51 protein-coding genes, 4 tRNA genes and 1 pseudogene (1 of these 56 running past the window's edge) are annotated in these 57,671 nt (G+C 51.8%); 16 read left to right on the forward strand and 40 right to left on the reverse strand.

Going from position 1 to position 57,671, the window contains the following annotated elements:
* Positions 1-297: 297 nt before the first annotated feature.
* The 15 genes from ACFOSD_RS13095 to ACFOSD_RS13165 form a co-directional block, all read right to left on the reverse strand.
* On the reverse strand, positions 298-789 hold the full coding sequence (locus ACFOSD_RS13095; protein ID WP_380698419.1) for a hypothetical protein: 492 nt from the start codon (positions 787-789) through the stop codon (positions 298-300).
* A complete protein-coding gene (locus ACFOSD_RS13100) occupies positions 789-1,481 on the reverse strand; it encodes an OmpA family protein (RefSeq protein WP_380698417.1) in 693 nt (230 codons plus the stop codon). The genes ACFOSD_RS13095 and ACFOSD_RS13100 overlap by 1 nt, the downstream gene beginning before the upstream one ends.
* Positions 1,478-2,683, reverse strand: a complete 1,206-nt coding sequence (locus tag ACFOSD_RS13105; RefSeq protein ID WP_380698414.1) for a hypothetical protein — start codon at positions 2,681-2,683, stop codon at positions 1,478-1,480. The genes ACFOSD_RS13100 and ACFOSD_RS13105 overlap by 4 nt, the downstream gene beginning before the upstream one ends.
* Before the next feature lie 125 nt (positions 2,684-2,808).
* Positions 2,809-3,975, reverse strand: a complete 1,167-nt coding sequence (locus tag ACFOSD_RS13110) for a sodium ion-translocating decarboxylase subunit beta (RefSeq protein WP_380698412.1) — start codon at positions 3,973-3,975, stop codon at positions 2,809-2,811.
* A gap of 9 nt (positions 3,976-3,984) precedes the next feature.
* Entirely contained in the window at positions 3,985-5,793 is a 1,809-nt protein-coding gene (oadA, locus tag ACFOSD_RS13115) for a sodium-extruding oxaloacetate decarboxylase subunit alpha (protein WP_380698410.1), read from the reverse strand.
* A 31-nt stretch (positions 5,794-5,824) separates the two neighbouring features.
* Positions 5,825-6,058, reverse strand: a complete 234-nt coding sequence (locus tag ACFOSD_RS13120) for an OadG family protein (protein WP_380698408.1) — start codon at positions 6,056-6,058, stop codon at positions 5,825-5,827.
* A 491-nt stretch (positions 6,059-6,549) separates the two neighbouring features.
* Positions 6,550-6,626 (reverse strand) — tRNA-Arg (locus ACFOSD_RS13125).
* A gap of 67 nt (positions 6,627-6,693) precedes the next feature.
* Positions 6,694-6,770, reverse strand: a tRNA-Arg gene (locus tag ACFOSD_RS13130).
* A 63-nt stretch (positions 6,771-6,833) separates the two neighbouring features.
* Positions 6,834-6,923 (reverse strand) — tRNA-Ser (locus tag ACFOSD_RS13135).
* Positions 6,924-7,034: 111 nt separating this feature from the next.
* On the reverse strand, positions 7,035-7,226 hold the full coding sequence (gene csrA / locus ACFOSD_RS13140; RefSeq protein ID WP_380698406.1) for a carbon storage regulator CsrA: 192 nt from the start codon (positions 7,224-7,226) through the stop codon (positions 7,035-7,037).
* 164 nt (positions 7,227-7,390) lie between these two features.
* Entirely contained in the window at positions 7,391-8,623 is a 1,233-nt protein-coding gene (locus ACFOSD_RS13145) for an aspartate kinase (RefSeq protein ID WP_380698404.1), read from the reverse strand.
* A gap of 73 nt (positions 8,624-8,696) precedes the next feature.
* Positions 8,697-11,318 carry an alanine--tRNA ligase gene (gene alaS / locus ACFOSD_RS13150; RefSeq protein ID WP_380698402.1) on the reverse strand — a complete coding sequence of 874 codons (2,622 nt, stop codon included), beginning with the start codon at positions 11,316-11,318 and terminating at the stop codon, positions 8,697-8,699.
* A 69-nt stretch (positions 11,319-11,387) separates the two neighbouring features.
* Positions 11,388-11,831, reverse strand: a complete 444-nt coding sequence (locus ACFOSD_RS13155; RefSeq protein WP_380698400.1) for a regulatory protein RecX — start codon at positions 11,829-11,831, stop codon at positions 11,388-11,390.
* A 1-nt stretch (position 11,832) separates the two neighbouring features.
* Positions 11,833-12,942: a recombinase RecA gene (recA, locus tag ACFOSD_RS13160; protein ID WP_380698398.1), complete on the reverse strand. Its 1,110-nt coding sequence runs from the start codon at positions 12,940-12,942 to the stop codon at positions 11,833-11,835.
* A gap of 133 nt (positions 12,943-13,075) precedes the next feature.
* Positions 13,076-13,579, reverse strand: a complete 504-nt coding sequence (locus ACFOSD_RS13165) for a CinA family protein (protein ID WP_380698396.1) — start codon at positions 13,577-13,579, stop codon at positions 13,076-13,078.
* Between the two features lie 66 nt (positions 13,580-13,645).
* Between ACFOSD_RS13165 and mutS the strand changes: the two genes are divergently transcribed.
* Positions 13,646-16,228, forward strand: a complete 2,583-nt coding sequence (gene mutS / locus ACFOSD_RS13170) for a DNA mismatch repair protein MutS (protein WP_380698393.1) — start codon at positions 13,646-13,648, stop codon at positions 16,226-16,228.
* Between the two features lie 167 nt (positions 16,229-16,395).
* Positions 16,396-16,719 (forward strand): ferredoxin FdxA, encoded by a 324-nt coding sequence (gene fdxA, locus ACFOSD_RS13175; RefSeq protein WP_380698391.1) that lies wholly within the window; start codon positions 16,396-16,398, stop codon positions 16,717-16,719.
* 133 nt (positions 16,720-16,852) lie between these two features.
* Here fdxA and ACFOSD_RS13180 read toward each other — a convergent pair whose 3' ends face one another.
* From ACFOSD_RS13180 to pheS, 16 genes and pseudogenes are all read right to left on the reverse strand, one after another.
* Positions 16,853-16,987: a hypothetical protein gene (locus ACFOSD_RS13180; protein WP_380698389.1), complete on the reverse strand. Its 135-nt coding sequence runs from the start codon at positions 16,985-16,987 to the stop codon at positions 16,853-16,855.
* Between the two features lie 143 nt (positions 16,988-17,130).
* Positions 17,131-18,126: an RNA polymerase sigma factor RpoS gene (rpoS, locus tag ACFOSD_RS13185; protein ID WP_380698387.1), complete on the reverse strand. Its 996-nt coding sequence runs from the start codon at positions 18,124-18,126 to the stop codon at positions 17,131-17,133.
* 84 nt (positions 18,127-18,210) lie between these two features.
* Positions 18,211-19,116, reverse strand: a complete 906-nt coding sequence (locus tag ACFOSD_RS13190) for a peptidoglycan DD-metalloendopeptidase family protein (RefSeq protein WP_380698385.1) — start codon at positions 19,114-19,116, stop codon at positions 18,211-18,213.
* Between the two features lie 116 nt (positions 19,117-19,232).
* Complete coding sequence (locus ACFOSD_RS13195; RefSeq protein ID WP_380698383.1) at positions 19,233-20,126, reverse strand: DUF368 domain-containing protein; 894 nt, start codon at positions 20,124-20,126, stop codon at positions 19,233-19,235.
* Entirely contained in the window at positions 20,123-20,806 is a 684-nt protein-coding gene (locus tag ACFOSD_RS13200; RefSeq protein ID WP_380698381.1) for a protein-L-isoaspartate(D-aspartate) O-methyltransferase, read from the reverse strand. Before ACFOSD_RS13200 ends, ACFOSD_RS13195 begins: the two co-directional genes overlap by 4 nt.
* An 18-nt stretch (positions 20,807-20,824) precedes the next feature.
* Positions 20,825-21,874 carry a tRNA pseudouridine(13) synthase TruD gene (truD, locus tag ACFOSD_RS13205; protein WP_380698379.1) on the reverse strand — a complete coding sequence of 350 codons (1,050 nt, stop codon included), beginning with the start codon at positions 21,872-21,874 and terminating at the stop codon, positions 20,825-20,827.
* Positions 21,859-22,353 (reverse strand): 2-C-methyl-D-erythritol 2,4-cyclodiphosphate synthase, encoded by a 495-nt coding sequence (gene ispF, locus ACFOSD_RS13210; RefSeq protein ID WP_380698377.1) that lies wholly within the window; start codon positions 22,351-22,353, stop codon positions 21,859-21,861. The genes truD and ispF overlap by 16 nt, the downstream gene beginning before the upstream one ends.
* Positions 22,346-23,053 carry a 2-C-methyl-D-erythritol 4-phosphate cytidylyltransferase gene (gene ispD / locus ACFOSD_RS13215; protein ID WP_380698374.1) on the reverse strand — a complete coding sequence of 236 codons (708 nt, stop codon included), beginning with the start codon at positions 23,051-23,053 and terminating at the stop codon, positions 22,346-22,348. The genes ispF and ispD overlap by 8 nt, the downstream gene beginning before the upstream one ends.
* Before the next feature lie 5 nt (positions 23,054-23,058).
* On the reverse strand, positions 23,059-23,340 hold the full coding sequence (locus ACFOSD_RS13220; RefSeq protein WP_380698371.1) for an FtsB family cell division protein: 282 nt from the start codon (positions 23,338-23,340) through the stop codon (positions 23,059-23,061).
* Between the two features lie 77 nt (positions 23,341-23,417).
* Positions 23,418-24,710 carry a phosphopyruvate hydratase gene (gene eno / locus ACFOSD_RS13225; protein ID WP_380698368.1) on the reverse strand — a complete coding sequence of 431 codons (1,293 nt, stop codon included), beginning with the start codon at positions 24,708-24,710 and terminating at the stop codon, positions 23,418-23,420.
* A gap of 119 nt (positions 24,711-24,829) precedes the next feature.
* A complete protein-coding gene (locus tag ACFOSD_RS13230; RefSeq protein WP_380698366.1) occupies positions 24,830-26,467 on the reverse strand; it encodes a CTP synthase in 1,638 nt (545 codons plus the stop codon).
* Between the two features lie 268 nt (positions 26,468-26,735).
* Positions 26,736-26,812 (reverse strand) — tRNA-Pro (locus ACFOSD_RS13235).
* Between the two features lie 284 nt (positions 26,813-27,096).
* Positions 27,097-27,384: pseudogene (locus ACFOSD_RS13240) on the reverse strand (MerR family transcriptional regulator); the annotation flags it as partial.
* Complete coding sequence (ihfA, locus tag ACFOSD_RS13245) at positions 27,353-27,664, reverse strand: integration host factor subunit alpha (RefSeq protein WP_380698363.1); 312 nt, start codon at positions 27,662-27,664, stop codon at positions 27,353-27,355. The pseudogene ACFOSD_RS13240 and the gene ihfA, both read right to left, overlap by 32 nt.
* Positions 27,665-27,666: 2 nt before the next feature.
* The gene (gene pheT, locus ACFOSD_RS13250) at positions 27,667-30,042 is read right to left on the reverse strand and encodes a phenylalanine--tRNA ligase subunit beta (RefSeq protein ID WP_380698361.1); all 2,376 of its coding nucleotides are present in this window, start codon (positions 30,040-30,042) and stop codon (positions 27,667-27,669) included.
* A 25-nt stretch (positions 30,043-30,067) separates the two neighbouring features.
* Positions 30,068-31,084 (reverse strand): phenylalanine--tRNA ligase subunit alpha, encoded by a 1,017-nt coding sequence (pheS, locus tag ACFOSD_RS13255; RefSeq protein ID WP_380698359.1) that lies wholly within the window; start codon positions 31,082-31,084, stop codon positions 30,068-30,070.
* 205 nt (positions 31,085-31,289) lie between these two features.
* Between pheS and cysQ the strand changes: the two genes are divergently transcribed.
* Positions 31,290-32,096 carry a 3'(2'),5'-bisphosphate nucleotidase CysQ gene (cysQ, locus tag ACFOSD_RS13260; protein WP_380698357.1) on the forward strand — a complete coding sequence of 269 codons (807 nt, stop codon included), beginning with the start codon at positions 31,290-31,292 and terminating at the stop codon, positions 32,094-32,096.
* On the opposite strand, the gene ACFOSD_RS13265 is transcribed toward cysQ, so the two are convergent.
* Positions 32,093-32,422 carry a ComEA family DNA-binding protein gene (locus ACFOSD_RS13265; protein WP_380698355.1) on the reverse strand — a complete coding sequence of 110 codons (330 nt, stop codon included), beginning with the start codon at positions 32,420-32,422 and terminating at the stop codon, positions 32,093-32,095. The genes cysQ and ACFOSD_RS13265 overlap by 4 nt on opposite strands.
* 267 nt (positions 32,423-32,689) lie before the next feature.
* Between ACFOSD_RS13265 and pyrB the strand changes: the two genes are divergently transcribed.
* Both pyrB and pyrI read left to right on the forward strand, forming a co-directional pair.
* Positions 32,690-33,610, forward strand: a complete 921-nt coding sequence (pyrB, locus tag ACFOSD_RS13270; RefSeq protein WP_380698353.1) for an aspartate carbamoyltransferase — start codon at positions 32,690-32,692, stop codon at positions 33,608-33,610.
* Positions 33,611-33,631: 21 nt separating this feature from the next.
* Positions 33,632-34,084, forward strand: coding sequence for an aspartate carbamoyltransferase regulatory subunit (gene pyrI, locus ACFOSD_RS13275; RefSeq protein WP_380698351.1), 453 nt, complete (start codon positions 33,632-33,634; stop codon positions 34,082-34,084).
* 12 nt (positions 34,085-34,096) lie between these two features.
* Here pyrI and ACFOSD_RS13280 read toward each other — a convergent pair whose 3' ends face one another.
* The 7 genes from ACFOSD_RS13280 to ACFOSD_RS13310 form a co-directional block, all read right to left on the reverse strand.
* Positions 34,097-36,145 carry a HAMP domain-containing methyl-accepting chemotaxis protein gene (locus tag ACFOSD_RS13280; protein WP_380698349.1) on the reverse strand — a complete coding sequence of 683 codons (2,049 nt, stop codon included), beginning with the start codon at positions 36,143-36,145 and terminating at the stop codon, positions 34,097-34,099.
* Positions 36,146-36,205: 60 nt separating this feature from the next.
* Entirely contained in the window at positions 36,206-36,598 is a 393-nt protein-coding gene (locus ACFOSD_RS13285) for an FmdB family zinc ribbon protein (RefSeq protein WP_380698347.1), read from the reverse strand.
* Between the two features lie 24 nt (positions 36,599-36,622).
* Entirely contained in the window at positions 36,623-37,927 is a 1,305-nt protein-coding gene (locus ACFOSD_RS13290) for a M24 family metallopeptidase (RefSeq protein ID WP_380698345.1), read from the reverse strand.
* 65 nt (positions 37,928-37,992) lie between these two features.
* The gene (locus tag ACFOSD_RS13295) at positions 37,993-39,495 is read right to left on the reverse strand and encodes a sugar ABC transporter ATP-binding protein (RefSeq protein ID WP_380698342.1); all 1,503 of its coding nucleotides are present in this window, start codon (positions 39,493-39,495) and stop codon (positions 37,993-37,995) included.
* Positions 39,492-40,493 carry an ABC transporter permease gene (locus ACFOSD_RS13300; RefSeq protein WP_380698340.1) on the reverse strand — a complete coding sequence of 334 codons (1,002 nt, stop codon included), beginning with the start codon at positions 40,491-40,493 and terminating at the stop codon, positions 39,492-39,494. The genes ACFOSD_RS13295 and ACFOSD_RS13300 overlap by 4 nt, the downstream gene beginning before the upstream one ends.
* 9 nt (positions 40,494-40,502) lie before the next feature.
* On the reverse strand, positions 40,503-41,474 hold the full coding sequence (locus tag ACFOSD_RS13305) for an ABC transporter permease (protein WP_380698338.1): 972 nt from the start codon (positions 41,472-41,474) through the stop codon (positions 40,503-40,505).
* A gap of 123 nt (positions 41,475-41,597) precedes the next feature.
* Positions 41,598-42,551: a sugar ABC transporter substrate-binding protein gene (locus ACFOSD_RS13310; RefSeq protein ID WP_380698336.1), complete on the reverse strand. Its 954-nt coding sequence runs from the start codon at positions 42,549-42,551 to the stop codon at positions 41,598-41,600.
* Positions 42,552-42,833: 282 nt separating this feature from the next.
* Here ACFOSD_RS13310 and ACFOSD_RS13315 point away from each other — a divergent pair, with 282 nt between their 5' ends.
* The 8 genes from ACFOSD_RS13315 (at position 42,834) to ACFOSD_RS13350 (ending at position 53,721) form a co-directional block, all read left to right on the forward strand.
* On the forward strand, positions 42,834-44,579 hold the full coding sequence (locus ACFOSD_RS13315) for an extracellular solute-binding protein (protein WP_380698333.1): 1,746 nt from the start codon (positions 42,834-42,836) through the stop codon (positions 44,577-44,579).
* Positions 44,580-44,617: 38 nt separating this feature from the next.
* Positions 44,618-45,427, forward strand: a complete 810-nt coding sequence (locus ACFOSD_RS13320; protein ID WP_380698331.1) for an SDR family NAD(P)-dependent oxidoreductase — start codon at positions 44,618-44,620, stop codon at positions 45,425-45,427.
* A 179-nt stretch (positions 45,428-45,606) separates the two neighbouring features.
* Positions 45,607-46,608, forward strand: a complete 1,002-nt coding sequence (locus ACFOSD_RS13325) for a thiamine pyrophosphate-dependent dehydrogenase E1 component subunit alpha (RefSeq protein ID WP_380698329.1) — start codon at positions 45,607-45,609, stop codon at positions 46,606-46,608.
* A gap of 10 nt (positions 46,609-46,618) precedes the next feature.
* Positions 46,619-47,614, forward strand: coding sequence for an alpha-ketoacid dehydrogenase subunit beta (locus tag ACFOSD_RS13330; RefSeq protein WP_380698327.1), 996 nt, complete (start codon positions 46,619-46,621; stop codon positions 47,612-47,614).
* Positions 47,604-48,941: a biotin/lipoyl-containing protein gene (locus ACFOSD_RS13335; RefSeq protein WP_380698325.1), complete on the forward strand. Its 1,338-nt coding sequence runs from the start codon at positions 47,604-47,606 to the stop codon at positions 48,939-48,941. Before ACFOSD_RS13330 ends, ACFOSD_RS13335 begins: the two co-directional genes overlap by 11 nt.
* A gap of 14 nt (positions 48,942-48,955) precedes the next feature.
* Positions 48,956-50,413: an NAD-dependent succinate-semialdehyde dehydrogenase gene (locus ACFOSD_RS13340; RefSeq protein ID WP_380698323.1), complete on the forward strand. Its 1,458-nt coding sequence runs from the start codon at positions 48,956-48,958 to the stop codon at positions 50,411-50,413.
* Between the two features lie 16 nt (positions 50,414-50,429).
* Positions 50,430-51,311: a 2-oxo acid dehydrogenase subunit E2 gene (locus ACFOSD_RS13345; protein ID WP_380698321.1), complete on the forward strand. Its 882-nt coding sequence runs from the start codon at positions 50,430-50,432 to the stop codon at positions 51,309-51,311.
* A 295-nt stretch (positions 51,312-51,606) separates the two neighbouring features.
* Entirely contained in the window at positions 51,607-53,721 is a 2,115-nt protein-coding gene (locus tag ACFOSD_RS13350; protein ID WP_380707638.1) for a methyl-accepting chemotaxis protein, read from the forward strand.
* 27 nt (positions 53,722-53,748) lie between these two features.
* Here ACFOSD_RS13350 and ffh read toward each other — a convergent pair whose 3' ends face one another.
* On the reverse strand, positions 53,749-55,152 hold the full coding sequence (gene ffh / locus ACFOSD_RS13355; protein ID WP_380698319.1) for a signal recognition particle protein: 1,404 nt from the start codon (positions 55,150-55,152) through the stop codon (positions 53,749-53,751).
* Positions 55,153-55,289: 137 nt separating this feature from the next.
* Between ffh and ACFOSD_RS13360 the strand changes: the two genes are divergently transcribed.
* The 3 genes from ACFOSD_RS13360 to ACFOSD_RS13370 form a co-directional block, all read left to right on the forward strand.
* Positions 55,290-56,117 (forward strand): cytochrome C assembly family protein, encoded by an 828-nt coding sequence (locus ACFOSD_RS13360; protein ID WP_380698317.1) that lies wholly within the window; start codon positions 55,290-55,292, stop codon positions 56,115-56,117.
* Positions 56,118-56,222: 105 nt separating this feature from the next.
* The gene (locus ACFOSD_RS13365; protein ID WP_380698315.1) at positions 56,223-57,491 is read left to right on the forward strand and encodes an HlyC/CorC family transporter; all 1,269 of its coding nucleotides are present in this window, start codon (positions 56,223-56,225) and stop codon (positions 57,489-57,491) included.
* 101 nt (positions 57,492-57,592) lie between these two features.
* Positions 57,593-57,671: the beginning of a Yip1 family protein gene (locus ACFOSD_RS13370; protein WP_380698313.1), read on the forward strand. It continues 533 nt past the right edge of the window; only the first 79 of its 612 coding nucleotides appear in the window; it begins with the start codon at positions 57,593-57,595; its stop codon lies off the right edge, out of view.

Below are 57,671 nucleotides of genomic sequence, written 5' to 3' on the forward strand. Positions count from 1 at the left end.
CGAACCGCTGACCCTCGCCTTGTAAGGGCGATGCTCTCCCAGCTGAGCTACACACCCAAGCTACTCGGTAAATCATAAAACAGTGTTTCACTTTAACTCGGCGGTCAGTCAGGCACTTCGTGCCTCAGCTGCACCCATCCGGGCATAAAAGCTACACACCCAAGCTACTCGGTAAATCATCGACTTTTTCTGGGCCAGAGGCTCCAAAAAAGTGAGGCGCATTGTAATCTATTTTACTGCGGTGTCAAACGGTTAAGCGGATTTTTTTCTGAAATTCCAATAGGTTACAGGCCACCACTACAGTGGATGACGAACATGCGTAAGTTCAAATAACGGATAGTCCGGATAGCTCTCAAAAAATCGCGCCAGAGAGAATTGCTGTATTACACGCTGGTTATGGTGATGCTTACGCTCTTTGTCGAGATCCAAACCATCAAACCTAAGATGATGAAGACAGGCCTTACAAGCCGATACACCGCCGCCCAGCGCTTCATCATCAGCAACGACCACGCCCTGCTCAAAGCCGGTCACGGCCTTGCATCGCGTTACGTGCAGGACATCCTCAACCACCAGACCAACGCGAGAATTCTTATAGGCTAAGGTATGATCACCTAAAAAATACAAGGCCGATCGAGGCACAGAGAGCCCTTGCATACGAAGTGTACTGCGTTCTTCACCGCTGAGGTGACGCTTCGGGTCGTACATTTCGAAGTACCCTAAACGATCTGTCCCCATTCGCTCACGCATCGTGTTAAAGGGCTTAAAGTTCAAGAAGTCAGGGAGTTCCATTAGCGGGCCCGCTGAATGATTTCTTGGATACGCTGGTCTGCATCCGTTACCACCCTGAACTCGACACGGCGCGAGCGATCAGGATCTTCTAATCCATCCGGGCCTAGAATGAGCTTAGATGACGACAAACCGTTCGCGGTTAAATTTTCCTTTAGCCAGCTTTGTAAATCAGCCAGTTCAGGCAGCGCAAGTATGAATGCCGCTGCGGCACGCGTGCGTGCTTGCGATAACTCCATGTTGCGAATATAGGCAACGTCCGGATCAAGGCCAGTCCATGAAGAATCGGTATGACCTTCTATCCGCAACTCTCGAATGTCGTCGCGGTAACGTTCAGCATAGATTATGTTTACATAACGTGGAAAAAAGTCGGCCAAAATAGCCTCAAACTGCGGTTGCAAGCTGTTTTCTCCACGATCGAATAGCAAATCATTGCGCGAAAAGCGAAAGGTCAAATCTTCGTCGAGTTCTGCACCCCACCGAGGCAAGTCATCCGAAAACTCATCTAAAAGATCTTGGTACAATTCCAACCTCAACCGCTCATATAGTAAGGCGACATCGGTCACCGTGCGTCTTTCTTGCTCTGCATTGACCATAAAGATCACCGCAACAAGCAGAAAAACCATCATTAATCCCGCCATCAAGTCAGAGACGGATAACCAGTGCTCTTCATTGTCAGCTTGAAACTCCGTCATCGCTTCGTACCCGCCGTACCCTGCTCTACCGCCATCAACAGCGCCCGCAAGCGCTCTGTTAACGGGGTATAATCGTTGACGAATTTTTCGGACAACGCCGTAAGCTGATAACCAAAGGACTGCAACGACTGCGTTAATTGTTGTTCTAAATGTTCATCCAGCTGGTTCAATTGGGTTTCCGATTGAGCAAGCGCACGACCAGCCTGATCGACCAATTTTTGCTGCACCGAGGTTACGCCGGATGCCAGTTCTTCCGCCAACTGCTTTGACGTATCGAGCCATTGCTTGCCGGTCTGTTCGATAACACGTTGCATATCGGTGTTTTGCTGCTTCAGTGCCTCTGCCAAACCGGTGGTTAATACACCAATACGCTGCTCCAAATCCGGTAGGCCCTTTTGGGCCTCTTGCACCATGCCCGACATAGACGACAAATACTGCGCCAATTGTTCACTTTGTTGATTCAATCCCGTCAACAGGGCATCCATTCCTTCAGCGACATGACTGAATGACTGCGTTTGTTGCATCAAGCGCTCATAGGAAGTGGTCGCGTGAGTCATCTGCACGGTCGCCCGCTCCAACTCGGCAACGATTGCCTTAGTCGTTTCATGGTTCGCCGTTTGCCATGCCAACATACGGCCGACGGATTCATTCAAGTTTTTAAAGTTGTCGCCATATTGCACTTCAATACGAGCATTGAAGTCGCTGATAATATCTTTGATGGCTGCCGACAGTGCCCGTGTGTTCGCCTCAACCATATTAGCTTGATGCTCGGCCAACTGGGCGCTGTTTTTTCGCGTTTCTTCCACCAAGGCCGTTAAATGTTGCTCGCTGCTGGCCGCTTGCAGTTCAACAGCGGCAATCAAGGCAGAAACCGGCTGGTCCGTCGACGCTTGCTTGGGCTTGAGCATATCAACCATGGCGTAACGTATCTTGATGCTCAGAGCACCCAACAAGCCTGCGATAGAACTCCAAAACGCCGTCTTCAAGCCTTCTAACAATGACGGCACGCTATCTTCTACGGCATTCACATCGAATTGATAGAGACCCAGCGCGACACCAATGAAAGTACCAAAAATACCCAACGTCGTGAGTATTGAAGGGGCTTGAGACGCAACCTGAGGGGAACGAGGAATGAAATGAACAACAATCGTCAGCAGTGCGATTACACCAATAAGACCTGTTGTCATCCAAGGCATGAGCATCCTGTAACTCCTAGCGGAACGATACGAAAGAGTAAGCAGGATACAGCAATAAAACAAAGCAAGGGAGCCTCTGAACTATCCTGATCCGATAAATTCAGAGGCTTTTCATTTACAAAGACCGAACGCTAGCCGAGGTAACTCAGCATAACACCGGCTGCCACGGCGGACCCGATGACACCCGCCACATTGGGACCCATCGCATGCATCAGCAAGAAGTTCTGGTTGTTGGCCTGTAAACCCACCTTATTGACCACCCGCGCCGCCATCGGAACAGCAGACACACCGGCCGCACCGATCAATGGGTTCAGTTGCTGTGAGGACAGCTTGTTCATCAGCTTAGCCATCAACACACCGGTAGCAGTACCGGCTGAAAACGCCACGATACCCAAGATCATGATGCCGGCCGTCTGTAGATTGAGAAAGCTTGCCGCATCCAGCTTTGAACCCACCCCCAAGCCCAGGAATATCGTCACGATATTGATCAGGGCATTTTGGGCTGTGTCACTCAAGCGCTCTACCACACCGGATTCGCGCATCAAATTACCCAGGCAGAACATACCGAGAAGAGGCGCGGCAGACGGCAAGAACAGAGCAACAAGGATCAGCAAGGTTAACGGAAATACAATCTTTTCCAGTTTACTGACCGGACGCAACTGCGTCATAACAATCTTGCGCTCTTGCTTAGTCGTTAATGCCTTCATAATAGGCGGTTGCAACATCGGCACCAACGCCATGTAGGCATATGCAGCAACGGCAATGGCTCCAAGTAACTCAGGAGCTAATTGACTTGCCACATAGATAGAGGTCGGACCGTCGGCACCCCCAATAATCCCTATCGCCGCAGCCTGCTCAATGGTATACGAAACCAATCCGGTCTCATTCAAGAGCACGGCCCCTATCACCGTACCAAAGATACCGAACTGTGCAGCAGCACCCAATAACAGGGTTCTCGGATTTGCCAGCATAGGGCCGAAGTCCGTCATTGCCCCGACACCCATAAAGATGAGCAAGGGAAAGATGCCGGACTCTATACCCATCTTAAAGATGTAATAGAGCAGACCCCCATAGCTCACCAACTCGCCCAGTTCGTTGTACACCGGAGCCGCCGCCATTCCAGCACCTGGAATATTGACCAATAAGGCACCAAAACCGATCGGCAGAAGCAACAGGGGTTCAAATTGACGTGCAATGGCAAGGTACAACAACACCAAGCCCAGCAGCATCATCACAACCTGACCAAATTCAATATTGGCCAGACCGGAATCATTGACCAACTTCAATAACTTGTCCATTTCGGCTCCTTAAAGTTCCAGCAACACATCGCCAACGTTGACCGAATCGCCTTCTTTGACAGCAACTCGACTCACCGTACCGGCTTTGGAAGCCTTCACCTCAGTTTCCATTTTCATGGCTTCGAGGATGATCACCGTTTGCCCTTCCTCAACGTCATCGCCCGCACCCACAAGAATTTTAAAAATATTTCCCGTTAACGGTGCCGCAATGGGCTCGCCATCGCCTGCGGCTGCAACGTCATTTGCAGAAGACTCGGCCGAACCGCCTTCAGCGACTGACATATCATAGGTCTTACCATTCAACTTAACGGACACCTTGCCATCGGCCTGAACAGACGCAATGTACTTTTTGCCTTCTAAGGTAACGGTGTACGATCCAGCGGATGTTGCTGATGCAGTAGGCTTGGTAGCCGCAGCAGCGGAGACAGTAGGCACGGGCTCAAAGGCTGATGCATTGCCACGATTTTTCAAGTACTTCAGGCCAATTTGGGGAAATAATGCGTAGGTCAACACATCATCCACCGCCTGCTCAGCCAGCTCAAACTTTTCGCTCTTCGCTAAGGCCTCTACTTCAGCCGTAAGCTTATCCATTTCATTTTCAATCAAATCAGCCGGACGACAGGTCACCGGCTCGGCACCATCGAGTACCCGCGCTTGTAATTCTTTGTTGAACTCGGCCGGGGCTTTGCCGTATTCACCTTTTAAAATGGCGGCCGTTTCTTTCGAAATACTCTTATAGCGTTCACCCGTCAGCACATTTAGGACAGCTTGCGTTCCGACAATCTGCGACGTCGGTGTCACCAATGGAATGTAGCCCAAGTCTTTGCGAACCTTCGGAATTTCAGCCAATACCTCATCAAACTTATCGCCTGCCCCCTGCTCTTTTAGTTGGCTTTCCATGTTGGTTAACATGCCACCGGGCACTTGCGCCACTAAGATACGAGAGTCTACCCCTCGCAACGCCCCTTCAAAGGACGCATATTTTTTGCGCACATTGCGGAAATAAGCCGCGATTTCTTCCAGCAACAACAAATCAAAACCAGGATCACGATCAGTACCTTGTAATGCCGCCACGATAGACTCTGTGGGCGAATGACCGTACGTCATGGACATAGACGATATGGCGGTATCCACATGATCGATCCCTGCTTCAATGGCCTTTAAAATGGTCATTGAGGACAATCCTGCGGTCGCATGACAATGCAACTGTACGGGAATATCCAACGCAGACTTGAGTTGCGTCACTAATTCATAGGCATCGTAGGGCGCTAAAATGCCTGACATGTCCTTAATGGCCAACGATTGGGCACCCATATCCTCTATTTGCTTGGCTAAGGTCACCCAACTTTCTTTGGTATGCACCGGCGACGTCGTATAGGAGATAGTACCTTGGGCATGCTTGCCCTGTTTCTTTACCGCAGCCATGGCACGCTGTAAGTTGCGCGGATCGTTCATGGCATCAAATACCCGGAACACATCAACACCGTTGGTGGCTGCACGTTCGACAAACTTGTCTACCACGTCATCGGCGTAATGGCGATAACCTAGCAAGTTTTGGCCACGCAACAACATCTGCTGCTGAGTTTTCGGCATCGCCTTCTTCAGCTCACGAATACGATCCCATGGGTCTTCACCAAGATAGCGAATGCAGGCATCAAAGGTCGCACCACCCCAAGACTCAATGGACCAATAACCCACCTGATCCAGCTTCTCAGCGATGGGGAGCATGTCGTCTATACGCAGTCGGGTAGCAAACAGCGATTGGTGTGCATCACGCAACACCACATCGGTTATCTTTACAGGGTTCTTAGCACTCATGAGACTCTATTCCTAACACTGAATAAGTTTCTTAACGGTTATGGGCAGCTTTCGCAGCCGCCGCGACCGCAGCAATTTTCTCCATCTGCAGCGCATTATTGTTGCGTTGCGATGGGGTTGGCGTTGCTACAGGCGCTGCTTGTGGAATGCGCCGTACGATTAAGGTCATGGCCGTGGTAGCAAAAGTTAAAATAATGAGAAACGTGAATACGGTTCCCATCCCTAAAACCAGCAGCTGCCAGCCTTGTTGCATCAAGTCGGACATTGAGAATTATCCCTCTGGTCAGAAACGTCTCTCGACTTTTCAGGCATTGAATGTTCAGACAGGGAAAACCTGACTGTTTTTGTCAATTTTGTGAAACGAACCAACTTTACCCAAGGGTAAACAAATTCGCAACACACTTATGCGTTTTCTCTAACAATCTATTTTATTGAGTACTTTAATGACTTTTATTGACTCTTTCTCGTTATTTAAAAGATTATAGGAGAACTTAAAGGATTCAGACCGCCAATCGATAAGTCTATTTTTTGTAAATTTTGTAATTAAATTACAGTTAAAAGACGCTGATCAGAAAGAAAGCGAATAATTTTGTAACTCAAGAACAAATAAATGATGAATCAGACGAAAGTATTAGTGGCTTAAATCCGAGAGCTCATACGGAAATTGTGGTGCCGGGGATGCAACACACAGCAACCCATTGTGGTAGCTATGCACTGAAAGATAATAGGTAGAAGAGTTAGGGATAACAGCAGAAATGGCGCGCCCGGCACGATTCGAACGTGCGACCGCCTGGTTCGTAGCCAGGTACTCTATCCAGCTGAGCTACGGGCGCGTAAAACTGATAACGCTTTAATCTACGTTTGCCTTCGCCAAGGAACTCTTTAGCCTTGAGTTAAAGGTGGCGCGCCCGGCACGATTCGAACGTGCGACCGCCTGGTTCGTAGCCAGGTACTCTATCCAGCTGAGCTACGGGCGCGTATACGGTGTTACAAACTTCTTACGTCAAAACATAAGAGAAGCTTTCACGTCATCAAAGTGATGGCGGAGAGAGAGGGATTCGAACCCTCGATGAGATTTCTCCCATACGCCCTTAGCAGGGGCGCGCCTTCAGCCACTCGGCCATCTCTCCGAATCACGCGGCGCATAATACCATGATATTTATAAATTAAAAGGAAAAACTTTAATAAAATGAATGGATTACAGCGCCGCGCAGAAGAGCGAATGCTAATGGGAGGGCCCCTTAACTTTCGCCTTCGGTTGGATCATCCATCTCACGCTGAATACGGAGGTAGATCTCTTCGCGGTGAACCGCTACATCTTTAGGCGCGTTGACACCAATCCGCACCTGGTTGCCTTTCACACCCAACACAGTCACAGTAACTTCGTCACCGATCATTAAGGTTTCGCCCACACGGCGAGTCAGTATTAACATCTTTTCCGGTCTCCTGTTATCGGATTCTTTCCCAGAACCCATTTGTCGAGAGCCACTAAATAACCGTGCGTAAGTCCTCGCCAAAGGACGAAATTCCTTTAGCGAGGACTTCCTGCTCTGTTCAACAAAGGTTCCACAATCGCGCAAGGAAGAGAATATCTGTTTTAGTTCGTTTCTTCCACTGCATCCAGTCCAAAAGCAGTATGCAATGCACGAACGGCTAATTCCAAATATTTCTCTTCAATAACGACCGATACTTTGATCTCAGAAGTAGAAATAAGCTGAATATTGATCGATTCTGCCGCTAAGGCATCAAACATCCGTGATGCAACACCGGCGTGAGAGCGCATGCCAACACCCACAATGGACACCTTGGCAATTTTGTCATCACCGCGCACTTCACGAGCACCCAGATCATCCGCAACACGCATCAAAATCTCTTTGACGCGCTTGAAATCAGTACGGTTGATGGTGAAAGTAAAATCCGTATTACCCTCTTCCGAAATGTTTTGCACAATCATATCGACTTCAATGTTAGCCGCGCTTACCGGCCCCAGAATACGAGAGGCTACACCTGGGATATCCGGCACCCCCATAACGGTGAGCTTGCTTTCATCTCGATTAAATGCGATACCAGAAATTACCGGTTGTTCCATTTTATTCTCATCCTCAAAAGTAATCAGAGTGCCGGGACCGTCCTGAAAGGTTGACAGCACGCGTAACGGAACGTTGTATTTGCCCGCAAATTCGACGGAGCGAATCTGCAGCACCTTGGAGCCAAGGCTTGCCATTTCCAACATTTCTTCAAAGGTTATTTTGCTCATGCGTTGAGCCTTGGGCACAACACGCGGATCAGTGGTGTACACACCATCCACATCCGTATAAATTTGGCATTCGTCGGCTTTCAATGCAGCAGCGAGCGCAACACCTGTGGTATCGGAACCACCGCGTCCCAGCGTGGTTATGTTACCGTCATCATCAACGCCTTGGAAACCGGCCACTACGACTACGCGACCTTCCGCGAGGTCTGCCTTCATATTTTCTACATCAATGTCTTGAATACGCGCCTTAGTGTGTGCACTGTCCGTTTTAATGCGCACCTGCCAGCCGGTATAGGAACGGGCCGGACAGCCGCGTTTATTTAATGCCATCGACAACAAGGCTATGGTCACCTGCTCCCCTGTGGACACCAAGGCATCCATTTCGCGCGGTGAAGGCTCTTCGGTAATTTGGTGCGCTAACGCAATCAATCGATTGGTTTCACCTGACATAGCCGAAACCACAACCACAATATCGTGTCCAGCAGCACGAAACGCTTGTATTTTATCCGCAACACCTTCGATACGCTCAACGCTGCCCACCGAAGTTCCACCAAATTTTTGCACATAGAGCGCCATGTTACTGAGTTCCTATATTGACCATAAGAGTCCTTAAGAGCCGTGTGCGCAACAGGCCCTCAACCCTTCTCGCTTAAACCTTATTGAACACCCAATCGCGTGCTGCTTTAACAGCCTGATCAATGGCCTGCACATCTTTTCCGCCAGCCATCGCCAGATCAGGCTTACCACCACCTTTACCGCCGACAATTTCCGCCGCCACGTTAACCAACTCACCAGCACGCCATTGACCCACCAAGTCCTTAGTGACCCCAGCCACCAACTGAACTTTACCGTCCAGCTCCGCAGCTAAAAGCACCAAACCGGAACCTAGCGCGTTTTTGAGTTGATCCACCATATCACGCATGGCTTTTGCGTCAGCCACCGTGACCTTTGCAGCCACGAACTTTATCGCACCCAATGTTTCTGCTTGCGCCGCCAAGTCTCCGCCCGCTTTACTGTTCATCTTGGCTTGAAGACGCTCCAGCTCTTTCTCCAGCTCACGCTGCCGCGCCACTAATGACTGAACACGCTCGTGCAACTGTTCCGGCTTGGCTTTTAACAATTGACTCGCATGATGCAATTGCGCCGCCATTTGATCGACCAAGTGCAGTGCTACCGGCCCGACAACCGCTTCAATACGACGAACGCCCGCCGCAATACCCTGCTCTGCGACAACTTTCAACAAACCAATATCACCGGTGCGCTTGACGTGCGTGCCGCCACAAAGTTCGATCGAAAATTGCTCTGTACCCATGGTCAATACACGCACTTCGTCGTCGTACTTTTCGCCAAACAACGCCATCGCACCTTTTTCCCGCGCCGCTTCTATGGGCATGATTTCCGTCTGCACAGGTGTATTGGCCATAATTTGCTCATTGACCAGGTGCTCAATCGCCTGTAACTGGTCATCACTAACGGCTTCGAAATGTGAGAAGTCAAACCGTAGGCGGTCGGCCGTCACCAATGATCCCTTTTGCTGCACATGCTCACCGAGCACCTTACGCAACGCAGCGTGCAATAAGTGCGTCGCACTGTGATGGAGAGCGGTGATATGACGCCGTTTACTGTTTACAAAGCTACCCAATTCATCACCCACGGCAATGCTGCCCGACGCGACGCTACCGATGTGCAAATGAGCCTTGCCCTGTTTTTGGCAGTCAGCCACATCAAATACGGACAATTCACCGCGCAACTGCCCGGTGTCGCCGACTTGACCGCCTGACTCAGCGTAAAACGCTGTTTCATCTAAGACAATAATGCCTTCTTCGCCCGCGTCCAGTCGCTGAACCCTTTGCCCATCGCGGACAATTTCCGTTACTCGACCAGCCACGGACAACAACTCATACCCGGCAAATTGGGTTTCAGTATCCAGGGCGAGCAAATTAGATAAATCCAAGCTGAACTTACTGGCTTGCCGAGCCCGCGTTCGTTGGGCTTCCATAGCCCGCTCAAAACCGTCCATATCCAACGTCAGTTCACGTTCACGGGCAATGTCTGCCGTGAGGTCAACTGGAAAACCAAACGTATCATAGAGCGTGAAGACGGTATTACCCGGAATAACACGATCGGGCAATGCAGTAATAGCTTCGTCTAATAACCGCATACCTTTGTCTAAGGTTTTGGCGAACTGTTCTTCTTCTTGCAACAATACACGTTCGACTTGCGCTTGTGCGGCAGGCAACTCGGGGTAGGCCGCTCCCATTTCTTGCACCAGAGTGGTCACTAGGCGATAAAAGAAGGGCTCTTCCTGACCCAGCTTATGTCCATGCCGGACGGCACGACGAATAATGCGACGCAACACATAACCACGACCTTCATTGGCAGGCACAACACCGTCGACGATCAAAAAAGCGCAACTGCGGATATGGTCAGCCAGTACCCGTAGTGATGCATTGTCATTGTTGGCGCTATTGGTCGCTTGCGCAGCCGCCGCAATAAGGTTTTGGAATATGTCGATTTCATAGTTGGCGTGAACACCTTGCAAAATAGCCGCCAGGCGCTCTAAGCCCATTCCGGTATCAACACTGGGCTTTGGTAACGGGTCCATGGTGCCGTCCGCCTGACGGTTGAACTGCATGAACACCACATTCCAGATTTCGATAAACCGGTCGCCGTCTTCTTCAGCACTGCCTGGAGGGCCGCCCCATATGTGGTCTCCGTGATCATAGAATATCTCGGTACAGGGACCACAAGGGCCGGTATCTCCCATCTGCCAGAAGTTATCTGATGCATAACGGGCCCCCTTGTTGTCACCGATTCGTATAATGCGATCGGCTGGCACGCCAATATCGTTTGCCCATATTTGATAAGCTTCATCATCATCGGCGTAGATGGTCACCAACAGGCGCTCCTTCGGAAGCTGCAGTTCTTCCGTTAAAAAACGCCACGCAAAGCCAATAGCTTCTTGTTTGAAGTAATCACCAAAACTGAAGTTACCCAACATCTCAAAGAACGTATGATGACGCGCGGTGTAGCCCACGTTCTCCAGATCGTTATGCTTTCCTCCAGCACGCACTACGCGTTGCGACGTGGTCGCCCGGCTGTAATGCCGTTTCTCTTGACCCAAGAAGACATCCTTGAATTGATTCATTCCCGCATTGGTAAACAATAACGTTGGGTCGTTGGCGGGCACTAAACTGGACGAAGCCACCACCTCATGGCCGTTAGCCGCAAAGAAGTCGAGAAATCGTTGGCGAATTTCAGCGGTTTTCATCAACAAACACCGTAATGCAATAAAATTGTGCGCAATAGTACAATGGGAGGTGCTGCGATAGAAGGGGATTCAGAGTTGCCGGAGGTCAATCAGCTCTTCGATGACATCATAGGCAAAGCCTCGCTGCTGCAGAAACCGCGCCATACGAGCCTTCTCTTCGTAATTTTCCGGACTGATGCCGTCAAACTTCTTAATTAATGCGGCCTCAGCCAATTCATACCAGTTACAACTTTGTAAAACGGTATCCGACAAATGATCGGCAATGCCGCGTTGCAACAGCTCAAAACGGATCTTCACATCGCCATGACCACGGGCAGTCCGATGACGCACATAGGCTTCGGTAAAGCGGACATCACTTTGAAGATTGTCTTCTTGCAGCTGGGCAATAACCTGCTCAAAAACCTCCACCGTCAGCTCAGGAAACGCCTTGTGTAACCGTTCTTTCAATTCACGTACGCTATGCTCACGTCGTGCTAGGCAGTCCATTGCCACATGTCGCGGTGTTCTTTTCATACTACTCGTCGAAGCTGCTCAGATCTGTCTCTGCATCAACCGGGGTCTTGGTTGCTTTCGCAGCTTTACCTGTAGACTTGTTTGGTGCAGGTTTTGCTTCGCCATTGTCTTGTTCTGCTGTGGCATCAGATAAATAATGTGTGCGAATCTGTCCTTCGATCTCCGCCGCCAGTGCGGCGTTTTCTTCGAGGAACTTAGCGGCATTGGCTTTGCCCTGACCGATTTTATCGCCCTTGTAGCTGTACCATGCACCTGCCTTATCAACAATGCCAATTTTGACACCCAAATCAATCACTTCACCTAAGCGATATATGCCCTTGTTGTAAATGATCTGGAACTCGGCCTGTTTAAACGGAGGCGCCACCTTGTTCTTCACAACTTTCACCCGCGTCTCGCTGCCGACCACTTCTTCGCCTTCTTTTACCGTGCCAATACGCCGGATATCCAAACGTACTGAGGAGTAAAATTTGAGTGCATTGCCGCCGGTAGTGGTTTCCGGTGAGCCGAACATCACACCAATTTTCATTCGAATCTGGTTGATGAATACCACCAAGCAATTAGCATTCTTGATGTTACCGGTAATCTTGCGCAGCGCTTGCGACATCAAGCGAGCTTGTAAACCAACGTGCGTATCACCCATATCGCCTTCAATCTCGGCTTTCGGCGTCAAAGCGGCGACCGAGTCGATGATTACCACATCAACCGCATTAGACCGCACCAACATGTCCGCTATTTCCAATGCTTGCTCACCGGTGTCTGGCTGTGACACCAAGAGATCGTCAACATTGACCCCAAGTTTAGCTGCATAGATGGGGTCCAAAGCATGCTCGGCATCAATGAAGGCACAGGTTCCACCCGAGCGCTGCGCTTCTGCGATCACTTGCAAAGTCAAGGTCGTTTTACCTGATGACTCAGGACCATAGATTTCCACCACCCGACCTTTTGGCAAACCGCCAATACCTAACGCAATGTCCAGCCCTAGAGAACCCGTTGAAATAGCCGGGATCTTCACTCGCCCCGCGTCACCCAAACGCATAACGGAACCTTTACCGAATTGCCGTTCAATTTGTCCTAAAGCGGCTTCTAAAGCCTTGCTGCGATTCTCTGTCATGTACTTGTTCCTGTTCCTGTACCATAGGGGCGAAGGATTCGACTTACCGGGCGCCAAACCCAACTACTGTATATTTAATCAGTATGTTGCCACAAGCGCTGGCAAATGAAAACCCTGAACTTAAGGTGCAGGTTCATCGACTTGCTATTACATCGGAATACAACGCCTGCAGCACTGCCTTTACCGCTTGCCGTCGCACGTCATCTCGATTTCCCGAAAAAAGTTCGCATCGGGCCTGGGTTTGCTCGGTCGTACCCCAACTATACCAAACGGTACCCACCGGCTTTTCAACCGTACCGCCAGACGGACCTGCTACACCACTGACGGCGACAGCCCAGTCAGAGTTCGCTGCGCGACAGGCTCCAGCCACCATTGCGCGCACGACCGGCTCGCTAACGGCGCCATGAAGTTCGAGGTCTGCCTCTGTAACACCCAACAACTGATGTTTTAAGTCGTTGCTGTAGGTCACAAACCCGCCCGTAAACCAAGCCGAACTACCTGATAGGTCTGTGCATACCTTGGCTACCCACCCACCGGTACAGGATTCAGCGGTTGCCATGGTCTCACCACTGGCTACCAGCGCCTCGGCCACACGACGAGCCTGATTGTTAATTTCATCATCACTGGGGACTTTCATCCGCTTTATCCTCTGCTACCATAGGGCGCTTTTTAATCTGTCGCCCTACTCTAAATGGAAAATGCCGTGGCCAGCAACGAACATACGCCAATGATGCAACAGTATTTGGGCATCAAAGCACAACACCCTCATGATTTGCTGTTCTATCGCATGGGTGATTTTTACGAGTTGTTCTATGATGACGCGCGCCATGCCGCGCAGATGCTGGACATCACATTAACCGCTCGCGGTCAAAGTGGTGGCAAACCCATCCCCATGGCGGGCATTCCCTATCATGCGGCAGAGAATTACATTGCGAAAATTGTCCGGCTTGGCCGTACCGTCGCGATCTGTGAGCAGATGAGCGAGCCGGGCTTGACGAAGGGGCCTGTGCAACGCGAAGTGGTGCGGGTAATAACGCCTGGAACGCTAACAGACGAAGCGTTTTTGGCTGAGGGTCTAGACAACCTCTTGGTAGCGGCTTGGTATAATACACGTCACCGACCGTCGACGGATAACCCTGTAGGCATAGCGTATCTAGACATCAGCACCAGTCGGTTTGGTGTTATAGAGGTTGATTCTCTGGGCGGAGCGCTGGCGGAGCTTCAGCGTTTGCGTCCCGCAGAGTTGCTCTTGGATGAAGAAGCAGACTGGGGTGATGAGCTCAATCAATATGTCGGTCGCCGCACATTGCCGCCCTGGCACTTTGAACATCAAACCTGCCGAACGCTGCTACAAGAACATTTCAAGGTGAAGAATTTACAAGGCTTTGGTATCGACCACATGAGCGCTGCCATCAACTGTGCGGGTGCCTTGCTTGAGTATGCTCGGAACACTCAACGCTCAGACCTACAACACCTACAGCACATCAGTGCCGACATTCCGAACGACGCCATTGTGCTGGATGCAGCTTCACGACGTAATCTTGAATTGGACATCAACTTACAAGGTGGCGAAGACTTCACCTTGAATTGGGTGCTCAACCAAACGCGTACGACTATGGGCAAACGCTTGTTAAGGCGTTGGCTGAATCGTCCATTACGTGACCTATCTACTCTGGTTGCGCGCTTGGACTTCAATGACGCACTGCGACAGTCCCTAAAGACCGATGAACTCGGTCAACTGCTATCACCCATTGGCGATTTAGAGCGCATTCTCGGGCGCGTTGCCCTGCGTTCGGCGCGTCCACGAGACCTGACTCGCCTCAACGACAGTCTGCAACAAATTCCGGACGTAAAACGTTTATTAACGTCGTTGGACAACGAATTATCCACCAGCCTTTATACCGCGTTGCACGACTTCGAAGCGTTGACCCAAGAATTGAGTCGGGCGCTCGAAGATAACCCACCTATGGTACTGCGTGATGGCGGCGTTATCCGCGACGGCTACGATGCGGATCTGGATGAACTGCGCCAGCTTAGCCAGGGTGCAGGCGATCTATTGACCCGTGTGGAAACTCGTGAACGCGAAGCGACCGGTTTGTCGACCTTGAAGGTTGGCTACAACCGCGTCCATGGCTTTTACATCGAGGTCAGTAAAGCACAATCCGAGGGCGTGCCCGCACACTACATTCGACGGCAAACGTTAAAGAATGCTGAACGGTATATCATTGACGAGCTTAAAGAATACGAAGACCGTGTACTGAGCAGTAAAAGTCGTGCCCTCGCGCGCGAAAAACAGTTGTACGAGGCTTTACTCGATCAGCTTAACGAGCATTTACACAGTCTCCAGAGCACCGCCAAGGCACTGGCTGAAATCGATGTATTGTGTTGTTTTACGACGCAAGCAGAACAACTGCAATGGACAAGACCCGTGTTGACCCCGAATGCCGAACTGATCATTGAGTCAGGTCGCCACCCGGTTGTTGAAGCACTGCTTGACCAGCCTTTCGTACCAAATGATGTATCCCTCAACAAGCAGTGTCCGATGTACATTGTCACCGGCCCTAACATGGGGGGTAAATCGACTTACATGCGGCAGAATGCCCTGATTGCTATTCTCGCGCACATCGGTTCTTTTGTGCCCGCCAAAAAAGCCATTGTAGGGGATTTTGATCGTATCTTTACCCGTATGGGCAGCAGCGACGACATTGCTGGCGGTCGTTCTACCTTTATGGTGGAAATGACGGAAACCGCCAATATCCTGAACAACGCTACCGAACGCAGCCTGGTTCTGATGGATGAGGTCGGACGGGGTACGTCAACCTTTGATGGCTTATCCATCGCTTGGTCGGCCGCAGAACATCTGGCAGAGCACAACCGCTCTCTATGCCTGTTTGCGACGCACTATTTCGAGTTAACGGTACTCGCAGAACACTATCAGGGTGTCGGCAACTTACACCTAAAAGCCGCAGAGCATGATGAACACATCATCTTCATGCACCAGGTCCTCGACGGCCCTGCAAGTCAAAGTTACGGTATTCAAGTGGCGCGCTTAGCGGGCGTTCCTCCCTCGGTTTTAGCGTCTGCGCGCCAAAAACTTCATGAGCTGGAGGATTCCGCGGTGAAGAAGCCGACCAGAGGCCTACAAGGTGCTGTTTTGGAACCGGCACAGCCGGACCTATTCTCGATCCAGGAACACCCTGCGATGGTGTCGTTGCGACAACTAGAACCGGATAACATGACGCCACGGCAAGCACTGGAATGGCTTTACGACTGGCACAAAAAGTAAGCATAGCCTAGGCTGAAGAATGTCACGGAGATACTTCAGCTAATAACGAATTGTTCTAAAAAAAACTGTTTTATTGCCCCTATCGACTTGTGACGAGACGTTTGGGTCAATAGAATACGCAACCTGAAATTGAGGTTCCAACACAGCCCAGCGCAGGAGTGTCCACGATGGCATTTGTAGTTTTAGATAATTGTATCAAGTGCAAATACACCGACTGTGTTGAAGTTTGCCCGGTTGACTGCTTTTACGAAGGACCAAATTTTCTGGTTATACACCCTGACGAGTGTATCGACTGCGCGCTTTGCGAGCCAGAGTGTCCTGCGGAAGCGATTTTATCTGAAGATGAAGTACCTGAAGGTCAGCAGCAGTTTATTCAACTGAATGCCGACTTGGCAGAGGTATGGCCTAATATTACAGAACGTAAAGACCCGCTGCCGGATGCCGAAGAATGGAATGGTGTGCCCAATAAGGTGGCCCAGCTCGAACGATAATACATCATCTTCGAGCCGTTGAACCGCAATAGCTGATCGCATATCGCGCCTCTACTGCTCAACCGTCCGCCGGCCATTATGACCCACAAAAAAGCCCGATGTCTCGGGCTTTTTTTGACTCTACACCAGCAACTCAACGCTTAGTAGATCGGTCATCCTCAATCTTGATTTTGATCGGTGCTCGTTGATCACCGTACATCGACGTCCAATCGATACGGCTGACCAGAAACGCCGTTAGGCCAACACACACTATCAGGGCTATGATCATCGTACCTACCTCTCACTTGATCGCTTTTTATTGAGCTTAGTCATACTGTCGGTGTCCGCCAAGGAAAAACACCAGATGTTTACATTTCAGTACAAAACCTCATCGCTCAAAATCAATACGGCATTGCGCGCCCAACGCGCCCGCTATTCATGGAAAAGTGCGTTCGCCGAAAGACCTTGTTTCTCCATTATTTCGCGCATGCGCCGAAGTGCTTCTACTTGAATTTGCCTAACTCGTTCACGCGTTAATCCAATTTCACGTCCGACTTCTTCCAATGTATTGGTTTCATGCCCACGCAAACCGAAGCGACGCACCACTACCTCACGTTGTTTTTCGGACAATTCACTTAACCACATATCGATACTGGCGTTCAAATCATCGTCTTGCAGCGTTGTTTCGGGATCCAGTCCTACATTGTCATCGGCAATGGTCTCAACCAAAGTCTTATCGGAGTTGCCCGTCATTGGACTATCGATCGACGCCATGCGTTCATTGAGCCCCAGCATTTTCTGCACATCAGCAACAGGCTTATCCAACAACCGAGCAATATCTTCCGCCGTAGGTTCATGGTCCAGCGTTTGGGTCAGCTCACGTGCTGCGCGCAAATAGACATTCAGTTCTTTAACAACATGGATGGGCAGGCGAATGGTTCGGGTATTATTCATGATGGCCCGTTCAATGGTTTGCCGGATCCACCAAGTGGCGTAGGTTGAGAAGCGGAAACCACGTTCCGGGTCAAACTTTTCGACCGCACGGATCAGGCCGAGATTGCCCTCTTCTATCAGGTCAAGTAGTGGCAAGCCCCGATTAATGTAGCGCCGGGCGATTTTCACCACGAGGCGCAGGTTACTCTCAATCATGCGCTTCCGGCCGCTTTCCTCACCCCGTTGAGCTAAGCGTGAGAAGTAGACTTCTTCTTCTGCCGTGAGCAGAGGCGAAAATCCGATCTCATTTAAGTACAGCTGCGTTGCATCCAAAGTCTTTTGATAAACGACCGACGTATCAACTTCTTCTACAACGCTGCCTTCATCATCAGCACCCTCTAACTCGAGGACTGTCTCCTCAGCAAAGTCGTCTTCTACATCAATGTACACGGCATTGGTGAGTCGTTTTGCTTTTTCACTGTCTAATGCTGCCATCTCGTTGCCCTCATCCTAGAACCACCGCACAGAAACGGGTCCTGCCGGCTACAGTGATTCCAAGATTATGTCGGTGTTTGACACCTACTTTCTTGGAAGAAACGTCAGCGGATCAACGGGGCGGCCATCTCGGCGAATCTCAAAGTGAAGTAAGCTTTCGTCACCGCGGCTTCCTACGGCTGCTATAATGTCACCTTGCTTCACTTCCTGTTGCTCGGTGACATTAATGACACTGGCAAAAGCATATGCACTGAGTATTCGGCCTGCATGTTCCAAGATGATGAGATTACCGTACCCGCGTAACCCGTCACCGGCATACACGACGCGCCCGTCCGCTGCTGCGCGTACAGAGTCACCGATAGCAGCACTGATATCAATACCCTTGGAACCAGACGGAGTATCAGAAAACGTTCGCACTATATTCCCATCCACTGGCCACAGCCAATTACTCGGTGCCGGTGAACTGGCACTCGTCGAGGGTGGCGGTGTGACAACATTTTGGCGAGGCGATGTTGGCTCCACGACGCGGGGGGCGGGGGGTGTCGGCGCCGCAGTAATGGTCGTTTGCGGTGCATCGTCAATCAAGCGAATGACTTGCCCTGGTACGATGGTAAAGGGTTCGTTGATGCCGTTTGCGGCAGCAACCCGCCTGAAATCTAAGTTGTAGCGAAAGGAGATCGAATACAGTGTATCTCCACGTTGTACAACATAGCTTTGGGGACGCACTTCCGCCCGTGTGGATGAACTTTGATTGGGCGCCGTCGACTGGGCATTTCGATTTGCCGATGTTGCACTCTCCGTCGCACTGGGGCGCGGCCGAACAGGCTGACTGTTGCTGGGGGCAGGCGCCGAACTGGCCCGCCCGGGGATGTCTTCCAAGGCCACATACTGTGCGTTGTTTGCACAACCCCCTGCGATCAATAAAGTCAGCAAAAGAAGCGCGGAGAATCGATAGAACGCCTCATACATTGAGCTACTTTTTTTTGACACTGGGTCATACTTCGGCCTGAAAGCTGTCATTACATATTGTTAATTTTTGTAATTGAAGTTGTTAAGAGAACATTCATATATAACCAAATATTCTAAATAGTCTTTGATTGATGGGTTCACCGGCTTTTCACTGTACCACGCGCCAACCATTTGATAACAGCATAGACTATTACCCCACACAGAGTGGCCATAATACCCATGAAAAGGTCATTTAGACTGTCTGGCAAACGCAAAGTTAATGAGCCACCGGTATTAAGGTCACCTTGCCATGGCCAAAGCCTTGGCATGGCGCCCAAAACGACACCGGTTAATGCCGCCATAGCGATTAATCGGTGGGTCGCCATCAACCAATGCAAGAACTTGGAGAAGACCAAAATCCCAACCGCACACCCACTACCAATATACAGAATAACGGATAGTTCGAACTGTCTAATGGCATCCACAGCAGGACCATACAAGCCCAGCAGTAACAGAATCAAGCTGCCAGAAATGCCCGGCAGAATCATGGCGCTTATCGCTATCATACCGCCAAAAAAGAACCAAACAGGAATGGGCGCCATCGCCGCACTGCCAGCAAAGACGGTCACCAACGCCAGCAACATACCCAGCACCAATGCGATAACAGCGTTAACCGACCACACCACATCATGTAAAAGGTTAACAGAAGCCGCCGATAGCAAACCCAGAAAGAAACCCCACAGAAGGACGGGCTGATAGGCCAGAAACCAACCCACCAGATGGCTCATGGCAAACAGCGCCAACAGTATCCCGCTGAATAAGGTCAGCAGAAAATTGGCATCAATGTGTCGCCATGCCAGGCGCAGTTCTCCTTTGAACAAGAAGCGCAGGAATTGCAAATCCACAGCGGCAAGGGCATCAATAAACCGTCCATAGATACCCGTGATTAATGCCATGGTTCCGCCAGAAACACCAGGCACCATATCGGCAATACCCATTAACATGCCACGTGCCAACCACCCGGGAACTGCTTTCCAGCCTTCTACTTTCATAAGGACGCCTGTGTAGCGATCAAGGGAACAAAAAACGCTTCTTCAATATCTTCTTGCTGAAAACTGTCACCAACGCGCGTACAGCGCAATAGGCGTTGCTGTTGTTGGTCGCCAACAGGAATAATTAACACACCGCCTTCGGGAGAAAGCTGATCCAACAAGGCTTCCGGAACAGACTCGGGGGCCGCTGTGCACACAATGGCATCATAAGGCCCCTGTTCGGCCCAACCCCAATGCCCGTCCGCAACCCGAAACCGGACATTCCTGATCTGTAAGGAATGGCATCGGTCTTGCGCCTTGCGTTGCAACTCGGCAATCCGTTCAACCGACCAAACCACACCAGAAACTTGGGCCAAAATCACCGTTTGATAGCCCGAGCCACTGCCAATCTCCAATACTTTTTCCATCGATGAGCTGGATCTCGCAAGGCTGGTCATGCGCGCCACGGTATAGCTGTTTGATAGCGTCTGTCCGAAGCCGATGGGCAAGGCTGAATCATCATAGGCACGATGCGCTAAGGCCTCGTCTACGAACAGATGGCGGGGTGTACTGGCAATGATATTTAACAACGGTTCGTCGTCAATGCCTCGCGCTCTCAGGCGCTCGATCATCCGTTGACGCGCCCGCGCCGACGTCATACCAATGCCCGAAAGCTGGCGTTCATTTAGCGCTGAAGGCATGCTATAAAAACTCTCGTTTCATGTCGTCAATCCCGGTTCCGAAGCATTGCGGGCAGCCGCATCAACCACCCTAAATAATTCAGACAGCACCACAGTGGCAAACGCACCCGGTGGCAAGATAAAAGATAGCTTAAGCGCGTCGTCTTCTATGCGATGTTCGACCTGATTAACCCCAAGCACCGTCGCTCGACGGGCGGCCAATACTCGACGCTCCCGCAACTGATCCAACCAAATTGAATGGGTTGTTAATGCCGCCAGCTCTTCTTCGGTTGCCGCTAAACGCGGGTCAGCCACTATACCGGGCAACCAAGCACTGGGTGATAATTCGTGCGATGCCAAAAGATGTTGCAAACGTTCATCCAGCACATCCGCCACAAAACCCGCATTGCTCCCGCGCCAGCTGAGCCACCCCGGAAGCACCGGGGTCTGCCACCGTTGCTGTTTAACCCGTTGAGCCAATTGCAAGTTGAATAGAAAACTACGCACCGCCGATAACTGCATACCGCGTTGAAAACGATCATCCGACCATTGGATGGCCAGCGGCCGCGCATCAAATGTTATACCGAAACGCTGCGAGCCATAATAATTCGGTACGCCTTGCGCTGAAATCTTCTGCAAACGCTGCACTAACCCGTGCGTCGATACCTTAACGTCGCGCAAGATTAACGCAAAATGGTTGCCCGAATGCATGCCTCGGCGAATCTTCTTGGCTTGCCAAACATGCTGCAAAACCCGAAATTCTGCATGGTCAGGTGGTGGCAATACGCCCTTCTTTTCACCGCCAGGCAACCATACACTGAACCATTGCCGCGTGATGGCATGTCGGTCTTTCAACCCTGCATAGGCTACATCGCGTTTTCTTACACCGAAGAATTCGGCCAATTGACCCGCAACCCATTGCGTATTCGATGAGACTTTTTCGATCCAGAGCCATAGGTGCTCACCCCCCGACGGCTCGGTAGGAACCAACTGCTCCGTCACCACAAAATCGGCCGGATAGCGACGAATGACCGCATCCCCCAACGGAGCGCCATGAGCTGTGGGCCAATCAGCTATTGTGCCCGACACAACAGGACCACGGCATGCGTACCAATGCCCTCTTTTCGCCCAACAAAGCCCAAGCGCTCTGTCGTTGTAGCTTTGATATTAATCCGGTTCATATCGGCTCCCAGGACATGGGCGATAACGTCCTTCATGGCCGCTTTATGCGGCGAAATTTTCGGCGTTTCAGCGACAATGGTCACATCCAAATTGCCGAGTTGGTAGCCTGCTACCTTTGCTTGCGCCCAGACACTGCGCAAAAGCTCGGCGCTGTCGGCACCAGCCCAAGCATCATCGCTGTCCGGGAAGTGCTCACCAATATCACCTTTGCCTAAAGCCCCTAAAATTGCATCAGCAATCGCATGCAATACTACATCACCATCGGAATGCGCGAGCAAAGGGTATTTAACCGGCACGTTGACACCACCCAACTTCTGCATACCTTCCGCTGCATCGGTAGCGAACCGGTGAACGTCATAGCCATGTCCTATGCGAAAATCATTCATCGTGCGTTAATATCCATTCAATCAGAGGTAGGTCTTCCGGTTCCGTTAACTTCATGTTCCGCCAATGTCCAGTAATCAAATGGCAGACGTGACCAAAATGTGCCATTGCAGAGGCCTCATCCGTGACCTCTAAGCCTTCTGCCAACGCACCTTCTAAAGCTCGAAAAAGTTCTCCGGCGCGAAAACACTGTGGCGTTTGCGCGAGCCAGATTTGGTCTCTGGGTAACGTCTGTTCAATTTGGTTGGCGGAACCCGAACGTTTTACGGTATCCCGCACCGGTTGCGCCAGTAACCCGCCTTCTTGAAACTCAACACAATGGGCCATTAGGCGCTCAACATCGGCAAGGCGAACACCAGGACGCGCTGCATCGTGCACCAATACCCAAACCTGATCTCCCGCTGCAGCTATGATCGAGGTAAGCCCGGCCAGCACCGTATGAACGCGCTCTGCACCACCGACAACCTTATGGCAAGTTAAATGACTCGGTAAGATCACATCACTGCGATCGTCATTGGGTGCCGTCGCTAACACCAAGCCCGTTAATGTCGCCACCTGGGCCATACGATCTATGGCATGTTGCAACACGGTTTTACCCGCAACATTAAGATATTGCTTGGGTATCGGTGCATTCATTCGGCGCCCGGCACCTGCGGCGGGTATCAATACCCAAAATCCATCCGTTTTACGCTGTATGGTCAAACAGTCTACTCATCTTCAAATAAAAACAATGTTTCCCCGGGCCGGATCAGACCAAAGCGCTCACGCGCCTGTTCAATGACGGCGTCTTGATCACCGGAGTCTTTTAACGCTCGAACCTGAGCCCGAAGCTGATCATTAATGGCCTGTTGCACCGCACTTTGAGCTTCCAATTCAGCAATCCGCGTTTGCAGGCTGCGAATTTCGGCCACGCTATTTTCGCCAAACCATAAGCGACCTTGCAGGTACATCAGCACCACAATAAGGCTGAGCAGTAGCAGGTTTCTCATGGTATAACCTTTTAACAAGCGATGAATGCCCACAAAAAAAGGGCCTCAAGGGCCCTTTTAGCGCTTATCCGTCAGAATTAAGCTTGGCCTTTGATTTCCCGGCGGCCATTGTACACGGCTTTTTCACCGAGTTGTTCTTCAATGCGCAACAAACGGTTGTATTTTGAGACGCGATCAGAACGGCACAATGAACCGGTTTTGACTTGGCCAGCCGCCGTACCCACAGCCAAATCGGCAATGGTAGTGTCTTCGGTTTCGCCCGAGCGGTGCGAAATGACCGCCGTATAGCCCGCATCTTTCGCCATTTTAATGGCTTCCAACGTTTCTGTCAGCGAGCCAATTTGATTGAACTTGATCAGAATTGAATTAGCGATGCCCTTGTCGATACCTTCTTTTAAGATCTTCGTATTGGTCACGAACAGATCATCACCGACCAATTGCACACGATCACCCAGCAATTCGGTTTGAACTTTCCAGCCATCCCAATCACTTTCGTCCAAGCCGTCTTCAATCGAAACAATAGGGTACTTGTCACACATGGATTTCAGGAATTCAGAGAAGCCACGTGAGTCGTACACCTTACCTTCACCAGCCAAGTCGTACTTACCGTTCTTGTAGAACTCCGACGCTGCACAATCCAGAGCCAAAGTCACATTTTCACCCAGCTTGTAGCCCGCTGATTCTACTGCTTTACCAATGATCGCCAAGGCCGCTTCGTTAGACTCCAGGTTCGGAGCAAAACCACCTTCGTCGCCTACGGCCGTGCTTAATTCCAAAGCCGACAATTCTTTTTTCAATGCATGGAAGATTTCCGCACCACAACGCAGCGCTTCTTTAAACGAGGTAAACCCAACAGGTTGCACCATGAACTCTTGAATATCGACGTTATTGTCGGCGTGCTCGCCACCATTAATGATGTTCATCATTGGCACCGGCATACTGAATTGACCAGGGGTACCATTGACTTCAGCAATGTATTCATAGAGCTCAATGCCACGCTCAGCGGCGACAGCCTTAGCCGTCGCCAAAGACACCGCAAGAATCGCATTGGCGCCTAACTTGGATTTATTTTCGGTGCCGTCAAGATCAATCATGATCTTGTCAATGGCACGCTGATCCGCATCTTGGCCCACCAAAGCAGAACGAATGGCGGTATTGATGTTCTCTACGGCTTTGCTCACACCCTTGCCCAGGTAGCGAGATTTGTCACCATCACGCAGCTCCAAGGCTTCGCGTGAACCGGTCGATGCACCGGACGGGGCACAGGCAGTGCCAAAAGCACCTGAGGCCAACACCACATCAGCTTCAACCGTTGGGTTGCCGCGTGAATCCAGAACTTCTCTTGCTTTGATATCTGCGATAATCGCCATGCGTACTCTCCTGATTGCTGATCGCCTACTACCGGCAGGCGGTATTCTTGCTTATTGATGTAATTTTCTTACAAAAATTCATCAATGTATAGTAGCCAAGAGCAATATCTGTTGTTTAATTACAAATTGCCCTGCGCTTTCGCGTACTCGGTGGCTGCCGTTATGAATCCACTGAACAGACCATGTCCATCACGCGGTGTACTGGTGAACTCAGGATGGAATTGGCACGCGACAAACCACGGATGGTCAGGCACCTCAACCACTTCAACCAAGTTTCCGTCAACACTACGACCCGCAATACGCAGACCTTTCTTCTCCAACTGCGGAACGTAATGGTCGTTCACTTCATAGCGGTGGCGATGGCGCTCAATGATATCGACGCCACCATAGGCTTGCGCCGAGAGGCTACCCTCCAACAACTTGCATTCCTGCGCGCCAAGACGCATGGTGCCGCCCAAATCCGATTCTTCTGAGCGCTCGACTTTGCGCCCATCCGACTCGATCCATTCCGTAATCAACCCGACCACCGGATGACGGCTTTGGCGGTCAAACTCGGTCGAATGTGCCCCTTCAAGCCCGGCCACATGGCGCGCAAATTCAATAACGGCGACCTGCATACCTAAGCAAATACCTAAATAGGGAATCTTGTTCTCACGGGCATAGCGCACAGTTTCAATTTTGCCTTCCACACCGCGATAGCCAAAACCGCCAGGCACCAAAATGGCCGAGACGCCTTGCAAGAGTCCGGCGCCCTCTTCTTCAATTTTTTCCGAATCGATATAGCGGATTTTCACCTTGGTTTTACTGCGAATACCGGCATGATCGATGGCTTCGATCAACGACTTATAGGCATCCAACAACTCCATGTATTTACCCACCATCGCAATGGTGATTTCCTGCTCCGGGTTGAGCTTCCGGTAGGCCACGTCATCCCATTCGGACAAATCCGCAGCAGGGCAGTCCAAACCGAATTTCTCGACGACGATGTCATCAAGACCGGCATCTGACAACATACGCGGAATACGATAAATGGTATTGGCGTCTGGCAACGGGATAACAGCGCGTTCTTCAACGTTGGTGAATAGCGCGATCTTTTTCAATGCGCTGCGGTCTATTTCAACTTCTGAACGGCAGATCAGAATATCAGGCTGCAAACCAATGGTGCGTAATTCTTTGACCGAGTGCTGGGTTGGCTTGGTTTTGATCTCGCCTGCCGTCGCAATATACGGCACCAGGGTCAGGTGCATCGACAACGCACGGCGGCTACCCAGTTCAATTTTCAACTGACGCACGGCTTCCAAAAACGGTAATGACTCGATATCGCCAACCGTGCCGCCAATTTCGACCAAGGCAATATCGGCATTTCCGGCACCGGCAATAACCCGGCGTTTAATTTCATCGGTGATGTGCGGAATGACTTGAACGGTACCACCCAAGTAGTCACCACGGCGCTCTTTGCGCAGCACATGCTGATAAACACGGCCCGTCGTGAAATTATTATTTTGCGACATCTTGGTGCGAATAAAGCGTTCGTAATGACCCAAGTCCAGGTCCGTCTCGGCACCGTCTTGTGTTACGAAAACCTCACCGTGTTGAAATGGGCTCATGGTGCCTGGATCTACATTGATGTAAGGATCCAGCTTGAGCATGGTCACATTGAGACCACGGGCCTCGAGAATGGCCGCGAGTGAAGCGGAAGCAATGCCCTTCCCGAGAGAAGAAACAACACCGCCGGTGACAAAAATGTAGCGAGTCATTGGATAGCCCATCTTGGTGTAAAAACAAAAAACCCTCCCGTGACCACAGCATAGACTTGGATCAATTCAGGAAGGCTTCAGGGTAATAAATTGAGAGTTTCCGACACGCCAACGCTGTACGGCAAACCACTCTTAAGACGGGACGATACAGTACCACAACACACAGCCGTGCTCAATCGGGAGATTCAGGCTATTCGACTAATTCAACAGATGACAACAACGAAACGTGGGAAGAAAAATGGCAGGAAATAAGAAAACTGAGGAAATTTGGTCGGGCATAGAGGATTTGAACCTCTGACCCTCGCCACCCCATGACGATGCGCTACCAGACTGCGCTAATGCCCGACTACGCGAGGCATAATACTCTAACTAATTGAAATTTCAAGCGTTTATTTCTCGCCTCCGGCGAGCAGATCGAGCACATCTTCAAGCTGGTCAATCAGCTCTGATACTTCATGCCGGGCGATCGTTCTAATCGGGGGTGCGGTACGTGGCACATTGAGATGACCAAGATCAAAGTCCGTACCAATCTCTTCGGCGGTAAGCGGTGTTGCCGTTGACTCGTCCTTTGGCTCTTCGGCGGCCGGCTGCATCGCCGTACTCAAGGACACTGGGGGTTTGCTAGGCTTCTGCTTGGTTTTGGCCTCCTGCTCCAGTTTTTGTCGGGCACCATTAATGGTAAAGCCTTCCTCATAGAGTAATGTCTGAATGGTGTTGATCAACAACACATCATCACGCTGATAATACCGTCGATTACCACGCCGCTTCACCGGGTTGAGTTGCGGAAACTCTTGTTCCCAGTAGCGCAATACATGTGTTTTCAACCCACACAGTTCAGCGACTTCACCAATGGTGAAATAGCGTTTAGAGGGTATTTCCAACATATTACTGTTCGCTCGGCGGTTCGGTTCCATCATAGGTCTCAACCTGAACCTTCAACTTTTGACCCGGCCTAAACGTCACCACCCGACGCGCTGAAATAGGAATTTCTTCGCCCGTCTTCGGGTTTCTGCCGGGTCTTTGGCGCTTGTCGCGCAAGTCAAAGTTGCCGAACCCCGACAACTTAACTTGCTCGTTATGCACCAGGCTCTCGGTGATCTCCAAAAAAAACAACTCTACCATTTCTTTGGCTTCACGCTTGTTAAGACCCAACTCTTCGTACAACCGTTCTGCCATTTCTGACTTGGTCAATGCCATGGTCAGTTCCTCAGTGTTGCTCCAAAATCCTCTTGCAGGAGAGTGATGGTTTCACTCATGGCCGCCGTTAATTCATCGTCGGCCATCGGGCGCTCGGGGTGTTGCCAAGTGAGCTGTATAGCCACACTCTTTTTCTCTGAGCCCAAGCGCTCCCCTTCGTATACATCGAAAACATCCACATGAGTCATCCACTCTCCGCCCGACCGCAGCGCTGCATCCATTAAGGATTGAACAGGCACTGACTTGTCGACCACCACCGCGATGTCACGGCGACTGAACGGGAAACGGGAAATAGGGGTAAAAGCAGGCATCTTTCGGGTGATAACGGCCGCAAAGTCCAGCTCAAAGACAAACGCAGCTTTTTTCAAACCGAGCCACTTTTCGACTTTGGGGTGTAATCGACCAACAACCCCTACCGCATTGCCACCCAGCATGACACGAGCGCACTGCCCAGGGTGCAAGTAAGGCACATCGACCGCACGCTCCATGGTGACTTGATGACCGGCCGAGAGCCCCAGTAAGGCTTCTACATCGCCTTTAATGTCATAAAAATCCACCATTGCTCCGGCACCCAACCAAGGCACGGCAGAGCGAGGACCATAAATTAAACCGGCCACTTTTTTGGTCTGTTCTAATTCATTCAGCTCGCCACGAAACACCAAGCCGGTCTCAAACAAACGTACCCGTTCTTGCTGACGATTCACATTGTGCTTTAAGGCACCCAACAAACCGGCAATGACCGTGGTGCGCATCACACCCAAGTCTTCCGAGATAGGATTCGCCAGCGCTAACGCTGGAAAATTGGGCTCCAAAAGAGCCTGCAATTGGGGCTCAACGAAGCTGTAACTCACGATTTCCTGGTAACCCAACGACACCATACGCTGATTCACCAAGCGAACGCTTTGCTGGGCTTCAGGCAGCGGCGCAATCACCATGGGCGCAACGGGGTGGGACACGGGCAAATGATCGTAGCCGTAAATACGTCCCACTTCTTCTATGAGATCGGCCGTGATGCTGATATCAAACCGCCAAGAGGGCACCTGAATCGTCCAAGTATCGGCCAGACGCTCAACGCCAAAACCCAAGCCTGTAAAAATCTGCGTAATGCGATCGGCCGGGATCATCACCCCCAACGCTGCGTGGATCTGCGATTCGGTCACACTGACACTGGCTTGCATCGGCAAATCAGCCTCTGAAACCACTTCTGAGACAGGACCTGCCTGGCCACCGACGATATCCAGCAACAGAGCCGTTGCACGCTCCATCGCTTTGGCCTGCAAGGTATAATCCACCCCACGCTCATAGCGGTGTGACGAATCAGTATGCAAACCGTACGAACGCGCACGGCCCGCAACCTGCAAGGGTGCAAAGAATGCACACTCCAAGAATATATCGCGTGTTTCGGCACTGATGCCTGTGTTTTCACCGCCCATGATGCCCGCCATAGCGAGCGGCTGTGCTGCATCAGCAATCACCAAGGTTTCATTTCGCAAACTGACGGCTTGGCCATCCAACAACGTGAGTTGCTCGCCCTCGGTAGCCCAACGCACATGTATTTCACCCTGCAAGGTCGCCAAGTCAAAGCCGTGCATGGGCTGACCCAATTCCAACATGACATAGTTGGTGACATCCACCACAGGATCAATACTGCGCACACCACCACGGCGTAATCGCTCGACCATCCACAAGGGAGTTGTCGCACCGGGGTTGATACCTCGAATGACACGACCCAAATAGCGTGGGCAGCCTTCGGGTGCAGAAACGCGAATGGGGAAGGTATCGTCAATCGCCGCTGCGACCGGTTCAACCACCACTTCACATACGGGAAGTTGGTTCAGAACACCGACTTCGCGGGCCAAACCAGCAATACTTAAACAATCTGCACGATTGGGCGTGAGGTCAACTTCAATACACTGATCATCCAGCTCCAAATAGCCGCGCAAATCGCTACCAACCGGTGCATCCTTTGCCAGTTCCATAATGCCATCATGGTCATCTGACAACTCCAGTTCTTTCCCGCTGCACAGCATGCCGAAGCTTTCCACATCACGCAGCTTGGCTTTCTTGATTTTAAAATTACCCGGCAACACGGCGCCAACGCGGGCAAAAGCCACTTTGATCCCGGCACGCGCATTGGGTGCACCACACACCACCTGCCAGGTATCTATGCCGTCATTCACGGCACAAACACGCAGTTTGTCGGCATTGGGGTGTTGTTCCGCCGCAATAACTTCAGCCACTACGACCCCGGAAAAGTCACCGGCTACAGGTTCTGCGCCGTCCACTTCCAGCCCGGCCATGGTGATCTGGTGCAACAGTGCAGCAGACTCGATATTAGGATTTACCCACTGTCTTAACCAGCGTTCACTTAATTTCATGATGACTTACTTAATTCGTTGTCCATTACTTAAATTGCGCCAGGAACTTCAGATCATTCTCAAAGAACATGCGCAAATCGTTCACCCCATAGCGCAACATCGCCAAGCGTTCAACACCCATGCCAAACGCAAAGCCTTGATACTTCTCGGCATCGATACCGGCATAACGCAGCACTTCAGGGTGTACCATGCCGCAGCCCATAACCTCTAACCAGCCGGTGTGACTGCATACCCGGCAACCTTTACCGCCACAATGCACACACGCCATATCGACTTCTGCCGACGGCTCCGTGAACGGAAAATAACTGGGGCGGAAACGCACGGCTAGGTCTTGCTCAAAAAACTCGCGCAAAAATGATATGACCGTACCCTTCAAGTTCGCAAAACTGACTCGCTCATCCACCAACAACCCTTCCATTTGATGGAACATCGGGGTGTGAGTTAAGTCCGAGTCACAGCGATACACACGCCCAGGGCAGACAATACGAACAGGCGGCTCTTGAGCACTCATTACGCGCACCTGTACCGGTGACGTGTGGGTACGCAATAAACGGGTTGCATCGAAATAAAAGGTATCGTGCATTGCCCGCGCGGGATGGTGCGAAGGAATATTTAACGCTTCAAAGTTATGGTAGTCGTCTTCGACTTCAGGACCTTCCGCAACGCTGTAACCCATGCGGGTAAAGAAATCCGTCATGCGTTCTACGGTGCGCGTTACCGGATGCAGACCACCCTGCCCTTGCTGGCGACCAGGCAAGGTAATATCAACGGTTTCATGCGCTAACTTGTGCGCCAGCTCGGCATCTTCCAAAGCCGCTTTGCGTGCATTTAAGGCATCTGAAACCTGCTCTTTGGCCGCATTGATTAATGCACCGGCCGCCGGACGTTCTTCCGGTGATAATGCACCCAGTTGTTTAAGTTGAGCGGTTATCTCACCTTTCTTTCCCAACTTACGCACCCGCAATTCTTCCAGTTCGGCGGGTGATTCCGTGGCAGCAATAATTTTTAGCGTCTCTGCCACCAAGGTGTCCAGATTTTCCATGGATGTCTCAATCATTGGTTTTCGATAGGGTTACTATAGGGAAGTTGATCAAATAAGCAACTGAATTCTAAGGGGTTTTTACAATTATGATGAAAAAATGCACAACGTTTTCCGTCTATTTTATCGTTCAAGATACGACAAATGCATGACACCATAAACCGCAGCCGTTACCCTTTGCATTCGGTTTAAGCGAGCACGAGATGGCATGATAAACGATGTAATAGACATTGCTTTGGAAGCGGGCGACGCCATTTTGGCGATTTATCATCATGATTTCGACGTTGACCAAAAATCGGACAATACACCGGTCACTGCAGCCGATCTGGCCGCCAACCACCATATCGTTGAACGCTTAACGGCCCTGACGCCCGGCATGCCGATCCTCACCGAAGAGTCTGCGCTCGCCCCTTGGTCCGAACGTCAACATTGGTCACGTTATTGGCTGGTAGACCCACTTGACGGCACCAAGGAATTCGTCAAACGCAATGGTGATTTTACCGTGAACATTGCACTCGTAGACGCCCATGAGGCCGTCCTAGGTGTGGTGTTCGCCCCGGCGCGGCAAGAGCTCTGGTATGCTGTTGCCGGTCAGGGTGCTTTTTACCGTCGTACAACCGATCTGGCTAATCCCATCGAGCTGAAGACCTGCTCAGTACCCGACCAGGACCAACCCTGGCTTGCGCTGGGCAGCCGGTCTTTTCACGAAGATATCGTGCAAGCATTCTTAAATGACTTAGGGCCGCATACGTTAGCGCCCGTGGGCAGTGCCATCAAAACCTGCATGATTGCCGCAGGGCAAGCACATATCTATCCTCGCCTTGGCTTAACGTCAGAATGGGATACGGCGGCATCACAAGTCATCATTGAACAGGCAGGCGGCCTTCTGATCAACGCCGAAACCGGCCTGCGACTGCAGTACAACACCAAAGAATCTTTACTAAACCCATGGTTTGTGGCGGCCTGCGCGGACGACCCACGCTGGCGCCACAGTCTCAGTCGTATTAAGCGTTAAAGCACTTCTTCACCGAGGTGCAGTTGATGACGAATGTTGGCGAGCGTGCGTTCGCCGATGCCGCGAATGTTTAACAATTCGTCCACGGTTAGAAACGGGCCATGTTCTTCTCGATAGGCCACAATGGCATCGGCCCGTGCTGGCCCAATGCCCTGCAGAACGGTGGCCATTTTTTCGGCATCATCCAGATTGATGTTGACCATGACGATCAATTCATCATGCGTTTCATTGAGCACTTGCTCGGGAGTTTCTGCTTGCGCAATCGCAGCGAAGCCGAGCAAACAAGCGAATATAAAACGAATCGACAGCGTATTGACGTGTTTCATAAATCATTTCCTTTTTTAATTACGATGATGGGGCGGAGCGTCATCGTGACCGACTGCTTCCCTGATCCCTGCTCCTCGGCTCGTTGTTTGACGAGCTTGGCGTGGACTATGGCAAAAAATACTCGACCTAACAACTTGCCCTTAGGTTTAAGTTAACCCTGGGTATAGCTGTTGTCGTCGCGTTGGTGCGTTGCTTGCCAGGGTTGCACTCAGGTAACATTGGACTCGCTCTATTTGATGTGACCTACGCCCTACCGGACCCTAATCATGGCCAATATGCTCTTTCAGCGCGATATCGTCTCCATCACCGACTTGGACAAGTCAACCCTTGAACTGATCGTGAAAACCGCCGAAGCGATAAAGCAAGGAAACTACAAACCCTGGCTGAAAGACAAAGTATTAGCGAGTTGCTTTTTTGAAGCGTCCACCCGCACCCGCTTGTCCTTTGAAACGGCGGTGCATCGTTTGGGGGGCCAATTGATTGGGTTTTCGGATGGCAGCAACACCTCCGCCAAAAAAGGGGAAACCCTTGCCGATACCATCCGCATGATCGCGTCCTATACCGACGCCATCATCATGCGCCACCCGCAAGAAGGTGCCGCCCGCCTCGCCAGTGAGTTTTCTGATGTGCCGGTGATTAACGGTGGCGATGGAGCGAACCAGCACCCCACGCAAACCCTGCTCGACCTGTTCACACTGTATGAATGCCAGGACCGTCTTGAGGGGTTGAATATCGCGTTTGTCGGCGACCTGAAATACGGTCGCACCGTGCACTCGCTCGCCCAAGCCTGCGCGCACTTTGGCGCGCGTTACTATTTTATTTCCCCGGATGCGCTGGCAATGCCAGAATATCTGCTCGACGATCTATCGCGCCAAGGCGTCTATTACGAGCGCGCCGCCAACATTGAATCCATCATTCCCGAGGTCGACGTGATCTATATGACCCGGGTACAAAAAGAACGCTTCGATCCGACAGAGTACATGCACATCGCGTCGCAGTACGTTCTCAATGCCGCCATGCTCAATTCCGCGCAACCGCATCTACGAGTCCTACATCCGCTGCCCCGAGTAAATGAAATTGATGTATCGGTCGATACGACACCCCACGCTTACTATTTTCAACAAGCGGAAAATGGCGTTTATGCCCGCATGGCCCTGTTGGCGTTAATTCTGAACGAAACCCTTTAAGGAATGGATGAGAACCCCACCATGACTGACCATAAGTTACAGGTAGAAGCCATTCAACGCGGTACGGTGATTGACCATATCCCGCAGGGCAACGGCATTAAAATTGTGCACCGTATTCAAAAACTGGCCCCGCATGTACGACTGACGGTTGGTTTAAATCTGCCCAGTAAAGACATGGGGCAGAAAGACTTAGTGAAGGTCGACGACTGGCTATTTACCGAACAACAAGCCTATGAGTTAGCCCTGTTCGCCCCGGATGCCACCATCAATGTGATTGATCACTACGATGTGGTGAACAAATACAAAATGTCGTTGCCAGAACACCTAATTGGCGTGTTGACCTGCCTCAACAGCAACTGCATTTCGCACAATGAGCCCGTGCAGTCACACTTTAAGGTGTTCCAACACGGCGACCATGTACAACTGAAATGCCATTACTGTGAACGTACCTTTAGTGACAGCTTGTTTGCTTAAGGAAGCTCTGCACTAAAGCCTGATAATGGCGATCGCGTCGTTCAATTGGCGCGCAATGCTGTTCAGTTCATTGGCCCTTTCCGAGGTGGATTCAAAACGCGCTGCCAGCTCGGTGCCTTGATCGTTAATGCCATTGGTGCGCCGACTAATCTCTTCACTGGTCGCCTGTTGCTGTTCGGTTGACGCCGAAACTTGCAGGTTCAATTCCGATAGTCGGGTGACCGACTGCAAATAGCCTTCGAACATCTCATGTATGCGCTGAACACGGCCCGAAACCTCTGCAACGTTATGTTCGCTGGCTTGAATCGAGTTCACCGCGTCTGTTGAACCGGTCATCACCCGGTCAATTTTCTCGCGGATTTCTTGCGTACTCTGTTGTGTGCGGCTCGCCAGCGTGCGAACCTCATCCGCTACCACGGCAAAACCTCGCCCCTGCTCGCCCGCACGCGCGGCCTCTATGGCAGCGTTCAGGGCAAGCAAATTGGTTTGTTCCGCAATTTTTTGGATGACCTCCAAGATATCTTCAATACTCAACACATCTTCGTTCAGCCGCGTGATCACCTGTGCTGCTGAACGCATGGTGTCCGTCAGCTTATCAGATGACGTGACGGTCGCTTCAATCGACTGTTCAATCTCGTGTGCCGTACCCTCACTTTTGTTCATTTCGTCTGCAGCACTGCGAGTATTGTGCGCCACCTCACGAATACTGGCCGACATTTCGGTCAATCCGGTAGCAATAGACCCCAGATCCTGACTCTGCACATTTAAGGTATCACGCGTAATGTCCGTATCTTCCGCCGTACTTTGTGAAACTTCATTGATGCGTTCACTCACATCGGACACCCGCGTAACGATGCCTTTGAAATCATCGACCATAGTTTCAGTCGCGACAAATATTTCACCAATCTCATCTTTGCCGTACTGACCGACACTGGCTTTGAAGTCGCCTTCGCCGACGCGTTTCATGTAGTGACTCAAACGTCGGATGGGTTTGCGAATACTACGAATCACCAACCAGGAAACAATAATGCAGAGGGCGATGATTGCCGCCGTCAACGCCACAATGATGGTGCGGGAAACGGCGACGTTTGCCACGGCTTCCTGCGCGATTTGATTGACGCCCGTATCCAACAGCGTCGAAATGTTCTGCAACGATTGCGCCGAGAGCGCCAGATTTTCCTGCGCGGCTTCAATTCGACCGGGCAAGTTATTCCGTATTTCGACAAATAAATTCTTTTGCTGGGCAATCAGCCCCTCGTTGGACACCGTTAGGTCGTTTAGCTCGCGAAAGAAGGGCTCCAATTCCGAGTAATAGGCGTCAAAGGCGGCATCTGCATCGGCTTGATCGAGAATATCAAAGGTCAATCGGGCAACCCCATCGATGTTATCGCGCAACTGCGTCTGTAAATCCTCAATCACAGCCATACTATCAGCCAAGGAGACATTGATCGCCATCAGGATGGAACTGTCGAGCAAGCCATAAATCTGATAGGCCATCGCCTGCGCGGACGGCACGGTAATGTCGTCTCGATAGTTGGCAAACACCGGCGCTGCCCGGTTTCGAAGGTCTTGTAACTGGAGTCGCAATTCGTTGATCCTTTGCTCGCGCTCTAACGACCGTTGGTGAGTCTCCATATTGGTCTGAATTAACCCGATTTGTTCACTCGCCACGGTGAACGCCTGCTCCAGCTGTGCGGTTTGATCGCCCAAAGACGACAGCAACAGATCATTGGTGCCCAAACGGTCAACCAGTGCATTGAACTGCTCGACGTTTTGCGACATCTCATCTTCGATGATTGTCAGTTGTTCGCCTGCTCTGCTGTTGTAATGCTCGGCCGCCGCCGTACTGATCTGCAACAAGGCTATACGCGCTTCGGCCAAACTGGCCTTAGCCGGAATAGCGGCCTTGACCAGTCCGTCCAAGCCGGCATTAATACGGGTAAGGCCCATGAGGCTGGCGACGGAAATCGCCATGACCCCAATCCCCAGCAAACTAAAGCCATAGGTCAAACGTTTAGCAATGGTGAGCCGAGCCCAGTTTTGCCATTGAATGCTCGCCATAGGACAACCTCGAACATTTTAAGGTGACTTTGTTTTTATTTTTATTTTTTGCGTCGACGATCAGTGCTTGTGCCCGCAACTTTCCCCGGCACCGTGACTGTGGCCACAACCCGAGCCATGACTGTGCCCATGCGAACCACCGGTCACGATACCGCCATGCACCGTCTTTTTACTTTGAATGGAACCATAGCGCGGTGTTTCGCGGCTGTTGGAGTACATTTGTTTTGCCAATGCCACATTGGACGCACACCCGCATGCGGTGGCGGCCGGGCTCTTGTAGTCAATCTGTACGTGCTTCTTTAAGCCCTTCATGTGCAGCGCCGGAGCACTGGCAATGATCCGTTCAATGGCCTCACCGGTTTCAGGATGGTGATCCATTGCACCGTCATTCATACCGTGAAAAATTTCAAAAATTTCTCCAGAATCTACGGCGCGATAATGATAGGTTGGCATGGTGTTTTCCTCTGGCTCAATACGTTAATAAGGGTTTGCGACGAACAAGTCTTGCGCCGGGAACAGCGTAATGACTCTGCACCCGTCTGCCGTCACCACGACTTCTTCTTCAATCCGGGCCGCGCCATTACCATCGGCCGCCGGACAATAGGTTTCCAGGGCGAACACCATGCCCTCTTGCAATTCAAACGGATTTTCGAAGGACACCAAGCGGCTGATGATAGGACGCTCATGCAAGGCTAAGCCAAGGCCATGCCCGAACTGCAGTCCGAACGCTTCCATTTCACTTTGAAAGCCGAACTCTTGCGCTGCGGGCCAGACCGCCGCAATTTTATCGGTCGTCATTCCCGGCCTTACCAGACTGATGGCCGCATCGATCCATTCACGCGCTTTTCGATAAGCATCAACCTGCGCTGGCGTTTTACTGCCGACATTCAGGGTGCGGTAGTAGCACGTACGGTAGCCCATGTAGGACTGAATGATGTCAAAGAACGCCTGATCACCCGGGCGATACATGCGGTCGGTAAAATTGTGCGGGTGCGGGCTGCAGCGCTCACCGGACACCGCATTAATCGCTTCTACATCGTCCGATCCGTTGTCATAGAGAAACTTATTGGCAATCGCCACCAGTTCGTTTTCACGTTTGCCGGGTTTCAAATTGTCGGCAATCAGTTGATAGCAACCGTCCACCATAGCCGCCGATTGATTGAGCAGAATAATTTCATCCATGCTCTTAATCTGTCGCGCATTTAACATGACCTGCTGCACATCGCGCACGTCCAAGCCTTCTTTTTGCAAGGCAAACAGCATCGGCGGTTCACACACGTCCACCCCGATGGGCATATCCGCGACACCTTCCGACTTCAATATATCGTGGATTTCCTTGGCTGCATTGGCGAACAGACCTGCCTCTTCTGCCACGGAACCTCTTAAACCCAACATACCAGCACGCCAATGGTCATTATCGAACCACGGGTTATGAATCCGGTGGTGCGCGGCTGCGCTGCCGAAGTCCCACAGATAGGGATCGGAATTACCGGTGAACAACGCATAGCGACAGATCTTATCGCGGCTCCATTCACCGATCACACTGCTGGTGAGATAACGAATGTTGTTGTTGTCGAAACACAGCATGGCACCCAAGTCAGATTCACGCAGTGACTGTCTGGCCCGTTCAACCCGATATTTATGCAGCCGACGGAAATCAACCCGCTCCTCAAAATCCACGTTCATCCGTCCGGGTGCGGGAATGGGGCGATTCCAATTCCAGCGCGGATCCAATGCATCGGTATCAATGATACTGGGCTCAACAATGATATTTTTACTCATGATATATCCCTCACATAGGGTGTCGTGCTCGACCTTTTCACGGCAGGACACAATATTGATTATGGTTATTTAGGTGTAATTCCGGATATCGCTTGAATCAGGCTCTCTTCTGTCACCTCGTCGGCCGAGAACGTCCTGATGATCTTTCCTGCATACATGGCCACAATACGATCGGAGACATGCAACACTTCGGGCATCTCAGAACTGATGACGATGACGGCGTAACCCGTTGCCGCCAGCTCACGAATGAGTTTGTGAATTTCCGACTTGGAGCCAACATCGATGCCCCGTGTAGGTTCATCAACAATCAGCACCTTGGGATGCATAGACAGCCATTTACCGATGACGATCTTTTGTTGGTTACCGCCCGACAGATTGCCGACCGCCTGCTGCCAACCGGGCGTGCGGATATCAAGACGGTCCCGATACTGGTCAAAAATGGCAATCTCAGCCCCATCAGAGACAAAAGGACCGGCCGTCATGTCTTGCACTTGCGGTAGCGTCATGTTGTCGCGGCAGTTCATGCCGAGGATCAGCCCCTGCCCCTTACGGTCTTCAGGCACCAAGGAAATGCCCTCTTGAATGGCCTTGGCTGGCGAGTTCAGGTGCGTTTCCTTCCCTTCGATTAAAATCTGCCCTGCACTCGGTTGGCGCAGACCGAAAAGTGTTTCCGCAATTTCTGTGCGGCCCGCACCCACCAAGCCATAGAAGCCCAACACTTCACCGGCACGGACATAGAAATTGATGTTTTGATAGACCGAACCGCAACTCAGGTCACGCACCTCAATGGCCACTTCGCCCAAATCGTGCTCAACCGCCGCGCGCGACAGATCAAGTTTGCGACCGATCATTAACTGGGTAATGTCTTCTTCCGATGTATCACCGGTCGGCAACGTTTGTTGGTATTGGCCGTCGCGCAACACGCTGACGCGGTCGGTGATTTTGAAGATTTCTTCCATCCGATGAGAGATGTACACAATGCCGACACCTTGTGCTTTCAGGTCGGCAATTACATCAAACAACACTCGTTTCTCGGCATCCGTCAAAGATGCGGTCGGCTCGTCAAAAATAACAGCCTTCGCATTGACGGTCAGCGCTCGCGCGATCTCCACCATTTGTTGATTGGCGATCGACAGCTCGCCGACCCGCGTGTCGGAGGTGAAATTCACATTCAGCCGGGCCAGAATGTCATCGGTTTTCTTGTACAGAGAGGCCCAATCGACACGCCCGAACGACAGTGTCGGCAGTTCGCCCAAATAGACATTCTCTGCCACCGAAAGCTCATCGGCTAAGCTAAGCTCCTGGTGAATGAATACGATACCCTTTTGTTTGGCATCAATCGGGTTCGCCATGACGACCGGCTCTTCACCGACAAAGATTTGGCCTTCATCGGGTTGATAAATCCCCCCCAACACTTTCATCAGTGTTGACTTCCCGGCCCCGTTTTCCCCCATTAAGGCATGGACTTCACCCGGCATCACAGACAACGAAACGTTGTCGAGTGCCTTGACCCCAGGAAAAGTCTTGGTGATGGACTCAAGACGGAGTGCTGGCATTGGTTGTGTCATACGTTAAGCTCCTGTGCACCCTTCTGATTGATCTTCCGATCAATGTACAGAACCACAATTAATATCAGGCCAATGACCAGGTTCACGGTTGACGTGTCGGCACCGATGTAGCCCAGCCCTTTGCGTAATAATTGAATGGCCAGAACACCACCGAGCGTACCGATAATGGATCCCGAACCACCGGCCAGTTTGGTACCACCCAACACCACGGCGGTGATCACCCAGAGCTCATACAGTTGCCCATCATTGGGGTTCACCGAACCGGATTCGGAGTAAAAGACCACGGCAGACAAGGCCGCGAGAAAACCGATCAGCATGAAGTTCAGCATCATGTGTGGCCCAACCCGAATACCGGCATTCACCGCCGCCACCCGATTGTTGCCCACCGCATAGGCATTGCGACCATGCACGGTGTAGCGGGTAATCAACCATACGATCAACACGCTTAACGCCAGAAACCAGGTCGCGGTATGGAAGCCGAGAAACTGGGCTTCTGCGAAGTCCACCAGCGTCCAGTTCAAGTGTGACGTAGGGTTCTCGCCATTGAACATGAACACCAAACCGCGATAGCCCAACATGGAACCTAGGGTGACGATGAAGGCATCGACGCCAGTCTTCCAGACGATCAAACCGTTCAACGCGCCCAACACAACACCCGCCGCCAAGGCCAGAAGCCAACTGACCGGAATCACCCAGTCACCCAGTCCGGCGAAGATTGGCCAGGTCAGACTGTCGAGCAGAATAATGCCCGCAATAGCAAAGACCGCACCCACACTGAGGTCGATGTTGCCGTTCACCATCACCAAGGTCATACCCACCGCGATGATGCCAATCGGCGCTGCTTGTTTGAGCAGCAACAGCATATTGTCGAGATCCATGAACGCCGTATCGGTTAACGACAGGAAGTGGCCCGCGACACTGAAGAAGATCAATTCAATGACGATGAAGATCCAGATCGCACTGGTGCTCAGATGACGTTTAATAAAGACTGAATTCATTGCCGACTCCTATATCGAGGCCCAAAATTTGCCGCGTTTCACGGCGATATCGAGCCATACAGCGAGGATGATAATGATCCAGGTGATGACAAATTGTACGTAGAACGGATAGCCCATCAGCAACAGCCCGTTTTGAATAAAACCGAGCATCAACACACCAATCACTGTTTTGAAAATGGTGCCTGATCCGCCGAGCAAGGATGCGCCACCCAAAATCACGGCAGCCAAGACTTCAAGTTCAAGCCCTTGGCCTACCGTGTTCTGGCTCCCCATGGAGCGACTGGCCTGCATCAAGCCTGCGGTCGCCACACAAAAAGCCGAAATCAAATAACAGGAAAATACTGTGCGCGCCCGTGGCACGCCGGAAAAAATCGCCGCCGTAGGATTGCCGCCTACCGCATATACCTTGCGGCCAAACGGTGTCCTAGCGAGCAAAATACCCAGAAACGCCGCCAATAAGACAAACAACAAAATAGGCACGGGTACGCCAAGCACTTCACCCTGCCCAAAGAAACTGAACCAGGTACCACTCTTATCGGCGATGTCCATATTCTTGCCGCCAGAATACATCAGCGTTAAGCCATGAATGGCGGACAACATACCTAAGGTAACGATCAGCGAATTCAGTCGTAAATAGCCGACCAAGTAGCCAATGAAACCGCCCAAGGCAAGGACCATCAGGTACATCGTTGGTATGGCTAGGGTCACGCCGATCTGGTCGTGTAAATCCAGCACCACAATGGTTGCGAAGGACATCATTGAGCCGACCGACAGGTCGAGATTACCGCTGATGACCACGAAGGTTACGCCCAATGCCATCACGCCGAGAATTGCCGACGAACGGACAACACTTTCTAAGTTGCCGATCGAGACGAATCTGGAGTTGGCCAAGGCAAAGATCACCATAAACACGACAAAGGCAATTAAAATACCGTGCTTGCCGAGAATGGTTAGAATTGGCTTATTGGCTAGGTTTGCCATATCAAGACCCTGATACGTTTATGATTGTATTTGTTCCAGGGACCCGGGCGCTCATGGCATGAACACCCGGGCCTTCTTTCAAGAAAAAACGGTGCCCGAAGGCACCGGAGCGCAACACCACGTTTAGAACACAGGCTTAGTAAATTCGCTCATGTTGTCTTGCGTGATTTTGGGTGTATCGAAGTAGTTCAAGAAAGGTACATCTTCACCGTTCAGAATATCCACGGCGGTTTGCAGCGCCGCTTGCGCATCGTCGACCGGTGATTGGTAAATAGAACCCCAGTATTCGCCCGCCGCCATAGCGTCGTAACCTACCGCGAAGTTCGTTGCACCGACAAAGATGATGCCTTCACGACCGGCCGCGCGGGCAGCATTCAATGCGCCTACGCCCATGTTGTCGTCACCGGCGTACACGCCATCGATGTCATCGTACTTCACTAGGAAAGCTTCCATAACTTGCTGCGATTTCTCACGGTTCCAGTCACCGGGTTGTGTTTCCACAATTTCTACATTAGGGCACACTTCAGGCAGGCGTTCCTCGAAACCACCAGCACGCTCAATGGCAGTGGTGTAGCCGGGTTGCCCGGTAATGTGAACCACTTTTGCTTCGTTCTCGATACCCATGTCTTTGAACTTGTCGCACATGATTTCAGCCGAACGACGACCTTGGGTCACGTTGTCTGGGCCGGAGAACGAACGGATGAAGTCGAAGCCATTTTCAGCAATGTTCGAGTTGGTCACCACGACGGGAATCCCGGCACGATGCGCCCGGCGAACAGCAGGAATAACCGCTTCACCATTGGTTGGCCAGATGATGATGGCATCCACGTTTTGCTGGATGAGGTCATCCACTTGGGCAATTTGGCGCGCTACATCGCCACCCGCATCCAGTACAACTGCGCGGACGTCAGGGTTGGCATCGGCGGCGGCAATAAAGGCACGCTCGTAGGTTGTTTGATAACTGTCCACACCCACATTATTCTGTGTAATACCAATGCGCATCTGTGCAGTGGCAAAGGCAGGACCCATCAGAATGGTGGCCGCTAAGGCGGACGTCAGTAGTTTTTTAGTGCTCATAGTTTATCTCCGTTATTTTTGTTGTGTTTCGCTACGTCGAAGCTGTATTAACAGGACGGAATGCTTGTTTTGCATTCTCAATGTGAAACCAGCGAGATAACCATACTCCCGTTTGCCAAGCTGAAAACCCCCTAAGATATCCATTTTGGATATATCAACATCCATATTGGACATCATAATGGTTAATATGATTAGGTACTGAGAGTATATTCATTTCCCATAAGAATTATGTTCAGTCCGCGAGAATATCCGTATCACTGAACGAGGCTTGGAGCGGTTCGTATGTCGTCAGCACAGCACAATTCGGTCGATCGAATTTCGGTTTTGGCCGCCCCAGACGAAGGGCTTCTGCGCTTTCTGGATTATATGGACGAGCATTTGCTGGCGTTTGAATCCGCGCATCCGTTGTTTAAACCCAACGCACACATTCGCATGTGCGCAGAACTGTTACGGCGCCATTTCCAAGGCAAAATAACGTCTCCCACCCTATTGGTGGATATCAGCGGTGTTCCCTATGCAACGGCTACGCGTCGGCTAAATGAATTGATTGAATCGGGTTTGATCAACCGTCGGGCGCGCCATAAAAGCGAGCGCAGTTTTACGTTGCACCCCAGCGATCAACTGTTAACGCTGTGGATTCAGTTGGCGAGAGATAACCAATTATTGATGAACGATACCATCAACTTATCGGACGATGCGTCGGAGTCGAATGAACGTTTTTATGGCAGTGCCTATTTCAGTGAACGGGTTGGCCCACCCCTGAATGTCTTAAGCAGCCCACTGGTATTGGCCGGTGGATTGCGCATGTTGTCGCACAGCGACCCAACGTTCCTGATCATGAACAATCTGAAGCGCCACTTCGAACTGATCGTGGGTTGCCCGATTCATTACCGCTCTTATTCACTCGACAAGCTGTATGACGAAGCCGTGGAAAATGCCAGTCGTGACAAAAGCAGTTACGATTTGGTCGCGGTCAACTTCCCATGGATCGGTGAATTTGCCGAACGCGGTATGCTCTTACCGCTGGATGAATTGATCGATATCGATGCCTTGAACCCGGCTGACTTTCACGCTGCGAGCTGGCGGGCGTCGCATTGGGGTGGCCGTTGCTATGGCATTCCAGTGGAGACCACCTCGGAAGTTTTGATGTACCGCAAAGACTTATTCGCGGAAGAAAATCTGGAACCCCCTTCAACCATTACCGAGCTGTTGGCTGCGGCGGAAAAGCTCCATAAGCCGGAGCAACAAATTTATGGCATTGCCTGGAATGGCGCCAGAGGCACGGCGCTCAGCCATACCTTTATGATGGCCATGGCCGACTATGGACAACCGATCATTGACCTAGCGCCAGACGGCGAAGAGTTCTCGATTGCCGGGCTGGGGAACCGCAAATACCGCTCGATGATCGACTCAGACGCTGGTTTGTCGGCAGCCAAATTCTTGCTGGAACTGATCAAATACTCGCCCCCTGGCATCTTGAACATGTCATGGTACGAGCGCACCAAAAGCTATGCCCAAGGCCAGGTGGCCATGGCTTACAGTTTTTCCCAGATGACGCCGTACTTTGAATACGATGACAACTCACCGGCCAAAGACAATACCGGCTTTATTCCACACCCGGCCGGATCAGGCAAAAAGCCCATTTCGCCGCTCGGTGGCTTTGTACTCGGCATCCCCAGCAATTTGAGCGAGCGCCGGATCGAAGAAGCCGCCATTGCGCTGGAAACCTTTACCTCGGAACGGGCACAAAGCCTGTATGTAAAAAACGGTAGCCGGGGCTGTTCGCGCTATTCCGCAAGCGAAGACCCGAACATCCGCACTACCTCACCCATTTTTGATGCAATTGATCAATTGGCCATGCAAGACCAACTGCAAGCCTGGCCAAGACCACCGACTCCCGAGTTTGGAGCGATCACCCAATTTTGTGGGGTCGTATTACACGAAATGCTGCGTGGGGTGATCACCCCCGAAGAAGCTGTAATGCGCTCACATGAAGGTGTTCAGAAACTCATCCAAAACTGGCAATAACAACCCATTGATTCATAAAAACAAGACTGGAGATAACCATGGATTCGAAAAGACTGGCTGGCAAGAACATCGTCATCACAGGCGCCGCACAAGGTATGGGAGCGGCCAACGCCGTCACCTTTGCCGAACAAGGCGCCAACGTGGTATTGGGTGACTTAAACATAGAGGGCGCGCAAGTTGTCGCTGAGCAGATTAATGCCAAAGGCAACGGCAAAGCCATTGCGGTTGCCATGAACGTGACCAAACGGGAAGACCACGCTGCCGCCGTGCAAGCCTGTGTCGACGCTTTCGGTTCGCTCAACATTTACCTGAACAACGCAGGCGTCAACAAGCCCAAAATGTTCATGGATATTGATGACGCCAACTGGGACCTGATCATGAACGTGAACACCAAAGGCGTGCTCTATGGCATGCAAGAGGCCACGCGGCAGATGATCAAACAAGGCCCAATGGCCGATCACCCTTACAAAATCATTAACGTGGGCAGCATTTTGTCGCGCACCACCTTTCTCGACGTTATCCCTTACGGCTGTTCTAAACACGCCGTTCTGGCACTGATCACTGGCGGCGCGAAAGCACTCTGGGAACACAATATTACCGTGAATGGCTATGGCCCCGGTGTGGTCAAAACCGAGTTATGGGAACAATTGGATAAAGATCTGGTGGAAATTGGCATGTTCAAAGAAGAAGGCCAGTCCATGGACCATCTGGCAAAAACCATGATTCTGATGAAAAAGCTGTCAACACCCGACGACGTAACCGGCACAGCATCCTTCCTATGCTCGGACGACAGTGACTACATGACCGGTCAGTTGATCATGATCGACGGCGGTATTGTCATGCAATAAGGCCCGTTGGCGAACAGCCAAGAACACGGCGGGGGCGGTGTAGCCATAACGCCCCCTTCCGTGTTGACTGATGCGTTTTGCGCAATATCCGGGCAACGAAATTAACACGCCCTCACGTCTGCCCTGCCCAAAGAGCCGGCCAATGATCCAGGGCTGCTAAGCCAACAACGAGGTTTGCAATGAGAAAAGCGAAAAAAACACTGAGCACAGACGATGCATTGCGAATGTTTCGCCAAATGGTTCGTATTCGGACCTTTGAGAACAATGCGAATCAACTCTATTTATCCGCCAAAATGCCAGGACTAACCCACATGTATTCTGGCGAGGAAGCGGTTGCGGTGGGCATCTGCGAAGCGCTATTGCCGACCGACAAAATTACCTCAACGCACCGTGGGCACGGCCATTGTGTCGCCAAGGGTGCAGACTTCAAAGCCATGTTTTGTGAGCTGCTGGGGCGTGAAGAAGGCTACTGCCGGGGTAAAGGCGGTTCCATGCACATTGCCGATCAATCCAACGGCAACCTCGGCGCGAACGCCATCGTGGGCGGCTCCATGGGCATCGCCACCGGTGCGGCATTGACCTCGAAGCTACAAAAGACCGGCGATGTCGCAGTGTGCTTCTTTGGTGATGGCGCCACCGCCCAAGGTTTGATGTATGAAGTCATGAACATGGCGGCCTTGTGGAATCTTCCGGTTATTTATGCTTGTGAAAATAACGGCTATTCCGAATACACAAAAACGGAAGAAATTGCCGCCGGCTCCATCGTCGCCCGTGCTGAAGCCTTTGGTATTGAGTCCTACCAAGTAGATGGCCAGGACGTGATCGCGGTCCACGAGCTGTCACAAAAGTTGGTTGAACGAGCGCGCAAAGGTGAAGGTCCGTTTTTTCTCGAACTCATGACTTATCGCTACCACGGCCACCATGTGGGTGACATCAACCGTGAATATTACCGGGCCAAAGCGGAAGAGCAGGACTGGCGGGACAACAAAGACCCGATCATCCGCATGCGCGCCTGGCTAGTTGAGAACGACTATGCCACCGAAGACGCGTTAGACGCCCTGCACAAAGAAGTTGAAGCAGATGCCGAACAAGCGGTGGCTTACGCCTTGAACGCACCGTACCCAGATGCCGCAGAAGTGGATATGCATGTATTCACCGATGTCGAGCATGTCTTAGCCTAAGGGGAATAAAATGCGACAAATCACATTATCTAAAGCGGTCAACGAAGCGTTGGCTGAAGAAATGCGCCGCGACGAATCGGTCATTATCCTTGGGGAAGACGTAGCAGAAGCGGGTACACCCTTTAAAGTGCTGTCCGGTTTGGTGGAAGAATTCGGTACCGAGCGGGTGATCGATACCCCAATCTCCGAACCCGGCTTCATGGGCATTGGGGTCGGTGCTGCGATGACCGGGCTGCGTCCGGTGGTGGACTTGATGTTCGGCGACTTTATTTTTTTGGTTATGGACCAGTTGTGCAACCAAGCCGCTAAAACGCACTACATGTCTGGCGGTAAACTGAGCGTGCCCTTGGTTCTGCGGACCAACATGGGCGCCACCCGGCGTTCGGCGGCGCAACACTCGCAATCGTTGCACGCCATTGTCGCCCACATCCCCGGCTTGAAAGTCGCCATGCCCTCCTCCGCCTATGAAGCCAAAGGTCTGTTGAAAACGGCGATCCGTGATAATAACCCGGTGGTGATTTTCGAAGACAAATTGATGTACCAGGATGCCGCAGGCGTGCCGGAGGAGGAATACACCATTCCTTTTGGCGTTGCCAATGTAAAACGCGAGGGTACCGACATTACCTTAATCGGCACCTCATCTATGGTGCAAGTCTGTGAAGAAGCGGCCGAGCTATTGGCAGCGGACGGCATAAGCGCCGAAGTGATCGACCCGCGCACCATCGTGCCCTTGGACGAGAAAACGCTGGTCGAATCGGCCAAGAAAACGGGCCGGGTCATCGTAGTCGATGAGGGCCACCAAAGTTTTGGCGTGACCTCTGAAATCGCCAGCCGGATCAACGAAAAAGCCTTTTACTATTTGGATGCCCCAACCACACGCATTGGCGCTATGGATGTTCCTATTCCCTTCTCGCCAGCGCTTGAAGACCTCACGGTGCCCACCGCAGAACAGGTCTATGAGCAGGCTAAAAAGCTTGTCAGCGGGGAGTTGATCCATGCGGCATGAAATCATCATGCCAGCCCTGGGCATGGCACAAGATACGGGAACCCTCATCGCATGGCATAAGGCCGAGGGCGAAGCCGTAAAACAGGGCGAGACGTTGTTCGAAGTCGAAACCGACAAAGCCACCATGGAGGTTGAGGCGCCGGCCAGTGGCTTTTTGGTGGGCATCAGCGCCCGCGATGGCGATGAAGTGCCGGTCGGACAGGTCATGGCGTTGATCAGTGATTCCGCGACCGTGACGGAAGCGGATAAGAAGGTAACGGCCTCAACGAGCGCCACACCCGCAGTGCCTGCGGCCAATGCCGATGCGGAAACCTTACCGGAAGGCAAGGCCATCATCATGCCGGTACTCGGCATGTCGCAAGACACGGGTGTTCTGGTGCGCTGGCTCAAAGCCGTCGGCGATAAGGTACAAGAAGACGATACGCTCTTTGAAGTCGAAACCGACAAAAGCGTGGTTGAGGTTCCCGCCGGTATGAATGGCTACCTCGTGGCACGTTTGGCGGCGGGTGGCGATGAGGTGCCTACGGGTGAAACCATTGCCATCATCAGTGCGGAATCATCCGCGAATACCGTCGATCGGGCTTACGCTCAGGCAGGTTCACCACCGACAGTTGAAGCCTCGGCACCGACGGTCGAGCCCTCACAGGCCCCGGCGAAACCGACCCCGTTAGCGCCGCCCCCACCCAAGACCATGCAGCACGCGCCTAGATCATCGAACGGTAAAATCTTAGCATCACCGAAGTTGAAACGACTGGCGCTGCAAGCAGGATACGATTTGCGCTTGTTGGCGGAAACCACACGTCCACAGCCGTTCCATGCGCGGGATTTCGAAGCACTCAAACAGGCCCATGAAGCGCAGTTGGCAACCCGTAGCTCAGGTCAAACCTACAACGCGCCGAACCGGCTGTCTGCCCGCGTCGCGGCACAGGATTTTGCGGCGTTCTTGGCGTGGGCCGAGGAGCATGTTGAGGCTTGTTCAGCGGAACAGGTGCTGGCAACCTTCGCCGGTGCCAGTCTCGCAACGGCCGCCCGGGTGCGGGTGGATAGCCGAGGCCACAGCGCAACCTTTGTTACCCACCAACAACTCTCGGCCACGGCACCGTCGGAAGGTGAACCCGATGTCATTGTCCATGATCTCCGAGACACCTTTATTTCCTCTACGGAGTTGCAACCCGACGCGGCACCGGTGATCTCGATTGTCGGCTCCCAAGACGAATTAACCCTGACATTGACCTGTATCGATTCCCAATTGTCGGGGAAGGACGCCGCCGTCTTTCTCAACAACTTTGCTGGGCGTATAGCAGAGCCACTCCAGCACCTCTTTTAAGGTAAGGTATTGATATGGCATTACAGAACGATTTCATTCAGTCGGTTCCCACGAACCTGTACATCAATGGTCAATTTGTCGCGGCCACAGGCGGCGCTCGATTTGACGTCATTAACCCCGCCACTGAAGACGTGCTGGCGTCCGTCGCCTCCGCCGATGTCGCAGATGCCGATGCGGCGCTGAACGCGGCGGAAAAAGCGATGGCCGATTGGGCTGCACGAACCCCGCGCGAGCGTTCAGAAGTGCTCAGAAAAGCCTGGGAATTGATGGATGCCCGACTGGAAGAATTTGCCCATTTGATCACCCTGGAAAATGGCAAAGGTAAAACCGACGCCATGGGCGAAGCGCGTTATGCCGCCGAGTTCTTTCGCTGGTTCGCCGAAGAAGCGGTGCGTGCCGACGGGCTCATCACCCACGCACCGGCTTCCGGTGCCCGCATCATCGTGCAGCATAAGCCCGCCGGTTTAGCGGTGCTCGTAACGCCATGGAACTACCCGGCGGCCATGGGAACACGTAAGATTGCACCGGCGTTGGCGGCGGGCTGCGGCGTCATCATCAAACCAGCCGCAGAAACCCCACTGACCATGCTAGCGCTGATGCCGCTATTGGAGGAAGCGGGCGTACCGGCCGGTCTGGTTAATGTGTTGCCCACGCATCGTCCAGCTGAGGTGGTCGATCACATGTTGCACGACCCGCGCGTGCGTGTGGTGTCCTTTACCGGCTCTACCGCCGTTGGTCGCAAACTGCTGAAAGCCGCCGCGGATCAGGTGCTCACGCCAGCCATGGAACTCGGCGGCAACGCTCCCGTGATCGTATTTGAAGATGCCAACATGGACACCGCCTTGGAAGGCGTGATGCTGGCCAAGATGCGTAACCTAGGTGAAGCCTGCACCGCAGCTAACCGCGTATACGTGCACGAAGACATCGTCGATGAATTCACCCGGCGACTGACGCAAAAAATGTCGGCCCTGAAAATCGGCAACGGTATAGATCCCAGCGTCGATGTCGGTGCGTTGGTCAATTTAAGTACGCTTGAGAAAGTCGAGGGCTTCGTAGAGGACGCCATTGCTAAAGGCGCTAAACTGGAATGCGGCGGGCAGCGTTTGCCCGGCAAAGGGTTCTTTTACCCGCCGACCGTCCTGTCGAATGTCTCAGCCGATGCCGCCTGTGTGCATGACGAAATTTTTGGGCCCGTGGTCGCCATCCAGACCTTCAACGATCAAGAAGATGTGATTCGCCGGGCGAACGACACAGAATACGGCTTAGTGGCTTATGTGTTCTCGTCGGACATGAAACGTGCCTTACAGGTCTGCGAACGCATGGATTACGGCATGGTTGGCCTAAACCGTGGTTTGGTGAGTGACCCCGCCGCACCCTTTGGCGGCAGCAAACAGTCGGGTCTGGGCCGCGAAGGTGGCCACGATGGCATGCTGGAGTTTATGGAAACACAATACATTTCAGCCACGTGGTAACTGAGAGGATTTTTGTATGCAAAACGTAGTGGCATCACCCAGCGTTCGCGCCAAGGCACGACGAATGTCGATTGATCTTCATGTTCTGGCGGATCGCCTTGGCCGAACCCAGCTTACGATGGATGATCTCAACCCTCAGGAAACCGTGGAGCAGCCTGTGCAAAATTACCGCCAATATTGGGACATCGATCACCAACAGTTCGGTTCGGTGGAAGCTGTGAAGACCAGCAAATTTGACCGCGTAGCAGCGGCGAATTTAACCGCGGCCAACGCCGTCATTCCGCAAGTGACGCACCACGATGAGGTGGATGTCAGTCATGTTGAGCGCTTGCGCGCCCAGTTCAAACAGGAAGCATCCGTGCGCGGTGTAAAACTGAACACGCTACCCTTCTTCGTTAAAGCGTTAGCGGTGGCACTGAAGAAATACCCCAAGTTTAATGCTTCCCTGAGCGCCGATGGTACAACGCTGTACCTGAAAGACGCCGTGCATATTGGTATTGCAGTGGATACTGAATTTGGTCTGATGGTGCCCGTGATTCGCCACGCGGATCAAAAAGGCCTATGGCAACTGGCGGCTGAAATCGTCGATCTCGCCACACGTGCAAAGGCCCGCAAATTGGGGCCGGATGAGATGGGTGGCGCGTCCATGACGATCACCAACCTCGGTGGCATCGGCGGTACGGCGTTCAGCCCCATCGTGAACCCTCCCGAAGTCGCCATCTTGGGTATCACGCGCATGCAACAGCGGCCGGTATGGAATGGTGAATCGTTCGTCGCCACACCCATGGTGCCACTGGATCTCAGCTATGATCATCGAGTAATTAACGGTGCATTAGCGGCTCGTTTCCTCAGTGAGTATGCCCGCAGCCTTGCGGACTTGCGTCTCTTAATGGTCTGATACTTGGCGCAAACCAATATGAACGAAACACCCTCGCCAAAGGAATGGCGTTGCCATGCCCCTATCATCAAAACCGCAACACTCTGCCCGCCGAACCGGACCGTCACCGAACCTTCATATTTCTTCAGCTATCATCCTTCTTGAATTCACACAACTGAACTAGGTTTAGTTTGTCGATCTTTGTGCTGACCGTGGCTAACTGACAACCGTACCTAGGCCCATCGTCTTTGCATGAGGTTAGATAATCTACCTGCACGCTTCTTCTGTTCGATATTGAGGTCATTACCATGCGTCATTGGTCCCTGAGAAAAAAGCTAACCCTTGTATCGCCAGTGGCATTTTCATTGCCTTGATGATGGTGATTGTTATTGGCCAGCAAACCATGCAACGAAATGGCGACCTAGCCGTTGCTGAGGCAGCACAATCTTTGTCGGTGCTGGTTGAGCAAAACTTGCTGGACACTACGCAATTGTTGTCGGAGGAAGTCGCTACCTTTCTCGACCGCAGTTTTGATGCGTCCCGCACCCTCAGTACAATTTTTACCTCTACCGCCATTGGCAACGCGGAAGGGCGTACCCCCTTTCAGCGCAACACAGTATTGAGCCTGGTCGGCGATACCTTGGCCGCCAATCCTCGGCTGGGTTCGGTCTATGCACATTTCGAACCCAACGGATATGATGGCAATGACTCACAGTTTCTCTCTGGCAGCCCTGACCATTCATCTGATGTTGGCACATTAGAAATTTATTGGGTCCGGGACGGCGACGATCTGGTTTACTACCGTACCGATGAGACCGATTTTAAGTACTTGGATGAGGTAGACGAATTTGGACTACGTGAAGCGGAATGGTATCTGTGCAGCCGGGATAGCTTGCGCGCGTGCATCATGGAGCCCTACTTGTATGAAATTGAACCTGGTTATGAAGTTCTCTTAACGTCGTTGGTTTACCCCATCGTCATCAATGGAGTGTTTCGTGGCGTTGCCGGGGTAGATATCAATATGCCCGACGTGCAAGAACAGTTTATGGCCCAGCAAGCCAGTCTTTTTGACGGTGCAGCGGACATTCATTTATTGAGCGAATTAGGGCTTCTGGTAGCCAGCTCGCGCCACCCTGATCAACTCGGTGAACTGGCAAGTCGCGTTAATCCTGAACTGCAAAACGGCTTGCAGGCCATAGAGGGTTCTGTAGGCGAATACAACGACCGCATACTCGTGCGGGCAGAGGTTCCTATCGCCGATGTTGAGGATACGTGGACCGTCGTTATCTCGATTCCCCGAACGGTGGCCTTTGCCGCCAGCAGTGACCTGCAAACCACGTTAATCAACGGGTACCAAACCACGGCAACGACCATGGTGATCTCTGGGGTTGTACTTCTGGTCATCGCCATTGCTCTGATCAGTCTTTGGTTGCGTCATGCAACCGAACCCATGGTTGCCATGCGCTCGCTCTTTGAAGAACTCGCCAGTGCGGATGGCGACCTGACCAAAGAACTGCACATCGACCAACACGCGGAACTGATCGGCATTGCGCAAGGGTTCAACCTGTTCACCCAAAAATTGCGTTCCATGATCACCGAACTCAAATCTTCGGCGGAAGAACTGCGGGCACAAAGCGGCATTTTGGTAAACACCTCACGCGACACGGCTTCCGCCACCAACGCGCAACAGGAAGAAATGCAGAACGTGGCGTCGGCCATGAACGAAATGTCCGCCACCGCCAACGAAGTCGCTCGGCTCGCCAGCGGCACTGCAAGCGATGCGGAGCAATCAAACCAAGCCTTAAAACAGGCACAAACGGCGTTCCAAAGTACGGTTGAAGAAGTCCGTTCTGTGGCCGCAGAAATGAACAGCGCCAGTGAGCGCATTGGTCGGGTAGCACACAGCTCACAAAACATCACCAAGATCATTGAAGTGATCCAAAGTATTGCCGAGCAAACCAATTTATTAGCGCTCAATGCCGCTATTGAAGCCGCGCGCGCCGGGGAACAAGGGCGCGGTTTTGCGGTGGTGGCCGATGAGGTACGCAATCTGGCCGCGCGTACCCAGTCGTCGACCCAAGAAATCACTGCGTTGATTGATTCGCTACAAGTCGACGTGGATGCCTCGGTGACACAAATCAGCACCAGCACGGAACGGGTAACAACCGCCGTGAACAGTGCAGATGATGCCTATCAGCAAATGGAGCAGGTCGCTGCGAGCATTTCCTCTATCACAGATAATTCAGCGCAGGTGGCTACAGCGGCAGAAGAACAAAACCAGGTAAATGAAGTGATCAACCGGAACATCACCGCCATTGAAGAAGCCAGTGCCCAATTAGCGACCCTGGCCAGCGATGTGAAAGGCGTCAGCGATACAATGCAAGGTATCACTGACAGCCTCGATCAACAGCTTGGGCAATTGAAGGTGTAAATCTGGAACCTCCGTTAACTTTGGATGTTAACGGCCAAACGGCGGCATTCCACCCGGTGGAAAGCCGCCACCACCCGCACCGCCGCCGGGGAACATGCCCGACATGCCGCGCATCATTTTCTGCATGCCGCCTTTCTGGCCAACTTTTTTCATCATTTTTTGCATTTGCTTGTGCTGCTTTAACAAGCGGTTAACATCTTGAATCTGGGTACCAGAACCCAAGGCAATACGCCGTTTACGTGACCCATTGATTTTATCGGGGAAGCGACGCTCCAGCACGGTCATGGAGTTAATGATGGCTTCCATTTGCCCGAACATCTTGTCATTGACCTGCTTGGTCGCCACTTCTTTCATCTGGCCCATGCCGGGAAGTTTATCCAGTAAACCGGCCATCCCCCCCATGTTATTCATCTGCTGCAGCTGATCACGGAAATCCTCCAGATCAAAACCTTTGCCTTTTTTAATTTTCTGCGCCAGTTTGTCGGCTTTGGCTTTATCAACTTTGCGTTCAACTTCTTCGATCAGCGACAACATGTCGCCCATATCGAGAATACGAGACGCTAAACGATCCGGGTGAAACGGCTCCAATGCATCGGTTTTTTCACCCACACCCAAAAACTTAATCGGCTTACCGGTGATCTGGCGAACAGATAAGGCTGCACCACCACGTGCATCGCCGTCAGTCTTGGTCAGAATCACACCGGTTAACGGCAAGGTCTCGTTAAACGCTTTTGCCGTATTGGCGGCATCCTGCCCTGTCATGGCGTCGACCACGAACAGCGTTTCCGCGGGCTGTGCAATGCGATGCAGTTCTGCAATTTCGGCCATCATGTCTTGGTCAATCGCCAGACGACCAGCGGTATCAATCAGCAATACATCGACATACTGTTTGCGGGCGATATCAATAGCGTTCTTGACGATCTGCGCGGGCTTATCCGTTATTTGCGAAGGAATAAACTGGGCCCCGACTTGCCCGGCCAGCGTTTCCAACTGACCAATAGCAGCAGGACGATAAACATCCGCACTGACCACAGCAACTTTCTTCTTTTCGCGCTCGGTCAAATAACGCGCCAGCTTGGCAACGGAAGTGGTTTTACCCGCACCTTGTAAACCGGCCATTAGGACGACCGCAGGCGGTTGGACATTTAACGCCAAGGCTTCATTGGCATCGCCCATGATGTGCACCAATTCTTGATGCACGATCTTCAAAAATGCTTGTCCGGGATTCAAGGCGCGCGACACTTCCGAACCTAGCGCCTTTTCACGCACTTGATCAACAAAAGCCTTCACCACCGGCAAGGCGACGTCCGCTTCTAGCAGCGCCATACGCACATCACGCAATGTATCTTTGATGTTGTCTTCGGTGAGCTTTGCTTGCCCTGTTATTTTGCGCAACGAGGCATTTAAACGATCTGTTAGGTTACCGAACATGCTTTTTCCAAGAATCACCCAATAATGTCGGGCAAGTATACTGGTCGTAACCGCCAGGTTCCACAGTAGCAGTGCGTCATCGACCGACAAAAGGGGATCAAATTTTTTTGCAACTGAGGTATGCTTGCAGCCTTGTCATGATTCGTCGGTGTATCGACGACCGTACCCAGAGGTTATTTGTGTTCGCGCTGTCCGCTGCTCTACTTTATTCCCTTGCTGCTTGGATGCAATGGCGTCCACAGCAGAATATGGATCCTACCTGGCGAGTGCGCGGGCTTATTTTGCTGGCCGTAGTTTTTCACACCTGGGGCTTAAAGCAATCCATGTGGCTGGATTCCGGCCTTGATCTCGGGGTGTTCAAGGCGCTGTCTACCGTTGGCTTAGTCGTTGCCATCATGCTGTTGTTGGCACAATTAAAATCGTATTCCGTTCAACTCGGACAATGGCTACTGCCGTTTGCGGCCATTTCCGTCTTGGCTGGCGCCTTTATTGCCAGCCCTTACCCAATTCGTGATTTTTCGTTCGGTATTACGCTGCACATTCTGTTCTCTTTGCTCGCTCTAGCCATGTTTACGCTCACCATGGCCTATACCCTGCTGCTGAGGGCCCATGAGCGCGCGCTGAAGCATCACCATTTTTCCGCTCTGACGAAAAGATTACCGCCACTCGATACCATGGAGCGCACGCAATTCAAACTCGCCTGGGTAGGCTTCATATTGCTGACCCTTGCGATGGTGATCGGCTTCTTGCTGGTTGAGAATTATTTTGCCCAGCACCTCATTCATAAAACATCGCTGACGATTTTGGCTTGGGCGTTTTTTGCCGTTCTCTTTGTCGGCCATTATCGGGCGGGCTGGCGAGCGGTAATGACTTTACGTTGGTATATGGCCGCCTATGGCCTTTTATTGGTTGCATTTTTTGGCTCTAAATTTGTGCTGGAAGTTCTTCTTCAGCGCACGAGCTGATCCACATGACGGAAAATCCCACCCCATCCACGATGCATTTGCTTGACTTTTTTGACCTCGAGCCGTAAAAACCGATTGTGTTCTTAATACAGGATTAACATTTCTTTGAACGATGTGCCCATAGGGATTTTGTTTATTGCCCTCGCAGTTTTACTGGCCATTTCGGCGTTTTTTTCCAGCTCCGAAACCGGCATGATGTCATTAAACAGATATCGACTTAATCATCGTGCAGATGCCGGTGATTCTGGTGCAGTGAGAGTCCGGCGCTTGCTCGGGATGCCTGAGCGCTTGATCGGTGTCATTTTGATTGGCAACAACTTGGTGAATATTGCGGCCAGCTCCATTGCGACGATCATTGCCATTCGGCTCTATCCAACCCATCCAGACCTCGCCATTGCCACCGCAACGGCAACTTTGACACTGGTCATTCTCATTTTCTCGGAAGTCACACCAAAAACGCTGGCGCAGAAATTCCCTGAGCGCATCGCCTATCCTGCATCCCTGGTGCTGATACCCCTGTTGTATATTCTTTACCCCGTTGTGGTCATGGTGAACTGGACGTCGCGGTTGATCATGAAGATCTTTCGTATTCCTTTTGATGGTGGTGATCACCATGCATTGAACTCGGAAGAATTGCGCACCATGCTGATTCAGTCGGGCGGTGCTATTGCTGCCAATCGGCAAAGCATGTTGCTGGGTATTTTGGATCTGGACAATGTGACCGTGGAAGACATCATGGTTCCCCGCAATGAGTTGTCCGGGATCAATCTGGACGATTCCTTGGAAGATATACGAGCACAATTAAACGAAACCCCCTACACACGCCTGCCGGTGTACAAAGGCGATCTGGAAAAAGTCGTCGGTATTTTACATATTCGAGATGCGGCAGACTTCCTAGCCAGTGATAAACCTTCTCTGGTTATGCTGTCGCGGAAGGTAAAAGACCCGTATTTCGTCCCAGAGACCACACCACTGCAAACTCAAATGATTAACTTCCAGCGCTTAAAGTTGCGTATGGGTTTGGTGGTGGATGAGTACGGTGATGTCCAAGGCTTGGTGACTCTCGATGACATACTGGAAGAGATCGTCGGTGAATTTACCACCGATGAGGCTGACAACACCAAAGACATCCATCCGCAACGTGATGGCAGTTATGTTATTGACGGCACCGCGAGCGTACGTGAGATCAACAAAACGCTCGACTGGTCATTGCCCACGGACGGTGCCAAAACCCTTTCAGGTTTAATCATTGAACAACTGGAAGACATTCCCGATGCCAACACGAGCTTGCGTATTGGCGAGTATCGGGTAGAGATTCTGCAGGTCAACAACAATACGATCACTGCGGCACGTATTTCGCACCATAATCCTTGATCCAGATCATGGAGCCATAGAACTTCTTTTGCAGGTGCCTCAGCGCCTGCCTATAATCGGCGAACGTCACAATAACAATAGCACTGCCGGAGTGTAGCACTATGATTTTGAACCACCTTCTAGGACTGTTTACGCGCCCTGATCAAGAATGGGAAGCTATCCGCCAAGAACCCAATACGG

The organism is Salinispirillum marinum (genome assembly GCF_042650105.1).
GTDB classification, from domain to species: domain Bacteria; phylum Pseudomonadota; class Gammaproteobacteria; order Pseudomonadales; family Natronospirillaceae; genus Salinispirillum; species Salinispirillum marinum.

What these genes read in the sequence shown, in the direction of transcription:
- ACFOSD_RS13095 (WP_380698419.1), bottom strand. Translation starts at nt 789, where the DNA reads ATGGAACTCCCTGACTTCTTGAACTTTAAGCCCTTTAACACGATGCGT.
- ACFOSD_RS13100 (WP_380698417.1), bottom strand. Translation starts at nt 1,481, where the DNA reads ATGACGGAGTTTCAAGCTGACAATGAAGAGCACTGGTTATCCGTCTCT.
- ACFOSD_RS13105 (WP_380698414.1), bottom strand. Translation starts at nt 2,683, where the DNA reads ATGCTCATGCCTTGGATGACAACAGGTCTTATTGGTGTAATCGCACTG.
- ACFOSD_RS13110 (WP_380698412.1), bottom strand. Translation starts at nt 3,975, where the DNA reads ATGGACAAGTTATTGAAGTTGGTCAATGATTCCGGTCTGGCCAATATT.
- oadA (WP_380698410.1), bottom strand. Translation starts at nt 5,793, where the DNA reads ATGAGTGCTAAGAACCCTGTAAAGATAACCGATGTGGTGTTGCGTGAT.
- ACFOSD_RS13120 (WP_380698408.1), bottom strand. Translation starts at nt 6,058, where the DNA reads ATGTCCGACTTGATGCAACAAGGCTGGCAGCTGCTGGTTTTAGGGATG.
- csrA (WP_380698406.1), bottom strand. Translation starts at nt 7,226, where the DNA reads ATGTTAATACTGACTCGCCGTGTGGGCGAAACCTTAATGATCGGTGAC.
- ACFOSD_RS13145 (WP_380698404.1), bottom strand. Translation starts at nt 8,623, where the DNA reads ATGGCGCTCTATGTGCAAAAATTTGGTGGAACTTCGGTGGGCAGCGTT.
- alaS (WP_380698402.1), bottom strand. Translation starts at nt 11,318, where the DNA reads ATGAAAACCGCTGAAATTCGCCAACGATTTCTCGACTTCTTTGCGGCT.
- ACFOSD_RS13155 (WP_380698400.1), bottom strand. Translation starts at nt 11,831, where the DNA reads ATGAAAAGAACACCGCGACATGTGGCAATGGACTGCCTAGCACGACGT.
- recA (WP_380698398.1), bottom strand. Translation starts at nt 12,942, where the DNA reads ATGACAGAGAATCGCAGCAAGGCTTTAGAAGCCGCTTTAGGACAAATT.
- ACFOSD_RS13165 (WP_380698396.1), bottom strand. Translation starts at nt 13,579, where the DNA reads ATGAAAGTCCCCAGTGATGATGAAATTAACAATCAGGCTCGTCGTGTG.
- fdxA (WP_380698391.1), top strand. Translation starts at nt 16,396, where the DNA reads ATGGCATTTGTAGTTTTAGATAATTGTATCAAGTGCAAATACACCGAC.
- ACFOSD_RS13180 (WP_380698389.1), bottom strand. Translation starts at nt 16,987, where the DNA reads ATGATCATAGCCCTGATAGTGTGTGTTGGCCTAACGGCGTTTCTGGTC.
- rpoS (WP_380698387.1), bottom strand. Translation starts at nt 18,126, where the DNA reads ATGGCAGCATTAGACAGTGAAAAAGCAAAACGACTCACCAATGCCGTG.
- ACFOSD_RS13195 (WP_380698383.1), bottom strand. Translation starts at nt 20,126, where the DNA reads ATGAAAGTAGAAGGCTGGAAAGCAGTTCCCGGGTGGTTGGCACGTGGC.
- ACFOSD_RS13200 (WP_380698381.1), bottom strand. Translation starts at nt 20,806, where the DNA reads ATGCCTTCAGCGCTAAATGAACGCCAGCTTTCGGGCATTGGTATGACG.
- ispF (WP_380698377.1), bottom strand. Translation starts at nt 22,353, where the DNA reads ATGAATGATTTTCGCATAGGACATGGCTATGACGTTCACCGGTTCGCT.
- ACFOSD_RS13220 (WP_380698371.1), bottom strand. Translation starts at nt 23,340, where the DNA reads ATGAGAAACCTGCTACTGCTCAGCCTTATTGTGGTGCTGATGTACCTG.
- eno (WP_380698368.1), bottom strand. Translation starts at nt 24,710, where the DNA reads ATGGCGATTATCGCAGATATCAAAGCAAGAGAAGTTCTGGATTCACGC.
- ACFOSD_RS13230 (WP_380698366.1), bottom strand. Translation starts at nt 26,467, where the DNA reads ATGACTCGCTACATTTTTGTCACCGGCGGTGTTGTTTCTTCTCTCGGG.
- ihfA (WP_380698363.1), bottom strand. Translation starts at nt 27,664, where the DNA reads ATGGCATTGACCAAGTCAGAAATGGCAGAACGGTTGTACGAAGAGTTG.
- pheT (WP_380698361.1), bottom strand. Translation starts at nt 30,042, where the DNA reads ATGAAATTAAGTGAACGCTGGTTAAGACAGTGGGTAAATCCTAATATC.
- pheS (WP_380698359.1), bottom strand. Translation starts at nt 31,084, where the DNA reads ATGGAAAATCTGGACACCTTGGTGGCAGAGACGCTAAAAATTATTGCT.
- cysQ (WP_380698357.1), top strand. Translation starts at nt 31,290, where the DNA reads ATGATAAACGATGTAATAGACATTGCTTTGGAAGCGGGCGACGCCATT.
- ACFOSD_RS13265 (WP_380698355.1), bottom strand. Translation starts at nt 32,422, where the DNA reads ATGAAACACGTCAATACGCTGTCGATTCGTTTTATATTCGCTTGTTTG.
- pyrB (WP_380698353.1), top strand. Translation starts at nt 32,690, where the DNA reads ATGGCCAATATGCTCTTTCAGCGCGATATCGTCTCCATCACCGACTTG.
- pyrI (WP_380698351.1), top strand. Translation starts at nt 33,632, where the DNA reads ATGACTGACCATAAGTTACAGGTAGAAGCCATTCAACGCGGTACGGTG.
- ACFOSD_RS13280 (WP_380698349.1), bottom strand. Translation starts at nt 36,145, where the DNA reads ATGGCGAGCATTCAATGGCAAAACTGGGCTCGGCTCACCATTGCTAAA.
- ACFOSD_RS13285 (WP_380698347.1), bottom strand. Translation starts at nt 36,598, where the DNA reads ATGCCAACCTATCATTATCGCGCCGTAGATTCTGGAGAAATTTTTGAA.
- ACFOSD_RS13290 (WP_380698345.1), bottom strand. Translation starts at nt 37,927, where the DNA reads ATGAGTAAAAATATCATTGTTGAGCCCAGTATCATTGATACCGATGCA.
- ACFOSD_RS13295 (WP_380698342.1), bottom strand. Translation starts at nt 39,495, where the DNA reads ATGACACAACCAATGCCAGCACTCCGTCTTGAGTCCATCACCAAGACT.
- ACFOSD_RS13300 (WP_380698340.1), bottom strand. Translation starts at nt 40,493, where the DNA reads ATGAATTCAGTCTTTATTAAACGTCATCTGAGCACCAGTGCGATCTGG.
- ACFOSD_RS13305 (WP_380698338.1), bottom strand. Translation starts at nt 41,474, where the DNA reads ATGGCAAACCTAGCCAATAAGCCAATTCTAACCATTCTCGGCAAGCAC.
- ACFOSD_RS13310 (WP_380698336.1), bottom strand. Translation starts at nt 42,551, where the DNA reads ATGAGCACTAAAAAACTACTGACGTCCGCCTTAGCGGCCACCATTCTG.
- ACFOSD_RS13315 (WP_380698333.1), top strand. Translation starts at nt 42,834, where the DNA reads ATGTCGTCAGCACAGCACAATTCGGTCGATCGAATTTCGGTTTTGGCC.
- ACFOSD_RS13320 (WP_380698331.1), top strand. Translation starts at nt 44,618, where the DNA reads ATGGATTCGAAAAGACTGGCTGGCAAGAACATCGTCATCACAGGCGCC.
- ACFOSD_RS13325 (WP_380698329.1), top strand. Translation starts at nt 45,607, where the DNA reads ATGAGAAAAGCGAAAAAAACACTGAGCACAGACGATGCATTGCGAATG.
- ACFOSD_RS13330 (WP_380698327.1), top strand. Translation starts at nt 46,619, where the DNA reads ATGCGACAAATCACATTATCTAAAGCGGTCAACGAAGCGTTGGCTGAA.
- ACFOSD_RS13335 (WP_380698325.1), top strand. Translation starts at nt 47,604, where the DNA reads ATGCGGCATGAAATCATCATGCCAGCCCTGGGCATGGCACAAGATACG.
- ACFOSD_RS13340 (WP_380698323.1), top strand. Translation starts at nt 48,956, where the DNA reads ATGGCATTACAGAACGATTTCATTCAGTCGGTTCCCACGAACCTGTAC.
- ACFOSD_RS13345 (WP_380698321.1), top strand. Translation starts at nt 50,430, where the DNA reads ATGCAAAACGTAGTGGCATCACCCAGCGTTCGCGCCAAGGCACGACGA.
- ffh (WP_380698319.1), bottom strand. Translation starts at nt 55,152, where the DNA reads ATGTTCGGTAACCTAACAGATCGTTTAAATGCCTCGTTGCGCAAAATA.
- ACFOSD_RS13360 (WP_380698317.1), top strand. Translation starts at nt 55,290, where the DNA reads ATGATTCGTCGGTGTATCGACGACCGTACCCAGAGGTTATTTGTGTTC.